Annotated in this window: 49 protein-coding genes and 2 tRNA genes (1 of these 51 only partly in view); 19 read left to right on the top strand and 32 right to left on the bottom strand. The window is 62.7% G+C overall.

Annotated elements, in window-relative coordinates; genetic code table 11:
- The 3 genes in view from ACUXVH_RS19425 to mfd are tightly spaced (at most 11 nt apart) and all read right to left on the bottom strand, a layout consistent with a single transcriptional unit that may run on beyond the window.
- A protein-coding gene (locus ACUXVH_RS19425) for a DEAD/DEAH box helicase (protein WP_011060272.1) crosses the window boundary here: on the bottom strand, window positions 1-375 show its beginning. 2,316 nt of this gene lie to the left of the window's left edge; 375 of the gene's 2,691 nt are visible here — the first part of the coding sequence; it begins with the start codon at window positions 373-375; its stop codon lies beyond the left edge, outside the window.
- A gap of 11 nt (window positions 376-386) precedes the next feature.
- Window positions 387-953, bottom strand: a complete 567-nt coding sequence (locus ACUXVH_RS19420) for a CsiV family protein (protein WP_065363464.1) — start codon at window positions 951-953, stop codon at window positions 387-389.
- 10 nt (window positions 954-963) lie between these two features.
- Window positions 964-4,413: a transcription-repair coupling factor gene (gene mfd / locus ACUXVH_RS19415; protein ID WP_065363465.1), complete on the bottom strand. Its 3,450-nt coding sequence runs from the start codon at window positions 4,411-4,413 to the stop codon at window positions 964-966.
- A gap of 353 nt (window positions 4,414-4,766) precedes the next feature.
- On the opposite strand from mfd, the gene ACUXVH_RS19410 reads away from it, so the two are divergent.
- The gene (locus ACUXVH_RS19410) at window positions 4,767-6,230 is read left to right on the top strand and encodes a glyceraldehyde-3-phosphate dehydrogenase (RefSeq protein WP_011060275.1); all 1,464 of its coding nucleotides are present in this window, start codon (window positions 4,767-4,769) and stop codon (window positions 6,228-6,230) included.
- Window positions 6,231-6,345: 115 nt separating this feature from the next.
- Here the strand turns inward: ACUXVH_RS19410 and ACUXVH_RS19405 are convergent, their stop codons facing one another.
- Complete coding sequence (locus ACUXVH_RS19405) at window positions 6,346-7,644, bottom strand: MFS transporter (protein ID WP_011060276.1); 1,299 nt, start codon at window positions 7,642-7,644, stop codon at window positions 6,346-6,348.
- Window positions 7,645-7,972: 328 nt separating this feature from the next.
- On the opposite strand from ACUXVH_RS19405, the gene ACUXVH_RS19400 reads away from it, so the two are divergent.
- Together ACUXVH_RS19400 and sthA are read left to right on the top strand one after the other, a co-directional pair.
- Window positions 7,973-8,947, top strand: coding sequence for an FAD:protein FMN transferase (locus ACUXVH_RS19400; protein WP_011060277.1), 975 nt, complete (start codon window positions 7,973-7,975; stop codon window positions 8,945-8,947).
- A 201-nt stretch (window positions 8,948-9,148) separates the two neighbouring features.
- Window positions 9,149-10,543, top strand: a complete 1,395-nt coding sequence (gene sthA / locus ACUXVH_RS19395; RefSeq protein ID WP_011060278.1) for a Si-specific NAD(P)(+) transhydrogenase — start codon at window positions 9,149-9,151, stop codon at window positions 10,541-10,543.
- A 42-nt stretch (window positions 10,544-10,585) separates the two neighbouring features.
- On the opposite strand, the gene ACUXVH_RS19390 is transcribed toward sthA, so the two are convergent.
- Together ACUXVH_RS19390 and ACUXVH_RS19385 are read right to left on the bottom strand one after the other, a co-directional pair.
- Complete coding sequence (locus ACUXVH_RS19390; RefSeq protein ID WP_065363466.1) at window positions 10,586-11,308, bottom strand: glycerophosphodiester phosphodiesterase; 723 nt, start codon at window positions 11,306-11,308, stop codon at window positions 10,586-10,588.
- Between the two features lie 50 nt (window positions 11,309-11,358).
- Window positions 11,359-11,946 (bottom strand): PilZ domain-containing protein, encoded by a 588-nt coding sequence (locus ACUXVH_RS19385; protein ID WP_065363467.1) that lies wholly within the window; start codon window positions 11,944-11,946, stop codon window positions 11,359-11,361.
- Window positions 11,947-12,040: 94 nt separating this feature from the next.
- Between ACUXVH_RS19385 and ACUXVH_RS19380 the strand changes: the two genes are divergently transcribed.
- The 3 genes from ACUXVH_RS19380 (at window position 12,041) to ACUXVH_RS19370 (ending at window position 15,298) form a co-directional block, all read left to right on the top strand.
- Window positions 12,041-13,291: a lipoprotein-releasing ABC transporter permease subunit gene (locus ACUXVH_RS19380; RefSeq protein WP_011060281.1), complete on the top strand. Its 1,251-nt coding sequence runs from the start codon at window positions 12,041-12,043 to the stop codon at window positions 13,289-13,291.
- A gap of 7 nt (window positions 13,292-13,298) precedes the next feature.
- A complete protein-coding gene (lolD, locus tag ACUXVH_RS19375) occupies window positions 13,299-13,982 on the top strand; it encodes a lipoprotein-releasing ABC transporter ATP-binding protein LolD (protein ID WP_015634822.1) in 684 nt (227 codons plus the stop codon).
- A 71-nt stretch (window positions 13,983-14,053) separates the two neighbouring features.
- Entirely contained in the window at window positions 14,054-15,298 is a 1,245-nt protein-coding gene (locus ACUXVH_RS19370; protein ID WP_011060283.1) for a lipoprotein-releasing ABC transporter permease subunit, read from the top strand.
- A 69-nt stretch (window positions 15,299-15,367) separates the two neighbouring features.
- On the opposite strand, the gene ACUXVH_RS19365 is transcribed toward ACUXVH_RS19370, so the two are convergent.
- Window positions 15,368-16,729, bottom strand: a complete 1,362-nt coding sequence (locus tag ACUXVH_RS19365; RefSeq protein ID WP_065363468.1) for a heavy metal sensor histidine kinase — start codon at window positions 16,727-16,729, stop codon at window positions 15,368-15,370.
- Window positions 16,729-17,409 (bottom strand): heavy metal response regulator transcription factor, encoded by a 681-nt coding sequence (locus ACUXVH_RS19360; protein WP_065363469.1) that lies wholly within the window; start codon window positions 17,407-17,409, stop codon window positions 16,729-16,731. The genes ACUXVH_RS19365 and ACUXVH_RS19360 overlap by 1 nt, the downstream gene beginning before the upstream one ends.
- 157 nt (window positions 17,410-17,566) lie before the next feature.
- Between ACUXVH_RS19360 and copI the strand changes: the two genes are divergently transcribed.
- Both copI and queF read left to right on the top strand, forming a co-directional pair.
- Window positions 17,567-18,118, top strand: coding sequence for a copper-resistant cuproprotein CopI (gene copI, locus ACUXVH_RS19355; protein ID WP_019093682.1), 552 nt, complete (start codon window positions 17,567-17,569; stop codon window positions 18,116-18,118).
- A gap of 68 nt (window positions 18,119-18,186) precedes the next feature.
- Window positions 18,187-19,017 (top strand): NADPH-dependent 7-cyano-7-deazaguanine reductase QueF, encoded by an 831-nt coding sequence (queF, locus tag ACUXVH_RS19350; protein ID WP_011060287.1) that lies wholly within the window; start codon window positions 18,187-18,189, stop codon window positions 19,015-19,017.
- A 61-nt stretch (window positions 19,018-19,078) separates the two neighbouring features.
- Here queF and ACUXVH_RS19345 read toward each other — a convergent pair whose 3' ends face one another.
- Window positions 19,079-19,342: a DUF4404 family protein gene (locus ACUXVH_RS19345; RefSeq protein WP_011060288.1), complete on the bottom strand. Its 264-nt coding sequence runs from the start codon at window positions 19,340-19,342 to the stop codon at window positions 19,079-19,081.
- A 122-nt stretch (window positions 19,343-19,464) separates the two neighbouring features.
- Window positions 19,465-20,085 (bottom strand): phosphatase, encoded by a 621-nt coding sequence (locus ACUXVH_RS19340; protein WP_065363470.1) that lies wholly within the window; start codon window positions 20,083-20,085, stop codon window positions 19,465-19,467.
- Between the two features lie 204 nt (window positions 20,086-20,289).
- On the opposite strand from ACUXVH_RS19340, the gene ACUXVH_RS19335 reads away from it, so the two are divergent.
- The gene (locus ACUXVH_RS19335; protein WP_011060290.1) at window positions 20,290-20,976 is read left to right on the top strand and encodes an MlaA family lipoprotein; all 687 of its coding nucleotides are present in this window, start codon (window positions 20,290-20,292) and stop codon (window positions 20,974-20,976) included.
- A 65-nt stretch (window positions 20,977-21,041) separates the two neighbouring features.
- Here ACUXVH_RS19335 and ACUXVH_RS19330 read toward each other — a convergent pair whose 3' ends face one another.
- Window positions 21,042-21,341 (bottom strand): PilZ domain-containing protein, encoded by a 300-nt coding sequence (locus ACUXVH_RS19330; RefSeq protein WP_011060291.1) that lies wholly within the window; start codon window positions 21,339-21,341, stop codon window positions 21,042-21,044.
- A 276-nt stretch (window positions 21,342-21,617) separates the two neighbouring features.
- Between ACUXVH_RS19330 and rssB the strand changes: the two genes are divergently transcribed.
- Window positions 21,618-22,802 (top strand): two-component system response regulator RssB, encoded by a 1,185-nt coding sequence (gene rssB / locus ACUXVH_RS19325; RefSeq protein ID WP_026020041.1) that lies wholly within the window; start codon window positions 21,618-21,620, stop codon window positions 22,800-22,802.
- Entirely contained in the window at window positions 22,799-23,281 is a 483-nt protein-coding gene (rssC, locus tag ACUXVH_RS19320) for an anti-sigma factor antagonist RssC (protein WP_003218919.1), read from the top strand. Before rssB ends, rssC begins: the two co-directional genes overlap by 4 nt.
- Before the next feature lie 73 nt (window positions 23,282-23,354).
- Here rssC and tal read toward each other — a convergent pair whose 3' ends face one another.
- The 12 genes from tal to ACUXVH_RS19260 all read right to left on the bottom strand — a co-directional run bounded on the left by tal (window position 23,355) and on the right by ACUXVH_RS19260 (window position 37,977).
- Window positions 23,355-24,281 carry a transaldolase gene (gene tal / locus ACUXVH_RS19315; RefSeq protein WP_011060293.1) on the bottom strand — a complete coding sequence of 309 codons (927 nt, stop codon included), beginning with the start codon at window positions 24,279-24,281 and terminating at the stop codon, window positions 23,355-23,357.
- A gap of 177 nt (window positions 24,282-24,458) precedes the next feature.
- Entirely contained in the window at window positions 24,459-25,460 is a 1,002-nt protein-coding gene (dusA, locus tag ACUXVH_RS19310) for a tRNA dihydrouridine(20/20a) synthase DusA (protein ID WP_047285009.1), read from the bottom strand.
- A gap of 118 nt (window positions 25,461-25,578) precedes the next feature.
- Window positions 25,579-26,478, bottom strand: a complete 900-nt coding sequence (locus ACUXVH_RS19305; protein ID WP_065363471.1) for a glycosyltransferase family 2 protein — start codon at window positions 26,476-26,478, stop codon at window positions 25,579-25,581.
- Window positions 26,462-27,565: a hypothetical protein gene (locus ACUXVH_RS19300; RefSeq protein ID WP_019095056.1), complete on the bottom strand. Its 1,104-nt coding sequence runs from the start codon at window positions 27,563-27,565 to the stop codon at window positions 26,462-26,464. Before ACUXVH_RS19300 ends, ACUXVH_RS19305 begins: the two co-directional genes overlap by 17 nt.
- Window positions 27,562-29,634 (bottom strand): glycosyltransferase, encoded by a 2,073-nt coding sequence (locus ACUXVH_RS19295; protein ID WP_065363472.1) that lies wholly within the window; start codon window positions 29,632-29,634, stop codon window positions 27,562-27,564. Before ACUXVH_RS19295 ends, ACUXVH_RS19300 begins: the two co-directional genes overlap by 4 nt.
- A gap of 25 nt (window positions 29,635-29,659) precedes the next feature.
- Window positions 29,660-30,682, bottom strand: a complete 1,023-nt coding sequence (locus ACUXVH_RS19290; RefSeq protein ID WP_255313397.1) for a class I SAM-dependent methyltransferase — start codon at window positions 30,680-30,682, stop codon at window positions 29,660-29,662.
- A 29-nt stretch (window positions 30,683-30,711) separates the two neighbouring features.
- The gene (locus ACUXVH_RS19285; protein ID WP_065363474.1) at window positions 30,712-32,901 is read right to left on the bottom strand and encodes a glycosyltransferase; all 2,190 of its coding nucleotides are present in this window, start codon (window positions 32,899-32,901) and stop codon (window positions 30,712-30,714) included.
- Window positions 32,894-33,586: a 2OG-Fe(II) oxygenase family protein gene (locus ACUXVH_RS19280; protein ID WP_053150206.1), complete on the bottom strand. Its 693-nt coding sequence runs from the start codon at window positions 33,584-33,586 to the stop codon at window positions 32,894-32,896. The genes ACUXVH_RS19285 and ACUXVH_RS19280 overlap by 8 nt, the downstream gene beginning before the upstream one ends.
- 5 nt (window positions 33,587-33,591) lie before the next feature.
- On the bottom strand, window positions 33,592-34,968 hold the full coding sequence (locus ACUXVH_RS19275; RefSeq protein ID WP_065363475.1) for a polysaccharide pyruvyl transferase family protein: 1,377 nt from the start codon (window positions 34,966-34,968) through the stop codon (window positions 33,592-33,594).
- Window positions 34,965-36,239, bottom strand: a complete 1,275-nt coding sequence (locus ACUXVH_RS19270) for an ABC transporter ATP-binding protein (RefSeq protein ID WP_065363476.1) — start codon at window positions 36,237-36,239, stop codon at window positions 34,965-34,967. The genes ACUXVH_RS19275 and ACUXVH_RS19270 overlap by 4 nt, the downstream gene beginning before the upstream one ends.
- Entirely contained in the window at window positions 36,229-37,044 is an 816-nt protein-coding gene (locus tag ACUXVH_RS19265; RefSeq protein WP_065363477.1) for an ABC transporter permease, read from the bottom strand. Before ACUXVH_RS19265 ends, ACUXVH_RS19270 begins: the two co-directional genes overlap by 11 nt.
- 282 nt (window positions 37,045-37,326) lie before the next feature.
- Complete coding sequence (locus ACUXVH_RS19260; RefSeq protein ID WP_053157329.1) at window positions 37,327-37,977, bottom strand: FMN-dependent NADH-azoreductase; 651 nt, start codon at window positions 37,975-37,977, stop codon at window positions 37,327-37,329.
- Window positions 37,978-38,074: 97 nt separating this feature from the next.
- Here ACUXVH_RS19260 and ACUXVH_RS19255 point away from each other — a divergent pair, with 97 nt between their 5' ends.
- Complete coding sequence (locus ACUXVH_RS19255; protein WP_065363478.1) at window positions 38,075-38,935, top strand: LysR family transcriptional regulator; 861 nt, start codon at window positions 38,075-38,077, stop codon at window positions 38,933-38,935.
- Between the two features lie 185 nt (window positions 38,936-39,120).
- A complete protein-coding gene (locus tag ACUXVH_RS19250; RefSeq protein WP_011060354.1) occupies window positions 39,121-40,692 on the top strand; it encodes a sensor domain-containing diguanylate cyclase in 1,572 nt (523 codons plus the stop codon).
- A gap of 3 nt (window positions 40,693-40,695) precedes the next feature.
- Here ACUXVH_RS19250 and ACUXVH_RS19245 read toward each other — a convergent pair whose 3' ends face one another.
- Both ACUXVH_RS19245 and ACUXVH_RS19240 read right to left on the bottom strand, forming a co-directional pair.
- Complete coding sequence (locus tag ACUXVH_RS19245; RefSeq protein WP_011060355.1) at window positions 40,696-41,217, bottom strand: GNAT family N-acetyltransferase; 522 nt, start codon at window positions 41,215-41,217, stop codon at window positions 40,696-40,698.
- A gap of 36 nt (window positions 41,218-41,253) precedes the next feature.
- Window positions 41,254-41,829, bottom strand: a complete 576-nt coding sequence (locus ACUXVH_RS19240) for a GNAT family N-acetyltransferase (protein WP_011060356.1) — start codon at window positions 41,827-41,829, stop codon at window positions 41,254-41,256.
- A 202-nt stretch (window positions 41,830-42,031) separates the two neighbouring features.
- On the opposite strand from ACUXVH_RS19240, the gene ACUXVH_RS19235 reads away from it, so the two are divergent.
- Both ACUXVH_RS19235 and ACUXVH_RS19230 read left to right on the top strand, forming a co-directional pair.
- Window positions 42,032-42,856: an arylamine N-acetyltransferase family protein gene (locus ACUXVH_RS19235; RefSeq protein ID WP_065363479.1), complete on the top strand. Its 825-nt coding sequence runs from the start codon at window positions 42,032-42,034 to the stop codon at window positions 42,854-42,856.
- 468 nt (window positions 42,857-43,324) lie between these two features.
- The gene (locus ACUXVH_RS19230) at window positions 43,325-44,866 is read left to right on the top strand and encodes a nucleobase:cation symporter-2 family protein (protein WP_011060358.1); all 1,542 of its coding nucleotides are present in this window, start codon (window positions 43,325-43,327) and stop codon (window positions 44,864-44,866) included.
- Between the two features lie 63 nt (window positions 44,867-44,929).
- On the opposite strand, the gene ACUXVH_RS19225 is transcribed toward ACUXVH_RS19230, so the two are convergent.
- The 3 genes from ACUXVH_RS19225 to ACUXVH_RS19215 form a co-directional block, all read right to left on the bottom strand.
- Window positions 44,930-45,517: an SH3 domain-containing protein gene (locus tag ACUXVH_RS19225; RefSeq protein WP_041752088.1), complete on the bottom strand. Its 588-nt coding sequence runs from the start codon at window positions 45,515-45,517 to the stop codon at window positions 44,930-44,932.
- Between the two features lie 93 nt (window positions 45,518-45,610).
- The gene (locus tag ACUXVH_RS19220) at window positions 45,611-46,768 is read right to left on the bottom strand and encodes an MFS transporter (protein ID WP_065364696.1); all 1,158 of its coding nucleotides are present in this window, start codon (window positions 46,766-46,768) and stop codon (window positions 45,611-45,613) included.
- A gap of 524 nt (window positions 46,769-47,292) precedes the next feature.
- A tRNA-Asn gene (locus ACUXVH_RS19215) sits at window positions 47,293-47,368 on the bottom strand.
- A 270-nt stretch (window positions 47,369-47,638) separates the two neighbouring features.
- Here ACUXVH_RS19215 and ACUXVH_RS19210 point away from each other — a divergent pair.
- Complete coding sequence (locus tag ACUXVH_RS19210) at window positions 47,639-47,872, top strand: hypothetical protein (protein ID WP_011060361.1); 234 nt, start codon at window positions 47,639-47,641, stop codon at window positions 47,870-47,872.
- 6 nt (window positions 47,873-47,878) lie between these two features.
- On the opposite strand, the gene ACUXVH_RS19205 is transcribed toward ACUXVH_RS19210, so the two are convergent.
- Together ACUXVH_RS19205 and ACUXVH_RS19200 are read right to left on the bottom strand one after the other, a co-directional pair.
- Window positions 47,879-48,076 (bottom strand): hypothetical protein, encoded by a 198-nt coding sequence (locus ACUXVH_RS19205; RefSeq protein WP_011060362.1) that lies wholly within the window; start codon window positions 48,074-48,076, stop codon window positions 47,879-47,881.
- A 131-nt stretch (window positions 48,077-48,207) separates the two neighbouring features.
- A complete protein-coding gene (locus tag ACUXVH_RS19200; RefSeq protein WP_015634888.1) occupies window positions 48,208-49,404 on the bottom strand; it encodes an amino acid aminotransferase in 1,197 nt (398 codons plus the stop codon).
- Between the two features lie 337 nt (window positions 49,405-49,741).
- Between ACUXVH_RS19200 and uvrB the strand changes: the two genes are divergently transcribed.
- Entirely contained in the window at window positions 49,742-51,757 is a 2,016-nt protein-coding gene (uvrB, locus tag ACUXVH_RS19195) for an excinuclease ABC subunit UvrB (protein WP_011060364.1), read from the top strand.
- Between the two features lie 112 nt (window positions 51,758-51,869).
- On the opposite strand, the gene ACUXVH_RS19190 is transcribed toward uvrB, so the two are convergent.
- The gene (locus ACUXVH_RS19190) at window positions 51,870-53,360 is read right to left on the bottom strand and encodes an MDR family MFS transporter (protein WP_169893377.1); all 1,491 of its coding nucleotides are present in this window, start codon (window positions 53,358-53,360) and stop codon (window positions 51,870-51,872) included.
- Between the two features lie 49 nt (window positions 53,361-53,409).
- Window positions 53,410-54,456 (bottom strand): HlyD family secretion protein, encoded by a 1,047-nt coding sequence (locus tag ACUXVH_RS19185; protein WP_041752090.1) that lies wholly within the window; start codon window positions 54,454-54,456, stop codon window positions 53,410-53,412.
- A gap of 232 nt (window positions 54,457-54,688) precedes the next feature.
- Here ACUXVH_RS19185 and gltX point away from each other — a divergent pair, with 232 nt between their 5' ends.
- Together gltX and ACUXVH_RS19175 are read left to right on the top strand one after the other, a co-directional pair.
- A complete protein-coding gene (gene gltX, locus ACUXVH_RS19180) occupies window positions 54,689-56,170 on the top strand; it encodes a glutamate--tRNA ligase (protein ID WP_011060367.1) in 1,482 nt (493 codons plus the stop codon).
- 279 nt (window positions 56,171-56,449) lie between these two features.
- A tRNA-Ala gene (locus tag ACUXVH_RS19175) sits at window positions 56,450-56,525 on the top strand.
- The last annotated feature ends 1 nt before the right edge of the window (window position 56,526 follow it).

Below are 56,526 nucleotides of genomic sequence, written 5' to 3'. Positions count from 1 at the left end.
GGCAGCGGGGCGACGGCTGTCGAGGACTGCGGAGAGCTTTTCCAGCAGTTCTGCGTCCTGGGCTGCCGCCGGGTAGGCCAGGGTTTCCTCCACTTGTAGCAGCACCGCAGCGATGTGCTTGCAGTTGCTGCGTACTGGGCAGGTGCAGTGGGCGTCGATCAGCAGCAGGTTGCCCTTGCTCGATTCGCGCAGGGTGATGGTCTGCCGGTACATAGTGCCACCGGAGCCTTCGCAACTGGCGGTGATAGCGCTGTCTCCGGCCGTGGCGATGCGCACGCGTTTTTCCAGGGCGTAGCGCCGGCCACGCTCCAAGGCTTGTTCCTTGAAGCGGTTGACCCAGGAGGGGGCCAGGGGTTTGGTCAGGGGCGGGGTCATAGGGACTTCGATCAGTCCGGAATTTCAGTTGGAGCGGGGCGCGGTGCCGGTGCGGTCAGCGAGGTGATCTTGATCAGCAGCGCCAGGTGGCCGTTGTCCAGGTAGTTGAGCTGGCCATTCTTGGTATGGCTCTGCTGTTTCAGGCGCTCGCTGCTGGTGACCAGGCCGTTGCTGTCGATCTGGTTGACCCAGAAGTCCGCGTCCACATCGGTGAAGCGCCCGAGCTTCAGGCTCAGGGTGCCTTCGATGGGGTACTGGCCGAACTGTTCCGGGCCATCACTGAGGGCAACCTTCACCGGGGTTTCCCCCAGGGTCTGTTGCCAGGCCTTGTGCAACAGCACGCTGTAGCTGCCGCTGGCGCCGAGCTTTTCCACGATGCTGCCCAGGGCCGGGGTACGCAGGCTGTCCGGGCTCAGCCGTTGAGCGCCGGCGGCCCAGTCTTCGGGGGCTGCACGGCTGACGATCAGCGGCTCGGCGTTCTGCCGTACGAGGATCATTTCCACCTGGTACAGGTCATCGGCAAAGGCCGTTGGCGCGACCAGGGCCACGAGCAGGGTCAGGGAGCGGAACAGGCGCATGGGGCGTCCTTCAAGCAGATTTCGGGGTGAGGCGCTCAAACAGTGCCTCCAATGTATTAAAGCGCTCTTCCGGGCGCTCCATCGGCACCATGAACTTGAACAGGGTTGCGCCTTCGAATTTGTAGCGTTTGGGCTGGCCCTGGATCAGTTTGATCAAGGCCAGTGGGTCTACCGGTGTATCTGCGGCGAACTCGATGCGGCCGCCTTGTGGGCCGCCGTCGACCTTCTTGATCCCCAGTTGCTCGGCCTGGAGTTTGAGCAGGGTCAGGCGGATCAGGTTCTTGGTCGGCTCCGGCAGCAGGCCGAAGCGGTCGATCATCTCCACTTGCAGGTCCTTCAGGCCGTCCTCGTCGGTGGCCGACGCGATGCGCTTGTAGAGGATCAGGCGCGCGTGCACGTCCGGCAGGTAGTCCTCGGGAATCAGTGCCGGCAGGCGCAGGTTGATTTCCGGGCCGCCACCCAGTGGCTGGTCGAGGTTCGGTTGCTCGCCCTTGCGGATGGCCTTCACCGCGCGTTCGAGCATTTCCATGTAGAGGGTGAAGCCCACGGCCTGGATCTGCCCGCTCTGGCCGTCGCCCAGCAGTTCGCCAGCGCCACGGATCTCCAGGTCGTTGGTGGCCAGGACGAAGCCGGCTCCCAGGTCCTGGGTGTTGGCGATGGCCTCCAGGCGTTTTTCCGCGTCCGGGGTGATCTGCTGGCGCGGTGGCGTCAAGAGGTATGCGTAGGCCTGGTGGTGGCTGCGCCCGACCCGACCGCGCAACTGGTGCAACTGGGCCAGGCCGAACTTGTCGGCGCGCTCGATGATGATGGTGTTGGCGCTGGGCACGTCGATGCCGGTCTCGATGATGGTCGAGGCGATCAGCACGTTGAAGCGCTTGTGGTAGAAGTCGCTCATCACCTGTTCGAGTTCGCGTTCGCGCATCTGCCCATGGCCGATGCCGATCCGTGCTTCGGGCACCAGTTCCGCCAGGTCGGCGGCGCATTTCTCGATGGTCTTCACGTCGTTGTGCAGGTAGTACACCTGGCCGCCACGCAGCAGTTCTCGCAGCAGGGCCTCTTTGACCGTGCTCTTGTTCTGCTCCATGACGAAAGTGCGCACCGACAGGCGCCGGGCCGGTGGCGTGGCGATGATCGACAGATCGCGCATGCCCGAGACGGCCATGTTCAGGGTCCGCGGGATCGGCGTGGCGGTCAGGGTCAGGATGTCGACTTCGCTGCGCAGCGCCTTGAGCTGCTCTTTCTGGCGGACACCGAAACGGTGTTCTTCGTCGATGATCACCAGCCCCAGGTTCTTGATCTTCACATCGTCCTGCAACAGCTTGTGGGTGCCGATGACGATGTCGATCTTGCCTTCGGCGAGGTCCGCCACCGCAGCATTCACTTCCTTGGTGGACTTGAAGCGGCTCATCACTTCCACGGTCACCGGCCAGTCGGCGAAGCGGTCGCGGAAGCTGTTGTAGTGCTGCTGGGCGAGCAGGGTGGTGGGCACCAGGATCGCCACTTGCTTGCCGCCGTGGACCGCGATGAAGGCAGCGCGCATGGCCACTTCGGTCTTGCCGAAGCCCACGTCGCCGCATACCAGGCGGTCCATGGGCTTGCCCGACAGCATGTCCTCGCGCACCGCTTCGATGGTGCTCTGCTGGTCCGGGGTTTCCTCGAAGGGGAAGCCGGCGCTGAAGGTGGCGTAGTCGGCCTTCGGGTCGGCAAAGGCATAGCCTTCGCGGGCGGCGCGGCGGGCATAGATGTCCAGCAGTTCGGCAGCCACATCGCGCACCTGTTCGGCGGCCTTGCGCTTGGCCTTCTGCCAGGCTTCCGAGCCCAGGCGATGCAGGGGCGCGAGGGCGTCGTCGCTGCCGGTGTAGCGGGCGATCAGGTGCAGGTTGGCCACGGGCACATAAAGCTTGGCGCCCTCGGCGTATTCCAGGGTCAGGAACTCGGCGGCCTGGTTGTCGATTTCCAGGGTGGCCAGGCCCAGGTAGCGACCGACGCCATGGTCGATGTGCACCACCGGCGCACCTTCACGCAGCTCGGTGAGGTTCTTGATCACCGCATCGTTGTTGGCATCGGCGCGCTTTTCCCGGCGCCGACGCTGCATTACTCGCTGGCCGAACAACGGGCTTTCGGCCACCAGGGCCACGGCCGGATCGTTCAGCACCAGGCCTTCGTCCAGCGGGGCGATGGTGATTGCCAGGCGTTCCTTGCTGGCGACGAAGTCCGGCCAGCTGTCGACGGTCTTGGGCCGCAGCTTGAGGCGCTCCAGCAGCTCCAGCAGCACTTCCCGGCGGCCGGCGGATTCGGCGGTGAACAGCACTCGCCCGGGGAACTCGTCGAGAAAGCCCGAAAGTGCTGCCAGCGGCTGGTTGGCCTTGGCTTCGATGGCCAGGTTCGGCAGCTCGTGGGCCGGGAAGCGTTCGCGGCCGACACCGGTCTCGATGTCCTGCTGGCTGGCCACCACTCGCGGCCAGTTCTTCAGCCGGGCGAAGCAGTCTTCCACTGGCAGGAACAGTTCGGCCGGGGGCAGGAGCGGGCGCGAAGGGTCGACGCGGCGCTCTTCATAGCGGTTGCGTACATCGTTCCAGAAGTTTTCCGCGGCCTGTTCGATGCCCGGCAGGGAAAACACCTGGGTGTCCTGGGGCAGGTAGTCGAACAGGGTCGAGGTCTCTTCGAAGAACAGCGGCAGGTAGTACTCGATACCGGCCGGGGTAATCCCGCTGCTCAGGTCCTGGAAGATCGGGCAGCGGCGGAAGTCCACATCGAAGCGTTCGCGAAAGCGCGCCTTGAAGCGGGTCACCGCTTCTTTCTGCAGCGGGAACTCCTTGGCCGGCAGCAGGCGCACCGAGTCGACCTTGTCGATGGAGCGCTGGTTCTCCGGATCGAAGGTGCGCAGGGTCTCGATTTCGTCGTCGAACAGGTCGATGCGATAGGGCAGCTTGCTGCCCATGGGAAACAGATCGATCAGTGCGCCGCGCACGGTGAATTCGCCGTGTTCGTAGACGGTGTCCACGTAGCGGTAACCACTGGCTTCCAGGCGGGTGCGCATCTGTTCCACATCGAGCTTCTGGCCGACGTCCAGCACCAGGCTGCTGCCCAGCAGGAACTGGGTGGGCGCCAGGCGGTGCAGGGCAGTGGTGATCGGCACCACCAGCACGCCATGTTCCAGCTCCGGCAGCCGATAGAGGCTGGCGATGCGCTGGGAAATGATGTCCTGGTGCGGCGAGAACAGGTCGTAGGGCAGGGTTTCCCAGTCAGGAAAATGCAGCACCGGCAGATCCGGGGCGAAGAAGCTCAGCTCCTGTTCCAGCCGGTCAGCGCTTTGGCTGTCGGCAGTCAGCAGGAGGGTGAAGCGCTTGGCAGCGCTGGCGGCTTCGGCGATGGCCAGGCTCAGGGCGGCACCGGGCAAGTTGCCCCAATGCTGTTTGCCGGCGGCGGCAGGGAGTAGCGGTAGACGCAGGACGGGCACGGACGGTCAAGCTCCAAGCGTTGCGACAAAGTCGGTAATTGTAACGGCCCCGGGCAGCCACTGTCAGTGGCTGATGCGTCTAATACGCTGGTTGGGGCAAATGTAGTGGCTATGACAACAAAATACGCTTCTTGACCTGAAATGTAGTGCCGATTGCGGCTGGTGTTACGGAGGGTTACAGACAGGCTGATGTGATGTCCAAAAAATTGACGCTGCTGGAAGCCGCGGTTTTACTGGTCTCCAGCACAGTGGTGTTTTTTTGCAAGGGCTTTTTGTTACGTTCCGCACGACAGGCGCGCATTGCTACGACAGGAACTGGGCGGCATAATGTAGCCCCTTTTTTCTGCCCCTACATGTGGAAGGTTCCCGTGACTCAGAAGCCCGACCAGTGTCTTGGTGAATGGATCGACCGTGAAGCACTCGCAGAAGCGATGATTCCGCTTATCGGTCAGCTCTACCGCAATAACAACGTGGTGAGCTCGATCTATGGCCGCAGCCTGATCAACCAGTCTGTCATCGCGATTCTCAAAGCTCACCGCTTTGCTCGCCACCGTTCCTCCGACGATAGCGAACTCTCCGTCCACGAAACATTCCCTCTGCTTAAAGCCATGAGCGAGCTCAAGCTCGGCGCGGCATCGGTAGACCTGGGCAAGTTGGCGTTCAAATTCCGTAACGAAGGCAATGGCCGCAGCGCCGAGCAGTTCGTTCGCGAAGAAATGGCTGATGTGGTTGGCCAGCAAAATGCTTCGGCCCGCAAAGGCACTGACGTAGTCCTGTACGGCTTCGGTCGTATCGGCCGTCTGCTGGCGCGCATCCTGATCGAGAAAACCGGTGGTGGCGACGGCCTGCGCCTGCGCGCCATCGTGGTGCGCAAGGGCGCCGAAAACGACCTGACCAAACGCGCCAGCCTGTTGCGTCGCGACTCGGTGCACGGTTCGTTCAACGGCACCATCACCATCGACGAAGAAAACAACACCATCACCGCCAACGGTAACCTGATCCAGGTGATCTACGCGAAGAACCCGACCGAGGTGGACTACACCCAGTACGGCATCAAGGACGCTCTGCTGGTGGACAACACCGGTGTATGGCGTGACGCCGACGGTCTGGGCCAGCACCTGGCCTGCCCGGGTATCGATCGCGTTGTTCTGACCGCGCCAGGCAAAGGCAAGCTGAAGAACATCGTTCACGGTATCAACCACAACGAAATCACCGCTGACGACAAGATCGTGTCCGCCGCTTCCTGCACCACCAACGCCATCGTGCCGGTGCTGAAGGCTGTGAATGACAAGTTCGGCATCATCAACGGTCACGTCGAAACCGTTCACTCGTACACCAACGACCAGAACCTGATCGACAACTTCCACAAGGGCGATCGCCGTGGCCGTAGCGCCGCGCTGAACATGGTGATCACCGAGACCGGTGCTGCTACTGCTGCTGCCAAGGCCCTGCCTGAGCTGGCCGGCAAGCTGACCGGTAACGCGATCCGCGTTCCGACGCCAAACGTGTCGATGGCCATTCTCAACCTGAACCTCGAGAAAGCCGCCACCCGTGAAGAGATGAACGAGTACCTGCGCTACATGGCGCTGCACTCCGACCTGCACAAGCAGATCGACTTCGTCAACTCGCAGGAAGTGGTGTCCACCGACTTCGTGGGCTCGCGTCACGCCGGTGTGGTCGACGCTGAAGCGACCATCGTTCAGGACAACCGCGTTGTTCTGTACGTCTGGTACGACAACGAGTTCGGTTACAGCTGCCAGGTAGTGCGCGTGATGGAAGACATGGCCGGGGTCAACCCGCCAGCGTTCCCACGCTAAGCGACTGCTGAAATGAAAACGCCCCGACTTGTCGGGGCGTTTTTGTTTGTGGCTTTGCGCCGGCAAGCCAGGTCGGCGCAACCGTAGGAGCTGGCTTGCCAGCGAAGCGTTTGTCTCAGGCGCCGCGCGCTGTTGCCGCTTGCGCGGTGCGCAGTTCGTGGCGATTACCGCGGAACAGCACCAGGGTGGCGATCAGCCCCAGCACCGCCGCGCCACTGAGCCAGATGCCCGGAGCCGCCTGATTGCCCAGGACGTGGATCAGGTAGGTGCAGGCTGCCGGGGTAAAGCCGCCGAAGGTCGCGGTGGCCAGGCTGTAGGCCAGGGAGAAACCCGTGGTGCGCACTTCCACCGGCATGATTTCAGTCAGGGCCACCACCATCGCGCCGTTATACGAGCCATAGAGGAAAGACAGCCACAGCTCGACGATCAGCAGATGGCTGAAGCTGGGGTTGGCCACCAGCCAGGACAGTGCCGGATAAGCCGTGAAGATGGCCAGGATGGTCGCCCCCAGCAGCAGCGGCTTGCGGCCGATCTTGTCCGACAGTGACCCCATGACCGGCAGCCAGAAGAAGTTCGACAGACCGATGCACACGGTTACCAGCAGGGCGTCGAAGTCCGACAGGTGCAGTTCGGCCTTGCCGAAGGTCGGGGTGTAGGCGGTGATCAGGTAGAAGGACACGGTGGTCATCACCACCAGAGCCATGCCGGCGATGACGATGCCGAAGTTCTGGCCGATGGAACGGACGATTTCCTGCAGCGAAGGGCGATGCTTGCGGGCCTGGAATTCCGGGGTTTCTTCCAGGGAGCGACGGATCATGAAGATCGCCGGAACAATCATGCAGCCCACCAGGAACGGCACGCGCCAGCCCCAGTCACCCATTTGCTCGGGGCTCAGCCAGTGGTTCAGGCCTACGCCCAGCAGGCCGGCGAAGACCACTGCGGCCTGTTGGCTGGCCGACTGCCAGCTGACGAAGAAGCCCTTGCGGCCCGGCGTGGAGATTTCGGCGAGGTACACCGACACCCCGCCCAGCTCGACGCCGGCGGAAAAGCCCTGCAGCAGGCGACCCAGCAGCACCAGCAAGGGCGCGGCGACGCCAAGGGTGGCGTAGCCCGGCACGCAGGCAATCAGCACGGTGCCCGCGGCCATCAGTGCCAGGGTAATGATCAGGCCTTGGCGACGGCCGTGACGGTCAATGTAGGCACCGAGGAAAATCGCTCCCAGGGGGCGCATCAGGAAGCCCGCGCCAAAGGTCGCCAGGGACAGCATCAACGAGGCGAAGGCGCTGTCCGCAGGAAAGAAGGTCTTGGCAATCGCCGTGGCGTAGAAGCCGTAGACCATGAAGTCGAACATCTCGAGAAAGTTGCCGCTGACAACGCGAAAGATCGCCTTGCCTTTGCCCGTGGTCGTGGACATTTTTTTCACTCACTTTGGCTGTCTTGTTAGCAATCCCTGGTCGTTATGCGTCCCTTACTGCAAAGTCGGGGCTCGAGGCTGCACGCTGAACAGTTTTGTAACGATATGTGTATGAAAGCCATCCGGCAACAAAAACTCTTGGGGTGGCAGGGCGGCTCTAGATCAAGGTTCTGCCCGTAGCCAAGGCGGTGGGACGCCGGGCAGGCGGCCTCCGTCTGTCGCATAATGGCCATTTGTACTGCCAGCTGGCCCAGCAGGGCGGTTGATCGGGAGGAACACCTTGTCGGGTAAGCAACGATCGCGATGGAGCGCTTTGTACGCCGCGCTGGTGCTGCTGGCCGGTTGTGGCGGCGAGCGCCTGGAAAGCCTCTCCGGGCCGACCATGGGCAGCACCTGGTCGGTGCAGTATGTGCGTCACGCCCAGGGGCCGGCGCCGTCCCTGGTACAGGCTGAGGTCGAGGGAATTCTGGCGGAGGTCGACGGGCAGATGTCCACCTATCGCAGCGATTCGGACATCGAGCGTTTCAACGCCTTGCCCGCCGATAGCTGCCAGCCGATGCCGGAGCCGGTGTTGCAGTTGGTGCGAGTGGGTGAGCAGTTGTCCCGGGACAGCGATGGCGCCTTCGACCTGACGGTGGAACCGCTGCTGGATCTCTGGGGTTTTGGCCCTCAGGGGCGCGAGGAAAAGGTTCCCGGCGCGTCAGCCCTGGCTGAGGTGCGGCAGCGGGTAGGGCACGCTCACCTGCGTATCGAAGGGCAGGAGCTGTGCAAGGATGCGCCGGTGGAGGTGGATTTCAACAGCATCGCCGCCGGCTATGCGGTGGACCGCATCGCTGCCCGGCTCACGCAACTGGGGATCGACAGCTTCCTTGCCGAAGCCACCGGTGAGCTCAAGGCCGTGGGTCGCAAGCCCGACGGCTCACCATGGCGGATAGCCCTGGAGGAGCCGCGTGATGACCAGCAGGTAGCCCAGCGGGTGATCGCCCTGGATGGTTTTGGCGTTTCCACTTCCGGCGACTACCGTAATTACTTCGAGCAGGACGGCCAGCGTTACTCCCATACCTTCGATGCCCGGCTCGGCCAACCCATCGCCCACCCGTTGGCCTCGGTAACGGTGATTCATCCTTCGGCGTTGATGGCCGATGGCCTGTCGACGCTGTTGCTGATACTCGGCCCGGAGGCGGGCTGGGACTACGCGGAAAAACACGGCATCGCCGGATTTTTTGTGATGCGCAGCGCTACAGGTTTCGTCACACGCAGCAACCCGGCTTTCGATGCGCTGCTGGCCGGGCAAAAACAATAACCTGGTGCGCTGTTGCGCAGCCTGTAGTGCAGGCAAAAGTAGCCTACGACGCGACCAAGGGTTAATGTGCGCGGCGTTGACGCTTCTATAGACTGTGCCCGGGTTCGTAACCGAGCCAAATTGATCCTTCATGCCGCTGGCCGCGGCATGATTTAGCCGGAGACGCCAGAAGGGTGTCTCGGCCTGTTCTGAGGAGTACGCATGGCTGTCTACAACTACGACGTAGTGGTGCTGGGCTCAGGCCCCGCTGGAGAAGGTGCGGCGATGAACGCCGCGAAAGCAGGACGCAAAGTGGCGATGGTCGATAGCCGTCGCCAGGTCGGCGGCAACTGCACCCACCTGGGTACCATCCCGTCCAAGGCCCTGCGTCACTCGGTCCGGCAGATCATGCAGTTCAACACCAACCCGATGTTCCGGGCCATTGGCGAGCCGCGCTGGTTCTCCTTCCCGGACGTGCTCAAGAGCGCCGAGAAGGTCATCTCCAAGCAAGTGGCCTCGCGTACCGGCTACTACGCCCGCAACCGGGTCGATGTGTTCTTCGGCACTGGCAGCTTCGCCGACGAGCAGACCGTGGAAGTGGTCTGCGCCAACGGCGTGGTGGAAAAGCTGGTAGCCAAGCACATCATCATTGCCACCGGCTCGCGCCCCTATCGCCCCGCGGATATCGATTTCAGCCACCCGCGTATCTACGATAGCGACACCATCCTCAGCCTCGGCCATACCCCGCGCAAACTCATCGTCTACGGCGCCGGGGTCATCGGTTGCGAATACGCCTCGATCTTCAGTGGCCTGGGGGTTCTGGTGGAGCTGGTGGACAACCGCGGCCAGTTGCTGAGCTTCCTGGATTCGGAAATCTCCCAGGCCCTGAGCTACCACTTCAGCAACAACAACATCACCGTGCGCCACAACGAGGAATACGACCGCGTTGAAGGTGTGGACAACGGCGTGATCCTGCACCTCAAGTCCGGCAAGAAGATCAAGGCCGACGCCTTGCTCTGGTGCAACGGCCGTACCGGCAACACCGACAAGCTGGGCATGGAGAACATCGGGGTCAAGGTCAACAGCCGCGGCCAGATCGAAGTCGACGAGAACTACCGCACCTGCGTGCCGAACATCTACGGGGCCGGTGACGTGATCGGCTGGCCGAGCCTGGCCAGTGCCGCCCACGACCAGGGGCGTTCCGCGGCCGGCAGCATTGTGGACAACGGCAGCTGGCGCTTCGTCAACGACGTGCCGACCGGGATCTACACCATTCCCGAGATCAGCTCCATCGGCAAGAACGAGCAGGAACTGACCCAGGCCAAGGTGCCTTACGAGGTGGGCAAGGCGTTTTTCAAGGGCATGGCCCGTGCGCAGATCGCCGGCGAGCCTCAAGGCATGCTGAAGATCCTGTTCCACCGGGAAACCCTGGAAGTCCTCGGCGTCCATTGCTTCGGCTACCAGGCTTCGGAGATCGTGCACATCGGCCAGGCGATCATGAGCCAGCCGGGCGAGCTCAACACCCTGAAGTACTTCGTCAACACCACCTTCAACTACCCGACCATGGCCGAAGCCTATCGGGTAGCGGCATACGATGGTCTCAACCGGCTTTTTTGAGCGGCTCCGGCCGGTGGCCTGAGCCGGCCGGGGAGACCGATTTCAGCGATTCTCGAGGGTGGCGCTGGCCAAACCGGGAAAGTCTGTAATCAGGCTATCTACGCCGAAGTCGGCGAGCCTGCGCATCAGCGCAGGCTCGTTGACGGTCCATACCGACACATGCAAGCCCTGCCGCTGCGCCCGTTGCAGACGCTCTGGGGTGCACAGCGTCCAGTTCAACGCCAGAATCTCGCATCCATAGCTCTGGGCGACCTTCAATGGGTCGAGCCAGGCGTATTCGGCGACCAGTCCGCGGGACAGGTCCGGGGTCAGCTCCACGGCGGCCTTCAATACTTCCCGAGAACTTGAGGTCACGGTGACCTTGTCCAGCAGGCCGAAACGCTGGGCCATTTCGCGAATCGCCAGCACCGTGGTGGCGGCGCGGGTGCGTGAGGCGCTCTTGACCTCCAGCTGCCAGTGCTCGAAGTCGCATTTCTCGAACAGCTCTTCCAGGCGCGGAATGGGGCAGGGGTTGACCCAGCCCGGGCCGCCCTTGCGCGCGTCGTAGGTCACCAGCTCGGCGGCGGAATGCTCCACCACTTTGCCGCGCCGCTCTGTGGTGCGCTTGAGGGTCGGGTCGTGGATCACCATCAACTCGCCGTCCATGGACAGGTGCAAGTCGAGCTCGCAACGGCGCACGCCGTGCTTGAGGCACTCCTGAAAGCTGGTCAGGGTATTTTCCGGTGCTTCGCCTTTAGCGCCGCGATGGCCATAGATCAGGGTCACAATTGCTCCTTCACGGATGTTGTTCCTTAAGAGAGGGTCGGGCGTACTGCTCAGCCGGCGGCGGGGTCGCTCTGCTCCCGGGCCTGGCGGCGTTGCTGGGCCTGTTTCTGCAGGATATAGCGCGCCAGCAGCTGGCGTTGGGCATCGGTCAATGCTTCGAACTCGGTGCCGATCTCGAAGGTGCCAAAGCTCTGGGGCTCGCAGTGGGTGACCTTGGCCCGCAGCAGCAGGCCCAGGGCCTGCGGCATCAGCAACAGCTTCACCGCAAGATGGCTGCCGCTTGGGTAGCACTGGTGATGGCTGAATTCGATGCCGCCCTCGGACAGAATGACCCGCTGCGGCTCGCCGAACTTGCCGAACACCGTTTGCGCCACCACCTGGCTGAGCAGGTCGATGCGTTTGTTCATGGCCTTGAGGTAGCTGGCCAGGGTGCGATCGCGCTCGCTGACCTGGCGCAGCAGATGCTGGGATTCGAATTCGCTCAGGTGCAGTTCACTGAGCAGATTGAACAGTGGGGACTCATCCTGCAACACTTCCTTGCTCGCCGCGTCGAGGGCGGACAAGGGGCTAATTTCCAGTGCGATCGTGTCCTCGATACGGTAGTATTCGCGGCGATCTTCTTCATCTAATGTCGACATGGCGAACCCATGGTAGAGGCAGTGGTCTGAGTGTAAAGCTGCTTACCAGGCCCCGCCACAAGGACGTCTTCTTTTCCTCTGCACAAGCCCCGACATGTTCAGACCTCTGTTTGCTTTTATCGGCACGCGTTACACCCGTGCAAAGCGTCGCAATCATTTTGTGTCATTCATTTCCCTGACTTCGATGATCGGACTCGCCCTTGGCGTGATCGTGATGATCGTGGTGCTGTCGGTGATGAACGGCTTTGATCATGAGATGCGCACCCGCGTGCTGGGCATGGTGCCCCACGCCACCATCGAATCCGGCGAACCCATCAGCGACTGGCAAAGCCTGGCCGACAAGGTCAAGCAGAACCCCAAAGTGCTGGCGGTGGCACCGTTCACCCAGATGCAGGGCCTGTTGACCAACAACGGCCAGGTGCAGAAGGTGCTGCTCAATGCCATCGACCCTGAGCAGGAGCGGCAGGTGTCGATCATCGACCACTTCATGCAGCAGGGGCAGTTGGACGCGCTGGCGCCCGGTAGCTTCGGCATTGTCATTGGTGACAAGGCGGCAACCAAGCTGGGTGTCGGCCTGGGAGACAAGCTGACCTTCGTCGCCCCGGAAGTCACGGTGACCCCGGCCGGGATGTTCCCACGGATGAAGCGTTTTACCGTGGTGGGCATCTTCCATGTCGGCGCCGGCGAGATCGACGGCTACCTGGGCCTGACCAACCTCCAGGACCTGGGTCGCCTGCACCGCTGGAAGGCGGATCAGGTACAAGGCCTGCGGCTGAAGTTCGACGACCTGTTCCAGGCCCCGCGCACCGCCTGGGAAATCGCCCAGCAGCTGGGTGAGAACCACTATTACGCCCGCGACTGGACCCGTACCCACGGCAACCTGTACCAGGCCATCCGCATGGAAAAAGCCATGATCGGCCTGTTGCTGCTGCTGATCGTCGCGGTGGCCGCGTTCAACATCATCTCGACCCTGGTGATGGTGGTGAACGACAAGAAGGGCGATATCGCCATTCTCCGCACCCTGGGGGCGACGCCGGGAACCATCATGGCGATCTTCATGGTCCAGGGCACGGTGATCGGCGTGGTCGGCACCCTGATCGGTGCTGTGCTGGGGATGCTGGCGGCGCTGAACGTGAGTGCCGCGATTTCCGCCCTTGAAGGCCTGATCGGCCACAAATTCCTGAATGCCGACGTGTATTTCATCGACTACCTGCCGTCGCAACTGATGGCCGAGGATGTGTTGATGGTCTGCGGCGCGGCATTGGTCCTGAGTTTCCTCGCCACCCTGTATCCAGCCTGGCGTGCGGCGCGCACCCAGCCTGCGGAGGCGCTACGTTATGAGTGAGTTGGGCATGAGTGAAAAAGCAATCCTGAGCTGCCGCGACCTGGGCAAGTCCTATGAGGAAGGCCCGGAATCGGTGGTGGTCCTGTCTGGCCTGCAACTGGAACTGCACCCGGGTGAGCGAGTGGCCATCGTCGGCACTTCCGGCTCGGGCAAGAGTACCTTGCTCAACCTGCTGGGCGGCCTGGATACGCCATCCAAGGGCAGCGTCTGGCTGGCGGGCGAGGAGCTTTCGGCGCTGGGCGAGAAGGCCCGCGGCCAGTTGCGCAACCGCGCCCTGGGCTTCGTCTACCAGTTCCACCACCTGCTGCCGGAGTTCACCGCGCTGGAGAACGTCTGCATGCCGCTGCTGATTGGCCGCACGCCGATCCCGGAAGCCCGTCAGCGTGCCACCGCGCTGCTGGAGCGGGTCGGGCTCGGCCATCGCCTGGAGCACAAACCGGCCGAGCTGTCCGGTGGCGAGCGCCAGCGGGTGGCCATTGCCCGGGCGCTGGTGAACAAGCCGGGGCTGGTGATGCTCGATGAGCCTACCGGCAACCTCGACTCGCACACGGCCCAGGGAATTCAGGACCTGATGCTGGAGCTCAGTACCTCGATGCGCACCGCCTTCCTGGTGGTGACCCACGACATGAACCTGGCTCGACAGATGGACCGCGTACTGCACCTGCAAGAAGGTCACCTGGTCGCCATCTGATGCGCCCGCACACGGCGTCGGCGGCTGGGCTGTCGATGCCGGGTCATTAATCTTTCCAGGGTGCCTTGCCCATGTTCAGACCTTTATCGATCTTTATCGGCACGCGCTACACCCGCGCCAAGCGGCGCAATCGTTTTGTCTCGTTCATTTCCATGACCTCGATGATCGGCCTCGCCCTGGGCGTGTTGGCGATGATCGTGGTGCTGTCGGTGATGAACGGCTTCCAGCGGGAAATGAGCTCGCGCATCCTCGGCATGGTGCCCCACGCCACTATCGTTGGGGTCAAGCCCATCGATGACTGGCAGCCGGTGGCCGCGGCGGCCCTGAAGAATCCGGAAGTCACCGCCGCGGTGCCCTTTACCGAGATGGAGGGCATGCTCTCCTACAAGGGGGCGATGCAGCCGATCCAGATCAGCGGCATCGATCCGGCCCAGGAAGGCAAGGTGTCCATCGTTGCCCAGCATATTGTCCAGGGCAGCCTGCAAGACCTGAAACCTGGCGAGTTCGGCGTGGTGATCGGCGAGATCACGGCCCGGCGCTTTCGCCTGAACGTCGGCGACAAGCTGACCCTGATCGTGCCTGAAGTGAGCACTGCACCGGGGGGGATCACCCCGCGCATGCAACGCCTCAACGTGGTTGGGGTGTTCAAGGTAGGGGCCGAGCTGGATGGCTCCATGGGCCTGATCCATGTAGCCGATGCTGCAGAAATGCAGCACTGGCAGCCGAACCAGGTGCAGAGCGTGCGCCTGGCGGTCAAGGACCTGTATGCCGCGCCAAAGGTCTCGGCGGATATCGCCAAGGGCCTGGGGGCGGACTTCCGCGCCGATGACTGGACCCACACCCAGGGCAGCCTGTTCAGCGCGATGAAGATGGAAAAGACCATGATCGGCCTGTTGCTGCTGATGATCGTGGCGGTGGCGGCATTCAACATCATCGCCACCTTGATCATGGTGGTGAATGACAAGGGGGCGGACATCGCGATCCTGCGCACCATCGGCGCCACACCACGGCAGATCATGGCGATCTTCATGGTCCAGGGGACGGTGATCGGTATCGTCGGCACCCTGATCGGCGGGGTGCTGGGGGTAATCGCGGCACTGAACGTGAGTGAGCTGGTGGGCTGGCTGGAAAGAATCAGCGGCCAGCAGATCTTCAGCTCCGATGTGTATTTCGTCAGTAACCTGCCTTCTGAACTGCAGGGCGGCGACGTGGTGCTGATCTGTGGTGCCGGCTTCGTTCTGAGCTTCCTGGCGACCGTGTATCCGGCCTGGCGCGCGTCCAAGGTCGAGCCGGCCCACGCTTTGCGCTACTCCTGAGACCCGCCTTCGCCGGCCGCCGGCTCCTGTCCGATTGGTGCAGGAGCCGGCTGGCCGGCGAACAGTCCCTCAATCCTGCCTTGGCAACTCGATCACGAAACGGGTCCAGCCCGCCGCCGATTCGCATCGGATCTGCCCGCCGTGGGCACGAATGATCGACTGAGTGATCGCCAGCCCCAACCCCGCATGTTCACTGCTGCCTTCGCGCCGTGCCGGGTCGGCCCGGTAGAAACGGTCGAACAGGCGCGGCAGTACATCCTTGGCGATCCCTTCGCCGGTATTCTCGATGCTCAGGCTCAGGTGCCCGGCACTTTCGTTGATGCGCACCTTGACCGCGCCCCCGGCCGGAGTGAAGCGCAGGGCATTGTCCAGCAGGTTGGACAACGCCCGACGCAGCATGCTGCGGTCCCCGGCAATGCCGGCCTGGCCTTCACGGGTCAGTTCGATCTGTGCGTCTTCGGCCAGGGGGCCATAGAACTCCAGCAGCATGTCGGTTTCCTGGGCCAGCTCCAGCGCTTCGCGCCTGGGTGTAAGCAAGCCGTGGTCGGCCTTGGCCAGGTACAGCATGTCGTTGACCAGTTGCGCCATCCATTGCAGCTCCTCCAGGTTGCTGTGCAGGGCTTCGCGATAGTCCTCCAGCGGCCGGGGGCGGGTCAGGGTGACCTGGGTGTGGGTCAGCAGGTTCGACAAAGGGGTGCGCAGTTCGTGGGCGATGTCGGCGGAAAATGCCGAGAGGCGCTGAAACGACTCTTCAAGACGGCCCAGCATGGCGTTGAAGCTGCTGGCCAGTTCCGCCAGCTCGACGGGCATCTGTTCCTGGGGCAGGCGCTGGGTCAGGGAACTGGCGGAGACCCCGGCGGCCACCGCGCCCATGCGCCGCAACGGGCGCAGGCCACTGCGGGCGGCCCAGGCGCCGAGCAGGGCAGTGGCCAGGGCCGAGAGGCCCACGGTGAGCCAGATCAGGTGTTGCATGCGCTGCAGAAAGTGCTGGTGATGGGTGATGTCGAGGATCAGGGTCAATTGCGGCGAGGCCGCCTGGCCGGGATTCAGCGCTGCTGTGTAGAGCCGGTAGGCGGTGCCGGCCTGCTCCAGGCTGCGCAAGCCGGCACCGCCAGGCAGAGAGGCGGGCAGGCCGGGGGCGCTGTCGAACCAGAGCTGGCCATTGGCGTCGCCGACTCGTAGCTGCAGGTCCGGCTGGTGGCTCAGTTCGTCCTGCAGCCTGGCCTGGCTCGGGGGGAAGTCACCGGCCTCGTTGACATTCTGCAAGGCGCTGCGCAGGGCCAGCAGCTTGCCGTCCAGCAGTTGCTGATCCAGTTCGATGAAATGAGCTTCGCTGGCGCGGCTGAACAACACCCCCGCCAACAATGAGACCACTGCGGTGCAGGCGGCGAACAGCAGCGCCAGGCGCCCGCTCAGGGACAGGCGGCGCATCAGGCCTGGCGCTCTTCGAGCACGTAGCCCATGCCGCGTACGGTATGGATCAGTTTGTTCGGGAAGTCGTCGTCGATCTTCAGGCGCAGGCGGCGGATGGCTACTTCGATGACGTTGGTATCGCTGTCGAAATTCATGTCCCAGACCTGGGAGGCAATCAGCGACTTGGGCAGGACTTCGCCCTGGCGCCGCAGGAGCATTTCCAGCAGGGCGAACTCCTTGGCGGTCAGGTCGATGCGCTGGTTGCCGCGTTCTACCCGGCGGCGGATCAGGTCCAGGCGCAGGTCTGCCAGTTGCAGGCTGGTTTCCTGGGCCACGGCGCTGCCCCGGCGCAGCAGGCTGCGGACCCGGGCCAGCAGTTCGGAGAAGGCAAAAGGCTTGACCAGGTAGTCGTCGGCCCCCAGTTCCAGGCCGTGCACCCGGTCTTGCACGGCATCCCGGGCGGTGAGGAACAGTACCGGCATCTCCAGCCCGGCGCTGCGCACCGCCTGGAGGATCTGCCAGCCGTCGCGACCCGGCAGCATCACGTCGAGAATCAGCAGAGCGTAGTCGCCGGTCAGGGCCAAGTGCTGGCCGGTGCTGCCGTCGGCCACCAGTTCGGCGTTGAAGCCGGCCTCGCTCAGGCCCTGGCGCAGGTAGTGGCCGGTTTTGGGTTGGTCTTCGACGATCAGCAGTTTCATGGTGGGACTCGTGGCGGTTGGAACCCGGGCTTTATACCGTGCAGCAGGCCAGGGCAGTGCAAGCTGACAAAGTTGTAATCTGCATGTCAGCTGGCTGGCAGCGGCAGGGCTCTAGAGTGTGCCACAGGCTGAATCCCGATCTTGTTGGAGTCTGATGATGAGTATGCAAAACCTGTTGTGGCGAAGCCGGTCGATCCTGGGGGGCTGCCTGATGCTGTTGAGCGCACCGCTCTGGGCCTCGCCGGCCGGCTCCTACGATTTTGGCCAGCCGGCGCCTGCGGCCAAGGCCACTCGCAGTGTCGAGGTGGTGATGGGGGACATGTCGTTCAATCCCAAGGCCCTGGAGATCAAGGCCGGCGAGACGGTGCGATTCGTGCTGATCAACAAGGGGCAGTTGCTGCACGAGTTCAATCTGGGCAACGCGGCCATGCATGCCGAGCACCAGCAGGAAATGCTCAAGATGCAGCAGAGCGGCATGCTCACCCCGACCGGCATGAAGGCGATGGATCATGGAGCCATGGGCCACGGCTCAATGGCAGGCATGGACCATGGCATGCAGCATGACGATCCCAACAGCGTGCTGGTGGAGCCGGGCAAGCAGGCCGAACTGACCTGGACCTTCAGCAAGAGCGGCAACCTGGAGTTCGCCTGCAACATTCCAGGGCACTACCAGGCCGGGATGGTGGGCAAGCTGACGGTCACCCCATAGGCATCCGGGGCTCAAAGGCGGGAGCAAAGGCTGATAGAATCCGCTGATTCTTCAGTCAGGTTTCCGCCATGCATCCCGCAGCCGAACATTCGCCGCTGGGCAAGTCCAGTGAATACGTCTCCACTTACACCCCGTCCTTGCTGTTCCCGATTCCCCGGGCGGCAAAATGGGCCGAGCTGGGCTTGAGTGCCGATACCCTTCCTTATAAGGGCGTGGACTACTGGAACTGCTTCGAGTTGTCCTGGCTGCTGCCGTCGGGCAAGCCGGTAGTGGCTATCGGTGAGTTCAGCATTCCCGCCGATTCGCCGAACATCATCGAATCCAAGTCGTTCAAGCTGTACCTCAATTCGCTGAACCAGACGCCGTTCGATGATCGGGCGACCCTTGAGGCCACCTTGCGCACTGATCTGTCGGCTGCTGCCGGCAAGCCGGTAGGCGTGCGGATCCGCAGCCTGCAGGAGGTCGAGGCCGAAGGCGTGGTGGCGCTGCCTGGGGTGTGTATCGATGATCTGGATATCAGTGTCGACAGCTATGAGCACCCGCGCCCCGAACTGCTGCGCTGCGATGCTTCGCGCGTGGTGGAGGAGAGCGTGCACAGTCATCTGCTCAAGTCCAACTGCCCGGTAACCAGCCAGCCGGACTGGGGTAGCGTGGTGGTGCAATACCGGGGCGCGGCTCTGGATCACGCCAGCCTGCTGGCCTATCTGGTGAGCTTCCGCCAGCACTCGGACTTTCACGAACAGTGCGTGGAGCGGATCTTTCTCGACCTGCAACGCTTGCTCAAGCCGGAGAGACTCACCGTGTATGCGCGTTATGTGCGCCGTGGTGGGCTGGATATCAACCCTTACCGCAGTACCGAAACCGCGGATTTCGCCAATCACCGGTTGGTACGCCAGTAAAAGCAAAGCCCCGCTTCGAGAGCGGGGCTTTTGCTTTGTGGGGTTGGCTACCGGGGGTTGCTCAGATGCCGATGTTGCCCAGGGTCTGGACGATATTGCGCAGGGTTCCGGCAATCGCCGGGTGTTCCAGTTCGAAGCGTTCCACGGCCAGGTTGACGCCGTCGGCGAGGCTGGCGTCCTGGGTGCCGGTCTCCAGTTTGAGTTGCAGTTCGATCTGCTGCATCAGCTCTTGCAGATTGTTGCGCTCGGCTTCGGAAAGCGGTGGGTTCTGTTCCAATTGCTCGCGCAGGGTGTCGAGTTGTTCTTGCAGTTCGCGGGCAGGCATGGCGTTCTCCCTTTATTGATAGGCACAGGGATGGACCGCGCTGTCGAGTCAAAGGTCCATGCCCACGGCTTAGAGTAATCCACTCCCAGGCGCTGTGCATGATCCTGATCAACAGGCTTATGTCAGGGTTTTTCACCCTTGAGCCGGCGCAGTTCGATGTCCGCCAGGCAGGTGTTCAACTCCCCCAGATGGTCGATGACCGAATGCACCCCCAGGCCGAAGAGCTGCACCGTGGCCTTGCCACGCTTGAATTCCCGTTCTTGCTGGCTCAGGGCCTGCCATTCGCTGGGGGTCATGCCGCACAGGGAGCCGCAAGAGGCCAGGCCTATGGTCCAGAGGCCGGCATTGAGGCCCGACTGCAGCAGTTGGGGTTCGCCGCTGACCAGGACACAACCGTCGATGCCTTTGACATTGAGCGCCATCAGCGCCTGCCAGCAGGCATCGGGTGCGGGCCAGGGGGCGGGGGAGTGAGGTGCCGGCTTGATCCAGTCCGGCAGGACGGCAGCCAATTGGCGGCTACTGGCGGGGAGCAGTTGCTCCAGCCAGGCGCAGGGGATGCCTTGCTGATGCAGGCGCCGCAGCGTTTCCAGCGCGCCAGGTGTGGCTTGGGCTTGCTCCGGATCAGGTTTGTCCGTGGCTTGCTGGCGCATCCGCGCGCCGAAATCCACCAGGCAGCCACTGAGGCCGAAGAGTACGGCAGTCAATGGGCGGGCGGGTTGCACTGAGGCGTCGGCGTGGGGCATGTCAGCGTCCTTGAAGTACCCTTGGAGGCTAGCGGCAGAACATGACATGCAGGTGACAGTACGGTGAATGGCAGCAAGGTTGGCTGAACCCTGACTGAAGACGGTTTGCGGTGATGCTGCCTAAACCGGCATATCCGCTTTATACTCCTGAACTTATCCTCAGGGCATAGCCCCACGAGAGAACAATCGAAGGAGTTTCCTGCTATGCGCTGGAGCCGTTATCTAGTTCCACTATGTATGAGTGCCGGTGTGACGCTGGCTCCCCTGGTTGCCCAGGCGGCCGAAGATGATCCATGGGAAAGCATCAACCGTCCCATCTTCACCTTCAACGATACGCTGGATACTTATGCCCTGAAGCCTCTGGCACAGGGCTATCAGGCCGTCACTCCGCAGTTTCTGGAAGATGGCATCCACAACATGTTTCGCAACATCGGTGATGTCGGCAACCTCGCCAATGACATCCTCCAGGCCAAACCTGGTGCTGCCGGTGTCGACACTGCGCGACTGTTGATGAACACCACCCTGGGCCTGGCGGGCTTCTTTGATGTCGGTACCAAGATGGGCCTGCAGCGCAATGACGAAGACTTCGGCCAGACCCTCGGTCATTGGGGCGTGGGCAGCGGTCCCTACGTGATGCTGCCGTTGCTGGGGCCAAGCACCCTGCGTGATGCGCCGGCCAAGTATGTCGACAGCTACACCGAACCCTACCGCTACATGAATGACATCCCCGCGCGCAACATCACCATGGGGGTGGATGTCGTCGATACCCGTGCCAGCCTGCTCTCGGCGGACAAGCTGATTCGCGGTGACAAATACACCTTCATTCGCAATGCCTACCTGCAAAATCGCGAATTCAAGATCAAGGACGGCAAGGTCGAAGACGACTTCTAAGCTCGACTGTCCTGCACAAACTGAAAAGGCGGCCTGATGGCCGCCTTTTTCATGGGTTGGAATCTTTACTTCATTTTAAGGATTGTAAGTCCAAGTTTCTGGCCGCCACCTTCTTGTGGGTTGACCCATACCACTTCTGTCTCTGCTTCCAGCCCCCTGAGGGCTGCGTGCTCTGAGTCGATACGTACACTCAACTGATCGCCGACCTGGAACGAACGTGGTGCCTGAACCTGCATGCCGCTGCTGGAAAGATCGATGCAGACCGCTTCGATCACCTGCCCCTGATGGATCAGCGTGACCTCTGCATCCACCCGCATGCGGATGTAATCGCGCTTTTCGCTGTAGTCACGCTGGTTTTGGTTCATGTGTTCCATCCTGCGATTGAGTTGCGGTTTTAGCGGTTTTTATAACTCCCGGTGATTTGCGGTGTAAAGACGTCAGGCGACCATCGGCATGAGCTTGAAACGCCCCGCGGATGGGAGTACCGTCTGCGCCTTAGAAGGGCACCTCTGATGGTCGGGCGTGCAGGGCTCAAGGTCCTGGCCGGGCTTGCAGAGTGGCTAGAAAGCGAATCCAGTAGCGTGCCTCAGGCCCCAGGCCAGAGCACCTACGCCAACCTAATTCTGGCGCCGTTTGCCCACATGCAAAAAACCAGTGCCACGCTGCTGATAATCGATGACGACGAAGTAGTGCGCGCGAGCCTCGCGGCCTATTTGGAAGACAGTGGCTTCAGCGTACTGCAGGCCGCTAACGGCCAGCAGGGTCTTCAGGTATTCGAGCGCGACAACCCCGATCTGGTGATCTGCGATCTGCGCATGCCGCAGATGGGCGGTCTCGAGCTTATCCGTCAAGTGACCGAACTGTCCCCGCAAACCCCGGTGATCGTGGTTTCGGGTGCGGGCGTCATGAACGATGCGGTTGAAGCCCTGCGCTTAGGCGCGGCGGACTACCTGATCAAGCCGCTGGAAGATCTGGCTGTGCTCGAGCACTCGGTGCGCCGCGCCCTGGATCGTGCTCGCCTGTTGCTGGAAAACCAGCGTTACAGAGAGAAGCTTGAAGCCGCGAACCGCGAGCTCGAAGCCAGCCTCAATCTGCTCCAGGAAGACCAGAACGCCGGTCGACAGGTGCAGATGAACATGCTGCCGACCAGCCCCTGGTCGATTGACGAATTCAACTTTGCCCACCAGATCATCCCGTCGTTGTACCTGTCGGGTGATTTTGTCGACTATTTCCGTGTCGACGAGCGCCGGGTGGCCTTCTACCTGGCGGATGTTTCCGGTCATGGTGCGTCGTCGGCCTTTGTCACCGTGCTGTTGAAGTTCATGACCACCCGTTTGCTGTTCGAGTCCAAGCGCAATGGCACCTTGCCGGAGTTCAAGCCTTCGGAAGTGCTAGGCCATATCAACCGTGGCCTGATCAGTTGTAAGCTGGGCAAACACGTCACGATGGTCGGTGGAGTCATCGACGAGGAGACTGGCTTGTTGACCTATAGCATTGGCGGGCACTTGCCGTTGCCGGTGTTGTACACCCCCGACAGTGTGCGTTATCTGGAAGGGCGTGGTTTGCCGGTGGGCCTGTTCAACGAGGCCACCTACGAAGACCACATTCTGGAGCTGCCGCCGGTGTTCAGCCTGACGCTGATGTCCGATGGCATCCTGGACCTTTTGCCCGAGCCTACACTCAAAGAGAAAGAAGCAGCCTTGCCCGAACGGGTGAGGGCAGCGGGCGGCAGCCTGGATGGCTTGCGGCAAGTTTTTGGATTGGCCACGCTAGGGGAGATGCCGGATGATATCGCCCTGTTAGTGTTGAGCAGGAACCTTCAATGAGTACCGGTAGAATCCAGTTCGCCGAGCAGGATGGCACCTTCGTCCTGAAGTTCGTCGGTGAAGTGCGCCTGACCCTGTGTTCGGCGCTGGATGCGACTATTGAGCGGATTTTCACCGCGCTGAATTTTTCGGCGATCGTGATCGATCTGACAGAAACCCGCAGCATCGACAGCACCACCCTGGGCCTGCTGGCCAAGCTCTCGATCCTGTCGCGGCAGAAAGTCGGTCTGTTGCCCACCGTCGTCACCACCCACGAAGACATTACCAGGCTGTTGCAGTCCATGGGCTTCGATCAAGTGTTCAACATCGTCGATCGCCCAATTCCCTGTCCGGAATGCCTGACCGACCTGCCGTCCCAGGACCAGTCGGAAGAAGTGGTACGGGTCAAGGTCCTGGAGGCGCACAAGATCCTCATGGGCCTTAATGACTCCAACCGTGAAGCCTTTCACGATCTGGTGAATGCCCTGGAGCGTCACTGATCGACTGAAACGCGAGCGCACAAAAAAGGGCGAACCTGTGAGGGTTCGCCCTTTTTGCGTTGACGCGAAGCGATCAGAGCTTGGCAGCCAGCAGGGCTTCGAGCTTTTCCTGGTCGCGGGCGAACTGGCGGATGCCTTCAGCCAGCTTTTCGGTGGCCATGGCGTCTTCGTTGGAAGCCCAGCGGAACTGTGCTTCGTTCAGGCTCTGGCGAGCTTCACCGGTCTTGCCCGGGCTCAGCTTGCGTTCCAGCTTGCCGGTGTCGGCGGCAAGCTTCTCAATCAGATCCGGGCTGATGGTCAGGCGATCGCAGCCGGCCAGTTGCTCGATCTGGTTGAGGTTGCGGAAGCTTGCCCCCATGACCACGGTCTTGTAGTCATTGGCCTTGTAGTAGTTGTAGATGCGGGTAACCGACTGCACGCCCGGATCGTCAGCGCCCTGATAGTCGTTGCCGGTAGCCTTCTTGTACCAGTCGTAGATCCGCCCTACGAATGGCGAAATCAGAAACACCCCGGCTTCGGCGCAGGCCACGGCCTGGGCGAAGGAAAACAGCAGGGTGAGGTTGGTCTGGATGCCTTCGCGCTCCAGCTTTTCGGCGGCGCGTATGCCTTCCCAGGTAGAGGCGATCTTGATCAGCACCCGATCACGGCCGATGCCGGCCTTGTCATACAGCTCGATCAGCCGATGGGCGCGCTTGAGCATGGCTTCGGTATCGAACGACAGGCGGGCATCCACCTCAGTGGAAATACGGCCCGGAATGACCTTGAGAATCTCCTGGCCGACAGCCACGCCGAAACGGTCGCTGGCCAGGCCGACATCGCCTTTGCAGTCGTTGACGCAGGCATTCAGCAGATCGGCATAACCCGGGATGGCCGCAGCCTTGAGCAGCAGCGAAGGGTTGGTGGTGGCATCCACCGGCTTGACCCGGGCGATGGCGTCGAAGTCACCGGTATCGGCCACTACGGTGGTGATTTTCTTCAGTTGTTCCAGCTTGGAAGTCATGAGCGTGCTCTGTCCTATGGGTCTGACGACATTACCCGAGCGCTGTCAGGCGCTCAAGGGCGCGGAATGCTAACTGCGGCCCCAAAGTCCGTGACCTGAAAACAGTCGTTTGAATGCTGGGGCACTGTCCAGTAGATACGATGCCAAAAGCCCGGCCAGGTTCAACCCGGCCGACGCTTAACGTCCTTCCAGCAACTGCCCGGCCTGATCCAGCAGGGCCAGCGGATCCTGGGTCTTGTGGATATCCACCGACAACAGCTGGCGGAACTTGCGAGCACCGGGGAAGCCCGTGCCCAGCCCTAGGACATGGCGCGTGATGTGGTGCATGGCGCCACCGGCAGCCAGATGCTCGGCAATATAGGGGCGCAACCGGGCCAGCGCCTCGGCCCGGGAAATCACCGGCTCAGTGCTGCCAAACAGCTGCTGGTCTACCTCGGCCAGCAGATAGGGGTTGTGATAGGCCTCACGGCCCAGCATCACCCCATCGAAAGTCTGCAGATGTTCATGACAGGCCTCGAGGGTCTTGATCCCACCGTTGAGGATGATTTCCAACTGTGGGAAATCCGCCTTCAATTGCGCCGCCACGTCGTAGCGCAGCGGGGGAATGTCCCGGTTCTCCTTGGGCGAGAGGCCTTCGAGAATGGCGATTCGTGCGTGCACGGTAAAGCTGCTGCATCCGGCTTCCATGACCTGGCCGACGAAATCGCATAGCTCGGCATAACTATCGCGCCCGTTGATACCGATCCGATGCTTGACCGTCACGGGAATCGACACCGCATCTCGCATGGCTTTCACGCAATCGGCCACCAGCGCCGGATGGCCCATCAGGCAGGCACCGATCATGTTGTTCTGCACCCGGTCACTGGGGCAACCGACGTTGAGGTTGACCTCATCGTAGCCATGCTCCTGGGCCATGCGCGCGCACGCCGCGAGATCCGCCGGCGTGCTGCCCCCCAGTTGCAACGCCAGAGGGTGCTCGGACGGGTGGTAGCGCAGGAAGCGCTCGTGATCACCATTGAGCAGCGCACCCGTGGTGACCATTTCGGTGTAGAGCAAGGTGTGTTTGGACAGTAGGCGCAGGAAGAATCGGCAGTGACGATCCGTCCAATCCATCATCGGCGCCACACTGAAGCGCCGGGAAGGTTCTGAACGGGAAGGGCTTGAAGCGGTAAAGGGCATGGGATGTTTGTCGCTTTGCGGGGCAACCGCCTGTGGTCATGGCGGTTGTCGGGGTGACGAATTGGCGCAGTTTATCAGGAAGTGCCACCCCGACGTTGTGCTCTGAGCCATTGCCGGACTAGCGAGGCTGTCCGAGCATCCGTCCCACCTGCGCCAGCCAGTGGTAGCCCACCACGAAACTGAAACGTAGCCAGACACCTGCACAGATGCTCCAGGAGAGGACCCGGGGATAGTCCTCACGAAAAAACTTGCCATAGAAGCGGATCATGCCCCGGTGCTTGTGCCATTCGACGAACACCGGGCGGGTGCGGCTGCAGGCGCCCCAGGCGTGAAAGATCCTGGCCTGGGGTACGAAGCAGACTTTCCAGCCTTCCTGGCGAAAGCGCATGCACAGGTCCAGGTCCTCGCAGTGCAGGAAGTAGCCTTCGTCCCAGCCGCCGACGCTGTCCAGGGCTTTGCGCTTGACCAGCATGCAGGCGCCGGAAATGGCTTCTACCTGCGTCGGACGGCTGGGCAGGGGCTCGCGGTGCAGAAGAAAGTCGGAGAACAGTCGCGGCGAGAGCCAGGCCAGGCCCGACAGGTTAAGGGCGCGTACTACTGCTCGCCGTGGGGTGGGGAAGACCCGACGTCCACCGGGCTGTTCGCTGCCGTCGAAGTTGCACAGCAGGCCACCTGCCATGCCCAGATCGTGGGTGTGGCGCAGGGCGTCGATCATTCCTTGCAAGGCGCCCGGTTGCAATACGGTGTCGGGGTTGAGGAACAGGATGTGTGGCTGCTCGCAGTGACTGGCGCCTAGGTTGCAGGCCGCGGCGAAGCCGGTGTTGCTTGGGTTGCGCAGGATGAGCAGGCGTTCATCGGCAGCGAACCGGGTGGCAACCTGCTCCAGGCTGCCGTCATGGGAGGCATTGTCTACCAGCACCAGCCGGTTGATGTCCTGGGCCAGCACCGAGATCACGCAGTCCTCCAGCAGAAGGCCGGCGTTGTAGTTGACCACCACCACATCACAGGAACGCGGCATGGGCCCCCTCGAAGCGTTTTGCCCAGGAGTTGGCTTCGCGGAACTTCAGGGTCTCGGCCAGGGGCTCGGTAAACGTCAGCGCCTGGTGGATCACTCGGGAGATGTCGTCGAGGCTGTCGCTGAGAAACACTCCCGGAAGATGGCGCCTGGTGCCCATTTCGCCGAATGCGGTGCTGACCACTGGCAAGCCCAGGGCCCGGTACTCGTAATATTTGATCGGGTCGACGTAGCGGGTGATGTCGTTGCACTTGAACGGGATCAGGCCGACATCGAACTCGGCCATGGCTTGCAGCGCGGCCTCGTGGGACAGCGCCGGCAAGCACCGGATATTGTCCGGCAGTGCCCTGGGCGAAGGTCCGTGCTGGGGGCCGATCAGGCGTACCTCGGCCCCGGGAAAGGCCACGGCCAGGGCAAGCACGAATTCCCAGTCGAACCACTTGGCGAGGGTGCCGATGTAGCCGAACACCGGCCGTGTTCCATGTGCTGCGCGCCGGGACAGGGGCAGGGCGGGCAGGCGTTCGCTGGCGCAACCATTGAGCAGCAGCCGGGTATCGACCTGTTGCCGTTGCCAGTAGCGCTGCAAAGTCGTGCAAGAGGCCAGGGCGGTGACCACAGCCCGGGCGGTCTGGTGCTGGCGCCGGTGCATGGCACGGCGCGACCAGCCGCGATAGAACGCCGGTACGTTGTCCATGACGTCATAGAAACTGCCGGCGAAGATCGGTTCCTGCAGCAGTTGCAGGGCCAGCCTCGAGGGTTTGCCGATGCCGAGCTGGGTCGGTGCCTGGGCAAAATGGCGGATCTGTTGCTTGAGCTCCTGCCAGAACAGGCGATTGACCCAGCCCGAGCCGGGCAGGGGCTCTATGGGCAGGGCCCGGGGCCTGGCCAGGGTCAGCCAGTCCGGCACGGCGACGGTCGGGCCCTGGTATGGCGGGCGGGTTAGCAAGTCGGCCAGTACCGGCAAGCGCGTGGGATAGGGTTCGACCCACAGCACGGGGGCCTGGGTGGCCGCATGGAACTGGCGCACCAGTTCATGGGGTCGTTGCGCGAAGCTGTGCCAACTGACCGGTGACAGATAGACCAGCCTCATGATGGCTCCCTGGCGGTGTGGGCAGTCCAGGGTCGGCCCCATTTCGCCTCGTACAGGGCCTTGTTGCGCTCAAACAGTTGTTGGCGCTGGCTGCCGGGCATCTGGCTGAACGAGGCAGAAAGATGGTGATGAATGAACACGTCTTCGGCAAAGGCGCAGGACAGCCCTGCTTGCTCGACCCGGCGGCAATAGTCGTCGTCTTCGAAAAAGCCCAGACCGAAGGCTTCATCCAGGGGCCCGACGCGCTCATAGGTCGACCTGGGCATCATGACCGCGAAGAAACCGAGGGTGGCGCAGGGCACCAGCTGGCCGGCATGGCGCCAGGTGTATTGGCGGGCGCGGCCAGGCATCTCCTCGAGGCTGCGGTAGCTGATCTCGATCTTCGCTTCGTTGCCGATGTTGTTGGTTACCGGCCCGATCAGGCCGAGCCCCGGGTTGCGTTGCAGGTGGCGGCGCAGGGTCTGCGCCCAGCCAGTGGTGACCTCGGTGTCGTTGTTGAGCAAGACCAGGAACTCGCCCCTAGCCCGGGCCAGGCCCTGATTGTTGGCCGCGGAGAAACCCAGGTTGCCGGGGTTGAGGATGAGCGAGTGAGCGCTGTCGCTGACCCACTGCCGAAGGAATTCGACGCTGCCGTCGGTGGAGGCATTGTCGACGACAATGATTTCCAGATTGCGGCCCAGAGCATCGGCGGCCAGGCTGGCCAGGCAGGCGCGGGTGAATGCCAGGTTGTTGTAGGTCACTACTATCACGCTGATCAGGGGCCCGGTTTGCTCGCCTTCAACCAGGGCCTTCAACTGTTCTACCCGGTGCTCCCACGTCTGTTGTGCGGCGAATTCCTGGCGCTGGCGGGAAGTGCTGTCGCAGGCAGGTTCCTGCAACGCCTGGGCGATGGCTTCGATAAAGGAGGGGGTATCCCTGGCAATGGATACCTGCTGGCCGAACTCCTGCAGCTCGGGCAGATCCACCGCCACCACCGGCTTGCCGGCACTCAGGTATTCGTAGACCTTGACCGGGTTGGTGGCCAGGGTCAGTGCCTCGATGCGAAACGGCAGGATGCAGACATCGAAGGCCTGCAGGTAGGCGGACAGCTGTGCGTAGGGGATTTCACCGGTCAGCCTGACGTTGGCATGGCGCTGCAGGCGCGCACCAACCCGCCCGGTATCTGCGCCTATCAGCAGGATCGTGCAGTGCCTGAAGGCTTCGGCGATGGCGGCCAGCAGATCCACATCAAACCACTGGGCGAGCGCGCCGTAGTAGCCGATCACGGGACGGCCTTGCGGGTCTTGATAACACTGGGCCGGGGGCTTGGAAAAATAGGTGAAGTCGGCGGCATTGCGCAATACGGAGCGTTGCCCGGTGCTTGCAGGCGGGCAGTGCCGACTCCAGTGGCGTTCCAGCCACGCCGAGGCAAACAGCGTGATATCGGCCTCGCGCAGCAGCTCATGCTCCAGTTGCAGGAGGTCCGGGGCGTTGTTGCCGAAGCCCTGATGGTCGTCCATGCAGTCATAGACCAGGCGGCTGGCCGGCAGCGACCCGGCCACGGGGGCCCAGAACGGGTGCTGGACCAGGGAGATCACCTGGCTCGAATGGGCCCAGCTCAATAACTCGCCGATGCTGCGACGCAACTGCTGGACCACGGCCTCTTGCGGGGCAGCGTGGTAGAGGAGCGGGGCTGTGCGTGCAAACAGCCGCACTTCGAACAGCCGCCCTCGGTCATCCAGCGGGCGCAAGGTAAAACCGTCGCGAGCGTCGTCCTCCAGGCTGGCCGAAACATAGAAAACCCGGCGTCCGCTGGTGCTCAAGCCGCGGGCCAGGTGCTGGGGACGCTGCTGGCGGAAATCCCAGTCGATGGCACCCCAGACCACGTAATCCGGCCATTGCGGGTCGGCCGCCGGTAGCACGCTACAAGCGGGTACGAAACTCTTGGCGGCCCGCTGATGCCGACGCAGGGCCCGCCAGCCAGGTCCCAGCACGCCGTGATACAGGCGCCGGATCAAGGCTTTCAGCAGGTAAGGCAGCGGCAGGCGGTGATAGAGGCGACGCCAGCGCTGGAACAGGGCGGTGCTCATTGCCGTGCCCCGGATACAGAGCGAGTCAAGGCACGGACTCCGACTGTTTCGGGGTCGCGGCAACGATCACGAAATCGCTGTTCAGGGTGCCCGACTCGATCAGCCCGTCTTCGATGTCGAACAGCATCCGCAGCACCCGCATCGCCTGGGGATCATCGACCTTGAAATTGCCGGCGATGCCATGCAGCAGAAATTGCAGCAGGGTGCCGCCGCAGGTGTTGAGGGCCTGGATCTCGAAGTGCTGTTCCACCACCTTGAGGATGTCCTGGGAGCGCACCGCCTCGGACGGATCAACCTTCACCACCTCTTGTGGATCAGGGAGCGGTACGTTGTTCTGCACCTGACCGTAGGAACCCTGGACGAAAGAGCGGCGCATGGCCGGGGGAATCAGGGCGAAGGCATGGCTGATGGCTGCGCACTGGGCCTGGTCAAAGGCAAAGTGATTGGCGCCGACATACTCGTTGAAGAACAGCCAGCCGTCCGCCTTCAAGGCCTGGCGGACATTGGCGCAGACCTTTTCCAATTGGCGAATGTGATGCAGTGAACCGTTGAACCAGACGGCGTCGTAATGAGCGCTGGGCAGTTGCCCCCGCTCGACATCGGTAAGGCTGTAGTGCAGGGTCCGGGCCCCCAGCGCCGCCGCTTCTGCCCGGGCGGTGTCCAGCGCCGCCGGGGCGATATCCACGGCGTCGCAGTCCTGGAAGGCCTGGAGTTTGTAGAGCTCGCGTTCCAGGGTACCGGTGCCGCAGCCGATGCTCAGCATACGCGGCACCGGTAACCGGCCCGCCAGAAAGGTGTTCAGGCAATAGGGTACCCAGTGAGCATGACCGCTGCCGGCCGTGGCCTTTTGCTGATGGCGTTGTTGCACCGCAGGCACTGCCAGCCAGTAGACATCCGCAGAAAACGCATCCGAGCCGGCCTGGTTCTGTGACCAGTGCTCGGCGGTCTGCGCCTTGCGCTGCTCCTCGCTCATGTCGTCCGGGGGAACATGGGCTGCGACTGCCCGACCACTGAGCTGTTGAATTATTTTTTTCAGCACGTTCGGCATCTTCCTTGTGGGTGTATCGGGCTGCAGATTCAGTCGGTGAGCTTCATTCCCGTGGCGTCGGCGTTCGCTCTGCGGCGTGCTTGACGATGGGGTTGCCAGGGCCCCCACTTGCTTTCGAAGTAGGCCTGGTTCTTGTCCCATAACCGCTGGTATTCGCCGCTGGCGATAAGGGCCTTGAACGAGGCCTGGCCGTAGTGGTGGATGTAGCTGTCCTCGGCGCATACGGTGCGCAAGCCGGCGGCCTGGACTCGCCGGCTGTAGTCGTCGTCTTCGAACATGCCGATGCCAAAGGTTTCATCCAGCCAGCCCACCTGATCCAGCACTTCGCGGCGCATCGCTACGCAAAACATGGCCAGCATCGGGATGTCGAAGCAGCGCCCGCGGTACTGGCTGGCGCGCCGGTCGGCGAAGTCCTCCATGTCGTTGAGGTCCTGGTAGTCGATGCTGACCCGGGCCTCGTTGCCCACCGCATTGGTGGTCGGCCCCACCAACCCCACCTCCGGGTCGTCGAGGTGGCGCAGCAGGGGCGCGAGCCAGCCCTTGGGCACCACGGTGTCGTTGTTGAGCAGGACCAGGTAGTGGCCCTGCGCAAGGCGCAGGCCCTGGTTGTTGGCGGCGGCGAAACCCAGGTTCTGTTCGTTGAGCACTATGCTCACATTGGGTTCGCTGCGGGCCAGGTAGCGCAGGTAGTTGCGGGTGGAGTCCTGCGAGGCGTTGTCGACGATGATCAGTTGCAGGTTCGGGTAGGCGCAATTGCGCAGCAGGCTGTCGATGCAGCCGCGGGTCAGCTGCACATTGTTGTAGGTGACGATGATTACCGAGACCTTCGGAAACAGTTCGTCCAGCGCATCGCGCGTGTCTTCGAAGCGTTGCCGCCAATCGTTTTCCCTGGCCAGTGCCAGCCGTTGGTCCCAGCGCTGCAGATCGGTTTCCCCAAGGGCTCTTTCGATCTGCGTGACAAAGGCAGACGGCCCGTCGGCGAAATACAGGTAAGGCTCGTAGATCTGCATCTCCAGCAGCGGCACTGCGACCACGGGTTTGCCGGCGCTGATGAACTCGTAGAACTTCACCGGATCCACCGCGTGGGTCACGTTGTAGAGGCGAAAAGGAATGATGCAGACATCGAAGTGGTACAGGTATTGCGGCATCTGCGAGTAAGGCTTGCGGCCCAGCAGGTGCACATTGGGCAAGCGGTCGAGGCCGGCCAGGTCACGGACGAACACATCGCCAATGAGCACCAGATTCCACTCTGGTCGTTGCCGGGCGATGGCCGCCACCAGCTCAAAATCGACCCATTCGGCCAGGGCACCATAGAAGCCGATGATCGGGCCTTGAAGCTCCTCCAGCAGAGTATTGGGTGTACAGCATCGGGCAAAGAAGTCGAAGTCCACCCCGTTTCTAACCAACTGGCAGCGACGGCTGGTACTGGCCCATTTGTCGTACAGCACGGAGGCGGTGACGGTTACCAGATCAGCCTGTTCCACCAGTACCTGTTCCTGGGCCAGCAAGGGCTGACCGATGTTCGGAAAGTCCTGCCATTCGTCCATGCAGTCGTATTGCACGGGCCAGCCGTATGCCTTGCGCAGGTGCAGGGCCAGGCGCGTCCAATAGGGCAGGTGAACCACCGACACCGCCGTCTTGATCCGGTAGTCGCTCACCAGGGCCTGCAACGCCTCTGCATTGGCGCGCAGGTTGCCTTCGGTGATGCAGGTGGCGTAATAGTCCTGCCGTGCATGCCCGCGCAGGGTGACTTCGAAGACCCCGGGAGCGACTGGGTGCGCCGTATAGGGCCGCTCTGCCGCGGGTAGCGGCGAAAGGATAATGTAGAACACCCGATAACCCTGGATAGCGAACTGCGTCATCAGTTGCTGTGGTCGCTGGAACCTGGCGGACCAGTCGATATTGGCAAAGCACAGCAGGTCAAAATGCTGAGCAGCAGAGCCGGGTGCTGAGTCCTCCACGATATCGGGCTCCAAGGGGATGGAAGCTGGCAGAGGCTGGACGAGAGAGGGCAGGTGAGTCGGGTACTCGCTCTCGTCGTTGATCACCCCGTGCCGCAGCAGCTGCATCAGCATGCGCAGGGGGCGGGTCAGGCGCCAGGAACGCGAGCGCCGCATATGTTCGATATGCGCCAGGGCGGCATCGCGCTGAAGGATGGCCTGTGCGTGCTCGAGCCGCAGCAGGGTCGACTCCTGGTCCTGCGAGTGGGACTTAGTCATGAGCGGGCTCATAGTTGTGCAGTGGGCTCTGGTCGCCACTTGGCCACATTGAGCTGAGGGAGCCGGGCCGGTAGAAGGTCACGGTCATGCTGCGCCGTGAAGTCCGGCAATTGGCTACCACCTGCGTCACCGCATGCCAGGAGTTCTCGGCGCGTACCAGTACTGCCGATGTGCCCACCAGGGGCGGGATCACCGCGACCACATCCGTGGGGTCGGCAGAGCCCAGGATATTCAGGCAGCCACCGTCCTCGATGTTCCAGGAATCGTTGAAGTACAGGATATGGGTCACCAGCTTGTCGCCCAGGTCCGGGTGCGGGCCGAGGCAGGCCTGCGGCCCGTAGTGGAAGACATTGACCTCCATGGGAGCGTTTCTGAGGTCCATGTCGGTGAGCGTCGACAGCGCCAGGCGATAGTCCGGTGCGGTCAACTCGCTGGCCAGCCTGCGCCAGGCCGGGCTCAGGTGCTGCTCGTGGATAATGCGCCCGGTGCCCATTTCCACCAGTTGCCGCGCCTGGTACTCGTAGTCCTTTTCTCCGCCATAGCCGGACACCGTCTTGAAGGAGTCACGGGGATAGGTCGCTACCAGGGCCGCGGCGTCCGCGGGTGAATACAGTTCGGTGATCCGCCCCCAGCGAAAGGGCTGAGTGTGCAAGGGGGCTCTGGTCAGCATTGGCAGATTCAGCATCGTATTCATCTTCCCAATAAATGTTGCAGGCGGCGCCGCAGGGAGCGTAACGGCGCGGTGAGGCGATAGGAGTTGGAGCGATGGATTCGACCCAGCTCGGCATCGACCCGACTGGTGAGTTCCGTTTGGTGGCGGCGTAGTAGCGTCAACTGCTGTACCTGGATTTTCAGCGCATCCAGTTCGGCCTGTTTGCTCAGGATCGCCTCGCGACAGTCCGGGAGGGGGGCCTCCAGCAGGCCGGGCAGGGCTTGCCAGAAGCGGTTCAGCGCCTGGCTGGTGGGGCGCGGGCCCTGGGCGATCAGTTCGGCTACCCGGTCCCAATGGCGCTGCACTTGTTCTTGCGCGGCGATCACCTCGGGGCAGGGCCCCGTTTCGCTCAGGTGTTGCTGGAACCACTGGGGATCGATGGGCTGTTCGGCGGGCAGGGGGCGGATCCCGCGGTATGCGCGCAAGGCGGTGTACTTGCCCTGGTTCAGGTTGGCCGAACAGAAGGCCGGTACGCCGAAGGCCAGGGCGGTGATCGCCAGGTGATAGCTGTGGCCGATGACGCCCTGGGCCTGGGCCAGGATCTCCGCCAGTAGCAGTGGCTCTGGCCAGGCCGGCAGGCGCACGGCCCGTGGCAGGTCGGCCCCGAGAATCGACTCATGGTCCCCGAGCACCGGGCCGATGGGCAACAGCAGCAGCTGCCACTGGCTGAACAGCGCGTTGTGGGTTTTCCATAGCTGGAGAAAGCTCTCCAGGCCGGCAATCGCATGCACCACCAGATAGGGCCCGGTCAGGCCGGCCTGGGCACAGAGTTGGCGATAGGCCGCCGAGGGTTGCTGCCGGTCGATCAGGCTGGGCAGGCCAAAGGCGGTATCCGGCAATACCTCGACCTGGGCCTGCTCGCTCAGCGCGGACAGGGTGTTTGCAGACAGGGCATCGCGCACCCGGACGTGGGGGCTTTGCTCCAGGGTCAGCCTGACCAGCGGGGCCGCCCAGGATGGAATCGGGTTGCAGTGCATGCCGGGGGCGTTCCAGATCAGCGGCACATTGTGTTGCAGGGCCATCAGCGCAGGCGACAGCCAGTACCCGGTGGGGTGATGGATCTGCGGGTCGGGCGGGTAGTAGTCGGCAGCGATGACCTTGTCGAAGCGAATGATGAAGCCGCCGCCGATCAGCACTGCGTCCAGGCTATCGATGAGCTGGGGCAGTTCACTGACCGAGGTGACGGGGTAGGGCCATTGCGGCGTGCTGCGCGAGTGATAGGAGAACGCGTGCAGGCGCACCTTGCCCAGGCGCGCCTGCAATGCTGCTTCGGCAATGAGGGGGAACAGCAGGTCGCCGTAGTTGGCTACATCGAAGGTACCGAAGATCGCGACTTGCCATTGCTTGTCGCTCATGAACGCTCCTCGACTGCCAGGGGCTGCTGCGATGGGCGGGTGACAGGTTCGATATGCAAGTCGACGATTCCCAGGAAGTGCTTGTTGCCCGGCAAGGTGTCGAACGCCAGGAGGGCCACCTGCTTTTCAATCAGGTGGGAGGTTTCTTCCGTTTCGCCATTCATCAGCTTGAGCGTGATGTGGTAGCGCCCGGCCGCCAGGTTGGCGGCGAATCGCAGGTACACCGAGGCGCTGCGCCAGCCTTGCCGGGACTCGCCGCATTGCAGGGCGACGTTCACCCCGCTGACCACCAGCAGCCGGGCTTCCTGGATGGTCAGGCTGATGTTGGGGCGGGCAATGGCGTCGCTGACCTGGGCATCGATGGCGATTTCGATCATGTCGCCGTGGGCAAAGCTTGAGTACAGCGCCCCGGTATTGCTGAACACGGCTGAGGTGATCCGCCCTTCAGGGGTGCCGAAGGCCATGCCGTGCTCCGGGTTGAGCGGTGTCTTGGCGCTGACCTGGACGGCGCCCGCGCTGGCCCAGCGGCGCTGTTCGTCGCGCATGTCCAGCAGGTACAGCTCGGCCATCGCCTCCGGTGCACCGCTGGCGCGGATTTCGCCGTCGCGCAGGTAGAGGGCGCGGTTGCAGAAGCGCTTGACCATGCTCATGTCATGGGACACGAACAGCAGGGTCATGCCTTGTCGGGTCAGGCGTTCCAGGCGTTCCAGGCACTTGAACTGGAAGGAGGCATCGCCGACGGCCAGGGCTTCGTCGACGATCAGGATATCCGGCTCCACGCACACCGAAACGGCAAAGGCCAGGCGCACCAGCATGCCGCTGGAATAGGTCCTGGTGGGCTGGTCGATGAATTCGCCGATGTTGGCGAAGGCGGTGATTTCGTCGAAACGCGCCTCGATCTCCGCGCGTTTGAGGCCCAATACCGCACCGTTGAGGTAGACGTTCTCGCGGCCGCTGAACTCTGGATTGAACCCCGAGCCCAGCTCCAGCAGGGCGGCGATCCGCCCATGGCTGGTCACGCTGCCCGTGGAGGCGGTGCTGGTGCGGCAGATCAGTTGCAGCAGGGTCGACTTGCCGCTGCCGTTGCGGCCGATGATGCCCAGGGTTTCGCCCTTGCGCACTTCCAGCGCAACGTCCTTCAAGGCCCAGAATTCGCGATAGCGCTGCTTGCCGCGGGGCAGCAGCAGTTGCAGCAGGCGGTCGCGGGGCTGGTCGTAGATCGGGTAGCATTTGCCCAGGCCCTGGGCCTTGATCGCCAGTTCAGAGCACATCGGCGAACCCCGGGCGGGTTTTTTCGAACCACGCCCATCCCAGGAAGGCCACGCCTAGCGCGACGCTCAGCTCTATCAGCCACAGGCCGAGATCGGGCACCACGCCCCAGATCAGCACGTCGCGGGAGGACTCGACCACCAGGGTCAAGGGGTTCAGGTAGAGCCAGTGCCGGTAGGCCTCAGGCAGGGCGCTCAGCGGATAGAACACCGCCGACATCAGCAGCAGGGCCGACATCAGTACACCGATGACCTGGCCAACATCCCGCAGGTAGACCCCCAGGGAGGCGAGGACCCAGGACAGCCCGAGGGTGAACAGCACCAGGGGCAGCAGCACCAGGGGAAACAGCAGAGCGGTGGGCGGCGGCAGGCCGAAGGCCAGGAGGTGGAACAGCAGCCAGACGGCAAAGCTCACCAGCGTGTGGAACAGCACCGCCCCGAGCATCACGCAGGGCAGCATGTCCAGGGGGAACACCACCTTCTTCACATAGTTGACGTGGCTCAGGATCAGCCCGGGGGCTCGGGTGAGGCATTCGGAGAACAGGTTGAAGACCATCATCCCGGTGAACACCAGCAGGGCGAACTGGGTGTTCGAGTCGTTGTCGGTTCCCCAACGCACCTTGAACACCACGCTGAACACGAAGGTGTACACCAGCAACATGAGCAAGGGGTTGAGAAAGGACCAGAACAGGCCGGCGATCGAGCCGCGGTAGCGGCCTATCACTTCGCGTTCGATCAGTGCCCGCAGCAGCTCGCGATGACGCCAGGGCCTGAAGGTGAAACGGTGCAGCGTGGTACTTCCGGTCAACTCCCGCTCCTTGGGGCCAGCTTCCAGCACCACCCCATGCTCGACAAGGGCATGGGTGAACGGGTGGTGATTCGAAGCGAAGGATTTTGTGAATTGTTTATAGACCCGAAATGCAGGAAGTGAAGGTGTCGTTACAGCTTTTTTTGATGAGCGGCGGGCGCAGCCGGATAAGTGGCAAGACACCCGCGAGGGTAATGCTCACTGCGGATGCCTGGGCTCGGCGGTAAAGAGCAGGGTGGGCCAGGCGGGCAGGCTCCTGCGCGGCGCCGGCCCGGGTATGGTTCAGTACTGGCGGGCCGCCAGTTGCTGCGCCAGGGCCTGTGCCTGCTCGGCGGCCGCCTGTCGCGAGGCCTGGTCGATGTCCGGGCCGAGGATGGTCTTTTCCACGATCAGCGAGTGCTGGTTGGCAATCCCGATGAAATTCAGCCAGGCCTCTATATAGGGCTTCTGGAAATCGAATGCCGGTGCTGGTGTGCTGGAGCGGGAAGAAAAGTCCAGGCCCCGGGCGTAGGCCGCCACCGCCGTCTTGTTGCGCAGCAGGCCTTGCAGGCCGTTCTCGGGGTCGAAGCTGAAGAGGATGCCCTGGTGGGAAACCAGATCGATGAAGTGCTTGAGCTTGTAGGGAATGCTGAAATTCCACAGGGGGATGGAAAGCACCAGCAGGTCGGCCTGGTGCAGCGGCTCTGCCAGCGCCTGGAGCCGCGCCCAGGCCCGCTGTTCGGCATTGCCCAGGGGCTGGCCGGCCAGTTGTGCATATTTGGCGTCCATGGCCGTCTGATCGAGTTCCGGCAAATCGAGGCTCCACAGGTCCAGGGTGGTGACCTCGGTGTCCGGCCGTTGCTGTCTGTAGCTCTGGATGAAGCCGTGGGCGATTTCCAGGGAGGCGGAGCGGCGCAGGCGGGGCGAGCATTGAATGTGCAGGAGCCGGGTCATGGACGAATCTCTTGGAGTTGGGATGACCGTCATTGCAACATAGCTTGTTTTTAAATATAAATTGTCGATTCAAGCCTTATTGATTTCATTCTGAAATATGTTCGATGCCCTGCTATTGCGCACCTTTGTTGCTGTTGTCGATGAACAAGGGTTCAGCCGTGCGGCCCTCAAGCTGCACCTGACCCAGTCCGCGGTCAGCGGCCACCTGCGGCGCCTGGAACAGCAGGTCGGCAAGCCGCTGCTCCAGCGCACCACCCGCTCGCAGCAGATGACCGCCGATGGCGAGCGGTTGATGGCCTATGCCCGGGCGATCCTGGCGTTGAACCGCGACGCCTGGACCGAACTGACCCGGGTGCCGTTCCACGGGCGCGTGGGGGTGGGCCTGTCCGAGGATTTTGCCGACCCCCGGCTGCTGCGTGCGCTGCAGGATTTTGCCGGGCGCTACCCAGGTATCCGGCTCGATGTGCAGGTTGGCATTCCCGGTACGCTGCTGGATCTGCTGGCCCAGGGCAATTTGCAATTGGTGGTGGGCTCGCTGTGCGAAACTGCCGAGCCTGGCCGCCTGCTCTGGTCCGAACCGCTGGTCTGGGCCGGGCTGGTGCAACCTGCCGGGCTCTTGCCCGACCCCTTGCCCCTGGCGCTGTTTCCCGAGCCTTGCCCCTATCGGGCCGCGGCCCTGGGCCGGCTGGCCCAGGCCGGCATTGCCCAGCGCACGGTTATGCTTTGCAGCAGCAATTGGGCCCTGCGCGCCGCCGTGCTGTCCGGGTTCGCCATAGCACCCATGGCGGCCAGCCAGTTGGGGGCAGGGCTGTGTGCCCTGGGGGAGGAATACGGTTTGCCACCGTTGCCGGATGCGCAGTACCGTCTGTTCACCGCGCCCGAAGCGGACCAGACTGTGCTGGCGGCGCTGTCCGAGGTGTTTGTCGAATATTGCTCGAGCCGTCGATCGGCGCTTTAAGCATTGCTCGTGGTGGCCGATAACCCCAGGGTGGAGCCGGATCGTTCAAGGTTGCTGCCTGATCTCCCGGCCCGGGTCAGCGGCCAGAAAACCTATACTGTGCAGGGCGCTGGCCGTTCAGCCAGTCTCGAAAACAACCAGGGACCCGCCCTGTAGCCCAGGCCACTCCCGTCAGGACGACCCTTTTGCCTGTTCCCATCTACGATCCTCATCATCCCCCTGGTGGAACCCTGAAGCGCTTGCCGCTGCTCAAGGCCGCGGTGGCCTTCATCGCAACCGTGTTTCTGTGCCTGTGCGGGCTGTTGTACCTGCAACTGGAACAGTCCTGGCGTCACGACCTGATGCAGGCGGAAGTCAATTCCACCAACCTGACCCGGGCCATCGCCCAGCAGGCCGAAGACACGTTCATGGAAGCCGACCTGGTGCTGATGAGCCTGTCCGAATGGATCCAGGCCCTGGGCGATGGCCCTGAACAGCAGCCCCGCTTGCAGGGCATATTCGCCCGGCGGGTGCAGGCCCTGACCCAGCTCAGCGGGGTATTTCTCTATGACCGGGACGGTCAGTGGGTGGTCAGTTCCTTTGGTGATTCGCCCCATGGCAACGATGTGGCAGACCGCGACTACTTTCGTTTCCATCAGCAGAATGCTTCGTTGCTGGCTCACATCAGCCCGGCCATCCGCAGCCGGGCCAATGGCGAATGGATCATTCCCATCTCGCGGCGGCTCAACGATAGCCAGGGGAATTTCCAGGGGGTGCTGATGGCGGGCATCAAGCTGGCGTATTTCGATCAGTTCTTCACCAGTTTCAACATCGACGAGCAGGGCGCCATGTTCCTTGCCCTGTCCGACGGTACGCTGATTGCGCGGCGGCCGTTCGAAGAGCGGCAGATCGGTGCTTCCCTGGCCCGCGGCGAGATCTTCAGCAAGTACTTGCCCGAGGCCACCACCGGCAACGCCATGATCACCTCGATTGTTGATGGGGTGACGCGCCTGTACGGCTATCGGCAGTTGCAGGCCTATCCCCTGGTGGTGGCCGCGGCCAACTCCAAGGACTCGGTGCTCAAGGGCTGGTATGCCTCGGCCTACCAGTCCACGGCCATCGTCGCCCTGGTGCTGCTGGGGGTCGGCCTGTTCGGCTGGGTCTTCGTGCAGCAGGTGCGCAACAACGAGCGGATCGAGGCAGATCTGCGCGAGGCCCAGGAGGCCCTGGAGGTGATCGCCACCCATGACAGCCTCACCGGCCTGGCCAACCGCCGCTTGTTCGAGCGCGCCCTGACCGTGGAGTTTGGTCGTGGTGCGCGGCAACGCAGCCCGTTGAGCCTGGTCATGGTCGATATCGACTATTTCAAGCGCTACAACGATACCTACGGGCATGTGGCGGGCGATCACTGCCTGACCGAGGTGGCCCAGGCGCTCAAGGGCTGCTGCCAGCGCAAGGCTGACCTGGCTGTGCGCTATGGTGGCGAAGAGTTTGCAGTGTTGCTGCCCGACACCGACATTCATGGCGCGCTGGCCATGGCCGAGCAGATTCGCCGCAGTGTCATGCAGCGCAACATCGCCCATTCCGGCTCACCGGTGGGCTGCGTGACGGTCAGCCTGGGCTGCTACGCCTTCGTGCCGACGGGCCGCGACAGCATCGAGATGTTTATCGAAAGGGCCGATGCGGCCCTGTATCAAGCCAAGGCCACGGGCCGCAATCGGGCCATGGCGCTGGCGGCGGACCATGTGGGGGAGCCGTTGCAGCGCTCCGATCGCTGACGGCTACCAGCGCTTGCAGAACACCTGGTTGGCGTAGGCATTGCCGCCAAACTCGTAGGCGGTGCTACCGGCGCAGACGTAGCCCTGGGCCTGATAGAAGGCCTGCGCCCTGTGGTTCTGTGCCCAGACGGCGAGCCACAGGCAGGGCCTGTCGCTGGCTTGCAGCCGTTCTTCCACCTGTTGCAGCAGCGCCTGGCCAACGCCTTGCCGATGGGCATGGCGCTGCACGTACAGGCGCACCAACTCCATCCCATCGGCCAGGCCGGCAAGCGGCGGCCGGGTGTTGCCGGCGATTTCCGCGAAGCCCAGCAGGTGCCCGTTACGCTCGGCCAGCAACAGGCTTCTGTGGGGATCCTCAAGGCGCTGGCGGAACTGTTCCGGGGCGTAGACGCTCAGGGCTTCCTCGGCCAGGTCGCTGCGCATGCCATCGGTGGCATAGGTGTCGAGAAAGACCTGGGTGGCCAGGCCACTGATGCACAGCGCGTCCTCGCGCTGGGCTGGGCGTAGGGTGAAATCGACGGGCATGGCTACATCCTTGTGGGGGCTTGTAAGGGTGAGGCCTCAGGCTTGGCTGAGGCGTTGTTGCAGACGCTGGCGCACGGCGGGCCACTCGTCGTCGATGATGCTGAAGCGCACGGAATTGCGCTTGCGTCCGTCGGGCATGATGCGCTCGTGCCGCACTATGCCTTCCTGTCGGGCGCCGAGGCGCAGGATCGCCGCGCGGGATGTGTGATTGATCTCGTCGGTCGTGAACTGCACCCGCACGCAGTTCATGTCGTCAAAGGCATGGCACAGCATCAGGTACTTGGCCTCGCTGTTGACGAAGCTGCGCTGCCAGCGGCTGGCGATCCAGGTGCTGCCGATCTCCAACTTGCGGTTGTGCCGGTCGATCTTCCAGAAACGCGTGCAGCCGATGACTTCGCCCGTGCTCCTGAGCACGGTAGCGAACGGCAGTACGCTACCGGCATCACGGCCCTCGAGCGCCACGTCAAGGTAGCGTTCGACGGTGTCGGGGGAGGGCACTACGGTGAAAGGCAGGTTCCACAGCTCACCGTCCCGGGCGGCGTTGACCAGGGCGTCGGCATCACTGCGTTGCAACGGGCGCAGGATGATTCGCGGGCCTTCCAGTGAGTGCATGGCGCAGAGTTCTCCAGCGGGAGCGACGGGGCGCTTATTACAGAGTCGCCCTCGACGCTTGGCAAGAGCCAATCCGGGGCCAATGCGATAAAAAATATCAGCCGAATTGATTGTCCGGGCCTGCCGCTTCTGGCTTATACATAACGCCGACCTGCCGGGGCCTGTCGCGACCCTGGGCGACCCTCATTTCAAGGATTTGTGCATGAGCCAGCCGCACCTGATGAACTTCGACCTGTACCTGCAGCAACTGGGCTACCCACAGGCGCCAGCGCCGACCCTGGAAAACCTGCGGGAGCTGCAATGGCGCCATGTCTGTCGTTTTGCCTTCGAAAGCCTTTCGACTCTGTTGCGGGTTCCGGTACCCATCGACCTGGCCTCGGTGGAGCGCAAGATTCTCCACGAGGGGCGCGGCGGCTACTGCTATGAACTCAACCAGGCCTTCCTGGTGCTGTTGCAGCACCTGGGTTTCGATGCCCGGGGCATCACCGGGCGGGTGGTGATGGGGGCGCCGGAAGATGCGCTGACCGCTCGCAGCCACCGTCTGGCGCTGGTGCACCTGGAGGGCCAGCGCTACATCGTCGATGTCGGCTTTGGCGGCATGGTGCCCACCGCGCCCTTGCTGCTGGATACCGAGCAAGAACAGGCAACGCCCCACGAGCCGTATCGCATCACCCTGCGCGAAGGCAGCTACACCTTGCGCGCCAAGGTCATGGATGAATGGCGGGCGATGTACGTTTTTGACCTGCAACTGCAGGGCGATGTGGATTACGAGATGGGTAACTGGTACGTCTCGACCCACCCGGACTCTCCTTTCCTCGGCCAATTGAAGGTGGCGCTGATGGGGCCGGGAATACGCCGCACCTTGAACAATGGCAGCTACGCCCTGCATCGGATGGGGCAGCCCAGCGAGCGGCGGCAGATCACCGATGCAGGGGAACTGATGAGCCTGTTGCAGGACGAGTTTGCCCTGCGCCTGCCGGCCCACCCCGAACTGCCGCGGGTTCTCGAGCAGTTGCTAGAGGCCTGATTTCACGACTTCCCCAACAGCGAGGCGGTGTCCGCGGTTCCGGTCGGTTGTCGACACGGCCGTCCAGGTGCAGTTGCCGCGTTTGCCGTCGCCGGCCCGGCCAACGGTAGGGCCGTGTTGCACTCAATGTGTACAAGATCCGGGTTCCGGCCAACGGATCGCACCCTACGAGCAGCAGATAAGCCGATCCGGCAACGGGATCGGCTTTTTTATCCTGTTTTTTCAACCAGTAGAGCAGCCCTCAAACCTTCGGTTGAAGAGCGGCGGATCGGCCCTGGGTTGGTTTCAACGAGGGCTCTGGGCCGCCTTTACAGGCTGGCACGGAGTCAATATCCGAGTGCCTTGCGCGCAATGGCCCGGGTTGATGGGTGGGGAAATTCAGAATGGAAAACTGTATACAATACTATGGACAGTTGTCTTGGATGTTGCATACAGTGTGCCCATAACAAAAACAGGGAACCCCACACCATGAATACCCCCCAGGTTTCACAACAGCGGCCCGAAGACGAAAATTTGGGTGTTGGCGCCAACATGGCTTATGGCCTGCAACACGTGCTGACCATGTATGGCGGCATCGTTGCCGTGCCACTGATCGTCGGCCAGGCGGCTGGCCTGTCGCCTTCGGAGATCGGCTTGCTGATCGCCGCTTCGCTGTTCGCAGGAGGGCTGGCAACCTTGTTGCAGACCCTTGGCGTGCCGTTTTTCGGCTGCAAGCTGCCGTTGGTGCAAGGGGTGTCCTTCGCGGGCGTGTCGACCATGGTGGCGATTGTTACCAGCGGCGGCGAGGGCGGCTTCCAGTCGATTCTCGGTGCGGTGATCGTCGCCTCGCTGATCGGCCTGCTGATCACACCGGTGTTCTCGCGGATCACCAAATTCTTTCCACCGCTGGTCACTGGCATCGTCATCACCACCATCGGCCTGACGCTGATGCCGGTGGCGGCGCGCTGGGCCATGGGTGGCAACAGCCGGGCCCCGGACTTCGGCAGCATGTCGAACATCGGCCTGGCGGCGGTGACCCTGGTGCTGGTGCTGCTGTTGAGCAAGATCGGCAGCGCGGCGATTTCCCGTCTGTCGATTCTCCTGGCCATGATCATCGGTACGGTGATCGCGCTGTTCCTGGGCATGGCGGACTTCTCCGGGGTCACCCAAGGGCCGATGTTCGGCCTGCCCACGCCATTCCACTTCGGCATGCCGACCTTTCATGTCGCGGCGATCCTGTCGATGTGCATCGTGGTCATGGTGACGCTGGTGGAAACCTCGGCGGACATCCTCGCCGTGGGTGAAATCATCCACACCAAGGTCGACTCCAAGCGCCTGGGCAACGGCCTGCGCGCCGACATGCTGTCGAGCATGATTGCGCCGATCTTCGGTTCCTTCACTCAGAGCGCCTTCGCCCAGAACGTCGGGCTGGTGGCGGTCACCGGCATCAAGAGCCGCTTCGTGGTGGCCACCGGCGGGCTGTTCCTGGTGATCCTCGGCCTGCTGCCGTTCATGGGGCGGGTGATTGCCGCGGTGCCGACTTCGGTGCTGGGCGGCGCCGGTATCGTGCTGTTCGGCACCGTGGCGGCCAGTGGCATCCGGACCCTGTCCCGGGTCGACTACCGCAACAACATGAACCTGATCATCGTTGCCACCTCCATCGGCTTCGGCATGATCCCGATTGCCGCGCCGAGCTTCTATGATCATTTCCCCAGCTGGTTCGCAACCATCTTCCACTCGGGCATCAGCTCCTCGGCGATCATGGCGATCCTCTTGAACCTGGCGTTCAACCACTTCACCGCGGGCAACTCCGACCAGCAGTCGGTGTTCGTCGCCGGCACCGAGCGCAGCCTGCGCTTCCAGGACGTTGCCGTACTGCGTGAGGGTGACTACTTCAGCGGCGGCAAGCTGCACGATGCCGAGGGCAATGAAGTGCCTCTGGTAGGAGAGGAGCCGGGCCACTCACCGAACCAGGCCGGCGATGGTTCGCAGCCGAGCCATGCGCGCGGCAGTGTCGAGGCCACTCACTGAAGTCGAGTACCGCGGCCATGAAAAAAACCGGCGCCCTCAGGGCGCCGTTTTTTTTGCAGTCGGTTATTCCAGGTTGTCCAGCGGCTTCAGGGCCTGTAGGGCGTCGGGGTTGTCCTGGTACTGCTGGCGCAAGCTGGCGAGCTGCTGATCATGGCCTGTGCAGACCTCATTCACGGCTTTCTCCAGGAAGACCCGGCGTTCCTCGTCGTAGGCCTCCTCGCCGGCAAAGTGCTCGCAGGCTTCGTGGCGCTGGATGAATGCAGCCACCTCATCGGGAAGCTCGGCGCCGCTTGCGCCATAGTGCTTGCCCAGCAACAGGCGTTTTTCCTCGACCCAGCCGGTGTAGTCCTCGCCGTCCTTGGCGATGTACATGACCTGGGCCCAGCCGTCTCCACTGGAGGCGTACACCGTCAGGCCATCACCGGGAATCACGTAGAGCTTCTTGTTCAGGCAGGTGGCATTCGGCCCGCTGTGAAAGTGCAGCCGCCCCTGGCCTATCACCTTGGCTTCGAGGGGCGGGCGATATTCGCCGGCTTCCAGGGAGACGTTGTCGCTGAGGGTGGCGCAGTCCACCGGGGCTTCGGCCAGGGCTGGCAGGGGCAACAGGGAAAGCAGGCCGTACAGGGGCAGGAGGCGCAGGAGTCGGTCCATCGCGAAGGGATCCATGAGGTGGGAGTGCGGATCGCGCGATGGTAATGACAAAGATGCGGCCTGTGAATGATCACGGGCCGCATCCGCGGTATTTCAGTTGGCAGCCTTGCTGAGTTGCCCCTGGCGTACCAGGGACAGGGCGAAGACCACCACCACTGCGGCGGCCGCCGCCAGGGTCAGGGGCAGCCCATAGCTGCCGCCGCTCATGGCCGCGCCGCTGAGCAAGGGGCCCAGCAGGCTGCCGATGCCCCAGAGCAGCCCGGCGCTGGCGTTGGCAGTCACCAGGTCGGCGCCGCTGAAGGACTGGCCGATCAGCACGATAGCCAGGGTATAGATGCCGCCGGCCACGGCGCCGAGGATGACCAGGCTCGGCCAGAGCAGGGTGGTCGTTTGCATCAGCAGTGGCAGGGCAAGGCCGATTAGCAGGGCAATGATGCCGCAGCTCAGGTAGATCCCGGGGCGCCCGAGCTTGTCCGAAAGCCAGCCGAGGGGGAACTGGAACGCGGTGTCGCCCAACAGAATGATGGTCACCATCAAGGCCGCGAGCTTGATGCTGTAGCCATGGGTGGCGGCGTACACCGGAAACAGCGACAGCACCACGCTGTCGAAAAACGCGAAGAACAGGATGCCCACGCACAGCGCCGGCGCGATGCGGATAAAGCCCAGTACCGAAAAGGTGCGACTTTCGGCATGCAGCGGCTGCTGGTCTTCCAGGGGCAGGATCAGCCAGACCACGGCGATCGCCACCGCATAACCGACGCTGACGATGCCCAGCACGGCGGGCCCCTCGGTGCCCAATAGCGAAACCAGGCCCGGGCCCAGGAGCTGGAAGAAGGTGAAGCAGGTGGTGTAGACCGCTACCAGGCGTCCGCGGGTGGCGTCTTCGGCCATTTCATTGACCCAGGTTTCCCCGAGAATGATGATCAGCCCCGCCCCCAGGCCCATGGCGACCCGCGCCAGGCCCAGGCTGTAGAGGCTGGCCCCGGGCAGTTCCAGGGCGGCCACGCTCAAGGCGCACAGGCTGAAACACAGCAGGTAGATCTGGCGCCGGGTCAGGCGTTGGCTCAGGGCATTGACCAGGAAGGCCGAGAGCATCATGCCTGCGGCGGGCAGCGCCGACATGATGCCGATCTGGTTGTTCGAGGCGCCGGCCTGATACAGGCGCAGGGCAAGGATCGGCACCGTGGAGCCGATGCTCAGGCCGACAATGGAGATGCCCAGGATCAGGGCGGCTAACAAGGCTTTGTTCATGATCAAGACCTGCGCCTGAAGCATCAGGCGCCAAAAAAGACAGTTATTGCGGGCGCTGCAGGACATCGCAGGCCGACGTGCGGGCGATTGCCGGGCAGATGCCCTGGTGGAAGCAGAGGGGCTAGCGGGGTGGCGCCGGGTTCAATCGCGATCAGCGTGGGCCCGGGTGCGGGGAGAAGGTGAAGGCAAACAATACGCTACGGCGTCGACGGTTGATCGCACAGTCAAGTTGGGCAACAGCCAGGGTTGCCGAAGGGCTCATCGAGGGGGAAGGGCACGGTGACTGTGCGGGCAGGAACATCGCGGGGTCTGACTGCTTGGATAAAGAGGCGCACAGCCTACGTCAGGCCTTTGCGGCAATGCAACCGGGTTGGCGAAGGAGGATTCCAGGCGTGCATGAAGCGTCTATCCGCATGTCGGGATGACAGGCGGATCAATCATTTGCAAGGGGGATACTGCTTGAGCTGATTTGCCGCAGGAGCAGGGCGCTCTCATGAGGATCAAGGCAAATCAGTGTAGGAAGATGGCTCCACGACCTGGACTCGAACCAGGGACCCAGTGATTAACAGTCACTTGCTCTACCAACTGAGCTATCGCGGAATGCGCCGTATCTTACTGATTCAGAAAGGGAAGTCAACAAGTCGAGAAATATTTTTTCAGCGCGACGAGGATCTGAATGAAAGGCTGGCAGGACTTTGCGGGATTTATCGGTCTGCACGTCTCTGGCGCATCCGATAGGGGCTACCATGGCGCCCCGGAAGTGGTTTCACGCGCTGCCGGCCTTCAGCCGCATAGGTACGCCTTTATGATCCGCTTCGATTTATCCCAGCATCCTTCTGTCTGTTTCGCGCTGCGCTGCGAGGTGCTGTCATGAGCATCGAGCAGATCAGCCTGCCCAAAGGGGTCGGCCCCCAGGCCGGCAAGTTGCTGGACGCCATTACCCAGGCCGGATCGGCGATGGATTTGAACCGTGCCGGCGGCAAGGCCGAAGGTTTTGTCCTGGGGCTGGAGAGTGCCAAGGCCATCAAGAGCCAGGTGGCCGAGGCGCTGTACGTGGCGTTCGACGATGCCGCCAGCCAGCGCCTGGCTCAATTGCAGGGGTAGGGCGGTTCAGCCGCCGAAGGTCAGGGTGCCGAGCATCAGCTTGGCCATCAGCGAGGTTGCGGCCAGTTGCACCAGCCACAGGGCCAGTCCGCCAAGGAATACGCCCAGGGCAATTTGCAGCACCAGGCTCTTTTCGCGTTTCTGCGAGCGGGGCAGGTAATGCTCCAGTTCGTCGCGGTCGGCCCGCAGGTCATCGTTTTTCATCGGGATCTCGCTCAGCAAGGGGGGCATAGGCTCACAGTCTAGAGGCTGTGGGGGCGGGCAGGGCAATGACGTATCGCCAACGAAAAAGGGGAAGCCTGCCGGCTTCCCCTTTTCGTTGGCGCTGTCGTGAATCAGATCACTTGCAGGATGGCCTGGGTCACGACATGGATGTTGTTCTGGTTCAGCGCGGCGACGCAGATGCGGCCGGTGTCCAGGGCGTAGATGCCGAATTCGTTGCGCAGGCGGGTCACTTGCTCAACGGTCAGGCCAGAGTAGGAGAACATGCCGCGCTGGCGACCGACGAAGCTGAAGTCGTGCTCAGGGGCGCCTTTGGCCAGCAAGTCGACCATCTGGGTGCGCATGCCGCGAATCCGCAGGCGCATTTGCGCCAGTTCCTGCTCCCACTGGGCGCGCAGTTCCGGGCTGTTCAGCACGGCGGCGACGATGGTTGCACCGTGGGTCGGCGGGTTGGAGTAGTTGGTGCGGATCACGCGCTTGACCTGGGACAGCACGCGGGCGCTTTCTTCCTTGGAGCCGCTGACGATGGACAGGGCGCCAACGCGCTCGCCGTACAGCGAGAACGACTTGGAGAACGAGCTGGAAACGAAGAAGGTCAGGCCCGACTCGGCGAACAGGCGCACCGCCGCGGCGTCTTCGTCGATGCCGTCGCCAAAGCCCTGGTAGGCCATGTCGAGGAAGGGCACGAGGTTTTTCGCCTTGACCACCTCCAGGACGTCTTTCCAGTCCTGTGGGCTCAGGTCGACACCGGTCGGGTTGTGGCAGCAGGCGTGCAGCACCACGATCGACTGGGCCGGCAGGGCGTTCAGGTCTTCCAGCAGGCCAGCACGGTTCACGTCGTGGGTGGCCGCGTCGTAGTAGCGGTAGTTCTGCACCGGGAAGCCGGCGGTCTCAAACAGGGCGCGGTGGTTTTCCCAGCTCGGGTCGCTGATGGCGACCACGGCGTTGGGCAGCAACTGCTTGAGGAAGTCGGCACCGATCTTCAGGGCGCCAGTGCCGCCAACGGCCTGGGTGGTGACCACGCGGCCAGCGGCCAGCAGTGGCGAGTCGTTGCCGAACAGCAGCTTCTGTACCGCCTGGTCGTAGGCGGCAATGCCGTCGATCGGCAGGTAGCCACGGGAAGCATGTTGGGCGGCGCGAATCGTCTCGGCTTCGACAACGGCGCGCAGGAGCGGAATGCGTCCCTCCTCGTTGCAGTACACGCCCACCCCAAGGTTGACCTTATCGGTGCGGGTATCGGTGTTGAATGCTTCGTTGAGGCCCAGGATAGGATCGCGTGGTGCCATTTCGACAGCGGAGAACAGGCTCATTTTTACGGCGGCTCTGAATGGAGTGTGGAGGGACGTGTCGCGCTCCAGCCGAATGCACTAGAGCGGTGCACAAACGGGGAGCTAGTATAGAGGCCATCATCGCGTGGGGCGACAGGCTATTGACCTTTTGCGCCAAGTTTTTCGCTTTATTTTTCGACCGTTAGTCTTATTGCAATAACCAGGGTGTCAGCGGGTGTAGGACCTTTGCCTTGAAAGCTGTGGTAATCGGCTCCACATCAAGGATATTCCGGTTTTTTTCCTCGGCGACATGGGTCGTACGCGGTCTTTCCTGTTCCTGTACGGTATTGCCGCGCACGAATGATCCCAGAGGTACGTTATGTCTGAATTCCAGCTAGTCACCCGCTTCCAGCCCGCCGGCGACCAGCCGGAAGCCATCCGCCTGATGGTCGAAGGCATCGAGGCCGGGCTGGCCCACCAGACCCTGCTCGGTGTGACCGGTTCGGGCAAGACCTTCAGCATCGCCAACGTGATCGCCCAGGTGCAGCGCCCGACCCTGGTGCTGGCGCCGAACAAGACCCTGGCGGCGCAGCTGTATGGTGAGTTCAAGGCCTTCTTCCCGAACAACGCGGTGGAGTACTTCGTTTCCTACTACGACTACTACCAGCCCGAAGCCTATGTGCCGTCCTCCGACACCTTTATCGAGAAGGACGCCTCGATCAACGACCATATCGAGCAGATGCGCCTGTCCGCGACCAAGGCGCTGCTGGAGCGCAAGGACGCCATCATCGTCACCACGGTGTCGTGCATCTATGGCCTGGGCAGCCCGGAAACCTACCTGAAGATGGTCCTGCACGTGGACCGCGGGGACAAACTCGATCAGCGCGCCCTGCTGCGCCGCCTGGCGGACTTGCAGTACACCCGCAACGACATGGATTTCGCCCGCGCCACCTTCCGCGTGCGTGGCGATGTGATCGACATCTATCCGGCGGAGTCGGACCTGGAAGCGATCCGCATCGAGCTGTTCGATGACGAAGTGGAAAGCATCAGCGCCTTCGACCCCTTGACCGGTGAAGTGATCCGCAAACTGCCGCGCTTCACCTTCTACCCCAAGAGCCACTACGTGACCCCGCGGGAAACCCTGCTGGACGCCATCGAAGGGATCAAGGTGGAGTTGCAGGAGCGCCTGGAATACCTGCGCTCCAACAACAAGCTGGTGGAAGCCCAGCGCCTGGAGCAGCGCACCCGTTTCGACCTGGAGATGATCCTCGAACTGGGCTACTGCAACGGCATCGAGAACTACTCGCGCTACCTCTCGGGGCGTCCGGCTGGCGCGGCGCCACCTACCTTGTACGACTACCTGCCGGCGGATGCCTTGTTGGTGATCGACGAATCCCACGTCAGCGTGCCCCAGGTCGGCGCCATGTATAAGGGCGACCGCTCGCGCAAGGAAACCCTGGTTGAGTACGGCTTCCGCCTGCCATCGGCTCTGGATAACCGGCCAATGCGTTTTGACGAGTGGGAAGGGGTGAGCCCGCAGACCATCTTCGTTTCCGCCACTCCGGGCAACTATGAGGCCGAGCACGCCGGCCGCGTGGTGGAGCAGGTGGTGCGCCCCACCGGGCTGGTGGACCCGCAAGTGGAAGTGCGCCCGGCCCTGACCCAGGTGGACGACCTGCTGTCGGAAATCACCAAGCGTGTGGCCGTGGAAGAGCGGGTACTGGTGACCACCCTGACCAAGCGCATGGCCGAGGACCTTACCGATTACCTGGCCGACCATGGCGTGCGTGTGCGCTACCTGCACTCGGACATCGACACCGTGGAGCGGGTGGAGATCATCCGCGACCTGCGCCTGGGCACTTTCGATGTGCTGGTGGGGATCAACCTGCTGCGTGAGGGCCTGGACATGCCGGAAGTGTCCCTGGTGGCGATTCTCGATGCCGACAAGGAAGGCTTCCTGCGTTCCGAGCGTTCGCTGATCCAGACCATCGGCCGGGCCGCGCGTAACCTCAATGGCCGGGCGATTCTCTATGCCGACCGCATCACCGGCTCCATGGAGCGGGCGATTGGCGAGACCGAACGCCGTCGCGACAAGCAGATCGCCTTCAACCTGGCCAATGGCATCACCCCCAAGGGTGTGGTCAAGGACGTTGCCGACATCATGGAAGGCGCCACCGTGCCCGGTTCGCGCAGCAAGAAGCGCAAGGGCATGGCCAAGGCCGCGGAGGAAAACGCCCGCTACGAAAACGAACTGCGCTCGCCCAGCGAGATCACCAAGCGCATTCGCCAGCTCGAAGAGAAGATGTACCAACTGGCCCGCGACCTGGAGTTCGAAGCCGCGGCGCAGATGCGCGACGAAATCACCAAGCTGCGCGAGCGCTTGCTCACCGTCTAACGGCGCTCGATCCCTCGTAGGAACCGGCTTGCCGGCGAAGAGGCCCTCAAATCCTGTGCAAGGGTTGGGAGTCTATTCGCTGGCAAGCCAGCTCTTACAGGCAATTCGTGGGTCAGTGGGCTTCGCCGGCCTTGAGGCCCTTGGGCAGGGCCTTGGTCAGCAGGATCGCCAGCATGCTGATGCCCAGGGCAATGCCGACGAAATGGAAGGCGTCGTTGTAGGCCATGATCTGTGCCTGCTGGTGGGTGATTTCGCTGAGCTTGCCCAGGGCTGCGGTCTCGCTGCCGAACTTCTCGGTGAGGGTTGCCAGGCGTTCCGCCACCTGGGGATTGCTGGGCACAACGGCTTCGCGCAGGTAGTCGAAATAGGTCTTGGTCCGGGCATCCAGCAAGGTCGCCAGCAGGGCAATGCCGATGGCGCCACCGAGGTTGCGCAGGATGTTGAACAGGCTGGAGGCCGATCCCGCGTCCTGGGGCTGTATATAAGCCGTGGCGATCAGCGAGATGGTGACCATGATCAGCGGCTGGCCCAGGGCGCGAATGATCTGGATCTGGTTGAACTGCGGCCCGGCAAAGTCCGGGTTGAGCACCCCCGACGAAAAACTCGCCAGGCCGAACAGGCCAAAGCCCAGGGTGCACAGCCATTTCGGTGAAATGAACTGCATCAGCTTGGGCACCAGGGGAATCAGGAACAACTGCGGCACCCCCATCCACATGATCACTTCGCCGATCTGCAGCGCGTTGTAGTTCTGGATCTGCGCCAGGTACAGCGGCAGCAGGTAGATCGAACCGTACAGGCCAACGCCCATGCCCAGGCTGGAGATACTCGACAGGCCGAAGTTGCGATTGCGCAGGATGCCCAGGTTGATCAGCGGGTTGGGCCTGGAGACCTGGACGATGACGAAGGTGACCAGGCTGATCAGGGCGATGCTGCCCAGGGTGACGATCAGGCTCGACTCCAGCCAGTCCTTGCGGTGGCCTTCCTCAAGAAATACCTGCAGGCAACCCAGGCCCAGGCCGAGGGTGAGAATGCCGGCGTAGTCGGTGCTTTTCAGCAGTTCCCAGTGAGCTTCCTTCTTTTCCAGGCCATACAGCAGGCCCGCGATCATCAGCAGGCCCGGCGGCACGTTGATATAGAAGATGTACTCCCAACCCCAGTTTTCCGTGAGCCAGCCGCCCAGGGTCGGGCCGATGGAGGGGGCGAAAGTGGCGGTCATGGCGAACATGGCCATGCCCTTGGCCCGGTGATGCTCGGGGAGCTTGATCAGGGTCAGGGTGAACGCCAGGGGGATCAGGGCGCCACCGGTAAAGCCCTGCAAGGCGCGGAACACGATCATGCTTTCCAGGCTCCAGGCCATGGAGCAGAGCAGGGAGGCAATAAGAAAGCCCACCGAGACCCAGACCGCCAGGCGCCGGGCCGAGAGCAGCTGCACCAGCCAGGCGGTGAGGGGGATCATGATGATCTCCGCCACCAGGTAGGAAGTGGAGATCCACGAGCCTTCCTCCAAGGTAGCGGACAGCGCGCCCTGGATGTCCTTGAGCGAGGAGTTGGTGATCTGGATGTCGAGCACCGCCATGAAGGCGCCGAGCATGGCACTCATCACCGCGATCCAGTCGCGCCGGGTGGGTTCGCCCACCGGACGCAGCAGTTGATCACCGGCCATCGACGGGGTCTTTGACGTTGACCTTCACGGTTACCGACATGCCGGGGCGGATCTTGCCCCGCAGGGGATTGTCGGCAGCGAAGGTCAGTTTGACCGGAATGCGCTGTACCACCTTGGTGAAGTTGCCGGTGGCATTGTCCGGCGGCAGCAGGCTGAATTGCGCGCCGGAGGCGGCGAACAGGCTGTCGACCCGGGCCTGGATCGGTGTATCGCCGTAGGCGTCGAAGGTCAGCTCGGCCTTTTGCCCTGGCTGCATGTGGCCAATCTGGGTTTCCTTGAAGTTGGCCTGGATCCAGATGTCCTGGTCCGGAACGATCGACAGCAGATAGGCGCCGGCCTGCACCACCTGGCCATTGCGTGCGGCGCGCTGGCCGATGAGGCCGCTGATGGGGGCGTGGATCTCGCTACGGGTCAGGTTCAGTCGTGCTTGCGCCAGGTCGGCCCGGGCGTTGGCGATCTGTGCATCGAGGCGCTTGATCTCGGCGTTCAGGGCATTGACTTGCTGGCGCTGGCCCTGCAGGTCGGCTTCGGCCTTGGCTACCTGGGAGCGGGCGATATGGTTGTCGGCGGAAAGGGTAGTGACTCGCTCCTCGGAGACGTAACCGGGCTTGCGCAGGGTCTGGGCCCGAGACAGGTCGATCTGCGAGCGACCCAGGCTGGCCTGGCTCGACGCCACCTGGGCCTGGCCCGCGGCAATCAGGCTGGCTTGCTGGGTCAGCTTGCTCTGGGCCTGCAGGCGTTCGGCCTCGCGGGTATCCAGGGCGGCCTGGGCGCGGTCCACCGCCAGTTGGAAGTCCTGCCCTTCCAGGCGTACCAGCAACTGGCCCTGTTCCACATGCTGGTTGTCCTGCACCAGCACTTCTTCGATTCGCGCGCTCAGTTGGCTGGAGACCCGGGTGATCTCGCCCTGCACGTAGGCGTTGTCCGTGGTCTCGTAAAAGCGCCCGTGGAACCACCAGTGGGCAAGAAAACCCAGGGCAATCAACAGGACCAGGGACAGAAAGACAAACAGGCGACGCTTGAGTTGGGCTGGCATGGGCTGGCTGTATTCAATAAAAGTGTAAGGAGATCTATCAGCGGGCGAATCTGGCATATAGCCACTGGGCGGTAAATGCCATGGGCTGATTATTGGCCCTTCAACAGGCTGGCAGCGGCCTGGAGTCGCAACCTTGGCTTAAATGCCCTCCTCACTGGAGCGGGGCTGCCGTCGCCTGTTACCATTCGCCCCCTGTTTTATTCCTCGTTTTTCTTTCCTTTCGAGACATGCCATGACCACCGTCCGCACGCGCATCGCGCCATCGCCTACCGGGGATCCCCACGTAGGTACCGCCTACATCGCTTTGTTCAACTATTGCTTTGCCAAGCAGCATGGCGGTGAGTTCATCCTGCGTATCGAAGACACCGATCAGTTGCGTTCGACCCGGGAGTCCGAGCAGCAGATTTTCGACGCCTTGCGCTGGTTGGGCATCAACTGGAGCGAAGGCCCGGACGTTGGCGGCCCTCACGGCCCGTATCGCCAGAGCGAGCGTGGCGACATCTACCAGAAGTACGCTCAGCAACTGGTGGACCTGGGCCACGCCTTCCCGTGCTTCTGCACCGCCGAAGAGCTGGACCAGATGCGTGCCGAACAGATGGCCCGTGGCGAAACCCCGCGCTATGACGGCCGGGCCCTGCTGCTGTCCAAGGAAGAAGTGGCCCGGCGCCTGGCGGCCGGCGAGCCTCACGTGATCCGCATGAAAGTGCCTACCGAAGGCGTCTGCGTGGTGCCGGACATGCTGCGCGGCGATGTCGAGATCCCGTGGGATCGCATGGACATGCAAGTGCTGATGAAGACCGATGGCCTGCCGACCTACTTCCTGGCCAACGTGGTCGACGACCACCTGATGGGCATCACCCACGTGCTGCGCGGCGAAGAATGGCTGCCGTCGGCGCCCAAGCTGATCCTGCTCTACGAGTACTTCGGCTGGGAGCAGCCGCAGCTGTGCTACATGCCGCTGCTGCGCAACCCGGACAAGAGCAAGCTGTCCAAGCGCAAGAACCCGACCTCGGTAACCTTCTACGAGCGCATGGGCTTCATGCCGGAAGCCATGCTCAACTACCTGGGCCGCATGGGCTGGTCGATGCCGGACGAGCGCGAGAAGTTCTCGCTGCAGGAAATGGTCGACAATTTCGACCTGTCGCGGGTGTCCCTGGGGGGGCCGATCTTCGATATCGAGAAGCTGTCCTGGCTCAACGGCCAGTGGCTGCGTGACCTGCCGGTGCAGGAGTTCGCCAGCCGGGTGCAGACCTGGGCGCTGAACCCCGATTACATGATGAAGATCGCACCGCACGTACAGGGCCGGGTCGAGACCTTCAGCCAGATCGCACCGCTGGCCGGCTTCTTCTTCGCCGGTGGCGTGAACCCGGATGCCAAGCTGTTCGAGTCCAAGAAGCTGTCCGGCGATCAGGTGCGTCAGCTGATGCAATTGATCCTGTGGAAGCTCGAAAGCCTGCGTCAGTGGGAGAAAGACAGCATCACCGCGACCATCCAGGCGGTGGTTGAGTCTCTGGAGCTGAAACTGCGCGATGCCATGCCGCTGATGTTTGCCGCCATTACTGGCCAGGCCAGTTCGGTGTCGGTGCTCGATGCCATGGAGATCCTCGGTCCGGACCTGACCCGTTTCCGTCTGCGCCAGGCCATCGATCTGCTGGGTGGTGTGTCGAAGAAAGAAAACAAGGAATGGGAAAAACTCCTCGGCGCCATCGCCTGAGGCGTTTTTGCCGAAGGGCAGCCGACAGGGGCGGGGAGCTTTTCGACTACGCTTGAAACTCAAGCGCCAGGCGGGTTGATGGCGGCTTCTGGTGGTTCTTTGAGGCTTGCGGCGAGTGTTTTGTGCGACTCGCCGCAGGCGCAGAGGGCCGCAAAACCCCGGGTTTTCCGGGCGGGGCGGTAAGTGATTGTTATCCCGGCAAATTTTTTTTCAAAAAACGGAAAAAAAATTGACAGCCTTCCGATCGCCCCTTAAGATTCGCCCCGTCCTCAGCGATGAGGGGCTATAGCTCAGCTGGGAGAGCGCTTGCATGGCATGCAAGAGGTCGACGGTTCGATCCCGTCTAGCTCCACCAA

The organism is Pseudomonas sp. 8(2025) (assembly GCF_052665325.1).
This window is presented reverse-complemented; position numbering and strand designations above follow the sequence as displayed.

Bases quoted from the DNA above. Each gene is read 5' to 3' on its own strand.
- ACUXVH_RS19420 (WP_065363464.1), bottom strand. From the start codon at position 953: ATGCGCCTGTTCCGCTCCCTGACCCTGCTCGTGGCCCTGGTCGCGCCA.
- ACUXVH_RS19410 (WP_011060275.1), top strand. From the start codon at position 4,767: ATGTGGAAGGTTCCCGTGACTCAGAAGCCCGACCAGTGTCTTGGTGAA.
- ACUXVH_RS19405 (WP_011060276.1), bottom strand. From the start codon at position 7,644: ATGTCCACGACCACGGGCAAAGGCAAGGCGATCTTTCGCGTTGTCAGC.
- sthA (WP_011060278.1), top strand. From the start codon at position 9,149: ATGGCTGTCTACAACTACGACGTAGTGGTGCTGGGCTCAGGCCCCGCT.
- ACUXVH_RS19385 (WP_065363467.1), bottom strand. From the start codon at position 11,946: ATGTCGACATTAGATGAAGAAGATCGCCGCGAATACTACCGTATCGAG.
- ACUXVH_RS19380 (WP_011060281.1), top strand. From the start codon at position 12,041: ATGTTCAGACCTCTGTTTGCTTTTATCGGCACGCGTTACACCCGTGCA.
- lolD (WP_015634822.1), top strand. From the start codon at position 13,299: ATGAGTGAAAAAGCAATCCTGAGCTGCCGCGACCTGGGCAAGTCCTAT.
- ACUXVH_RS19370 (WP_011060283.1), top strand. From the start codon at position 14,054: ATGTTCAGACCTTTATCGATCTTTATCGGCACGCGCTACACCCGCGCC.
- ACUXVH_RS19365 (WP_065363468.1), bottom strand. From the start codon at position 16,729: ATGCGCCGCCTGTCCCTGAGCGGGCGCCTGGCGCTGCTGTTCGCCGCC.
- ACUXVH_RS19360 (WP_065363469.1), bottom strand. From the start codon at position 17,409: ATGAAACTGCTGATCGTCGAAGACCAACCCAAAACCGGCCACTACCTG.
- copI (WP_019093682.1), top strand. From the start codon at position 17,567: ATGAGTATGCAAAACCTGTTGTGGCGAAGCCGGTCGATCCTGGGGGGC.
- queF (WP_011060287.1), top strand. From the start codon at position 18,187: ATGCATCCCGCAGCCGAACATTCGCCGCTGGGCAAGTCCAGTGAATAC.
- ACUXVH_RS19345 (WP_011060288.1), bottom strand. From the start codon at position 19,342: ATGCCTGCCCGCGAACTGCAAGAACAACTCGACACCCTGCGCGAGCAA.
- ACUXVH_RS19340 (WP_065363470.1), bottom strand. From the start codon at position 20,085: ATGCCCCACGCCGACGCCTCAGTGCAACCCGCCCGCCCATTGACTGCC.
- ACUXVH_RS19335 (WP_011060290.1), top strand. From the start codon at position 20,290: ATGCGCTGGAGCCGTTATCTAGTTCCACTATGTATGAGTGCCGGTGTG.
- ACUXVH_RS19330 (WP_011060291.1), bottom strand. From the start codon at position 21,341: ATGAACCAAAACCAGCGTGACTACAGCGAAAAGCGCGATTACATCCGC.
- rssB (WP_026020041.1), top strand. From the start codon at position 21,618: ATGCAAAAAACCAGTGCCACGCTGCTGATAATCGATGACGACGAAGTA.
- rssC (WP_003218919.1), top strand. From the start codon at position 22,799: ATGAGTACCGGTAGAATCCAGTTCGCCGAGCAGGATGGCACCTTCGTC.
- tal (WP_011060293.1), bottom strand. From the start codon at position 24,281: ATGACTTCCAAGCTGGAACAACTGAAGAAAATCACCACCGTAGTGGCC.
- dusA (WP_047285009.1), bottom strand. From the start codon at position 25,460: ATGCCCTTTACCGCTTCAAGCCCTTCCCGTTCAGAACCTTCCCGGCGC.
- ACUXVH_RS19305 (WP_065363471.1), bottom strand. From the start codon at position 26,478: ATGCCGCGTTCCTGTGATGTGGTGGTGGTCAACTACAACGCCGGCCTT.
- ACUXVH_RS19300 (WP_019095056.1), bottom strand. From the start codon at position 27,565: ATGAGGCTGGTCTATCTGTCACCGGTCAGTTGGCACAGCTTCGCGCAA.
- ACUXVH_RS19295 (WP_065363472.1), bottom strand. From the start codon at position 29,634: ATGAGCACCGCCCTGTTCCAGCGCTGGCGTCGCCTCTATCACCGCCTG.
- ACUXVH_RS19290 (WP_255313397.1), bottom strand. From the start codon at position 30,682: ATGCCGAACGTGCTGAAAAAAATAATTCAACAGCTCAGTGGTCGGGCA.
- ACUXVH_RS19285 (WP_065363474.1), bottom strand. From the start codon at position 32,901: ATGACTAAGTCCCACTCGCAGGACCAGGAGTCGACCCTGCTGCGGCTC.
- ACUXVH_RS19280 (WP_053150206.1), bottom strand. From the start codon at position 33,586: ATGCTGAATCTGCCAATGCTGACCAGAGCCCCCTTGCACACTCAGCCC.
- ACUXVH_RS19275 (WP_065363475.1), bottom strand. From the start codon at position 34,968: ATGAGCGACAAGCAATGGCAAGTCGCGATCTTCGGTACCTTCGATGTA.
- ACUXVH_RS19270 (WP_065363476.1), bottom strand. From the start codon at position 36,239: ATGTGCTCTGAACTGGCGATCAAGGCCCAGGGCCTGGGCAAATGCTAC.
- ACUXVH_RS19260 (WP_053157329.1), bottom strand. From the start codon at position 37,977: ATGACCCGGCTCCTGCACATTCAATGCTCGCCCCGCCTGCGCCGCTCC.
- ACUXVH_RS19255 (WP_065363478.1), top strand. From the start codon at position 38,075: ATGTTCGATGCCCTGCTATTGCGCACCTTTGTTGCTGTTGTCGATGAA.
- ACUXVH_RS19245 (WP_011060355.1), bottom strand. From the start codon at position 41,217: ATGCCCGTCGATTTCACCCTACGCCCAGCCCAGCGCGAGGACGCGCTG.
- ACUXVH_RS19240 (WP_011060356.1), bottom strand. From the start codon at position 41,829: ATGCACTCACTGGAAGGCCCGCGAATCATCCTGCGCCCGTTGCAACGC.
- ACUXVH_RS19235 (WP_065363479.1), top strand. From the start codon at position 42,032: ATGAGCCAGCCGCACCTGATGAACTTCGACCTGTACCTGCAGCAACTG.
- ACUXVH_RS19230 (WP_011060358.1), top strand. From the start codon at position 43,325: ATGAATACCCCCCAGGTTTCACAACAGCGGCCCGAAGACGAAAATTTG.
- ACUXVH_RS19225 (WP_041752088.1), bottom strand. From the start codon at position 45,517: ATGGACCGACTCCTGCGCCTCCTGCCCCTGTACGGCCTGCTTTCCCTG.
- ACUXVH_RS19220 (WP_065364696.1), bottom strand. From the start codon at position 46,768: ATGAACAAAGCCTTGTTAGCCGCCCTGATCCTGGGCATCTCCATTGTC.
- ACUXVH_RS19210 (WP_011060361.1), top strand. From the start codon at position 47,639: ATGAGCATCGAGCAGATCAGCCTGCCCAAAGGGGTCGGCCCCCAGGCC.
- ACUXVH_RS19205 (WP_011060362.1), bottom strand. From the start codon at position 48,076: ATGAAAAACGATGACCTGCGGGCCGACCGCGACGAACTGGAGCATTAC.
- ACUXVH_RS19200 (WP_015634888.1), bottom strand. From the start codon at position 49,404: ATGAGCCTGTTCTCCGCTGTCGAAATGGCACCACGCGATCCTATCCTG.
- uvrB (WP_011060364.1), top strand. From the start codon at position 49,742: ATGTCTGAATTCCAGCTAGTCACCCGCTTCCAGCCCGCCGGCGACCAG.
- ACUXVH_RS19185 (WP_041752090.1), bottom strand. From the start codon at position 54,456: ATGCCAGCCCAACTCAAGCGTCGCCTGTTTGTCTTTCTGTCCCTGGTC.
- gltX (WP_011060367.1), top strand. From the start codon at position 54,689: ATGACCACCGTCCGCACGCGCATCGCGCCATCGCCTACCGGGGATCCC.